This is a genomic window from Agriterribacter sp. (genome assembly GCF_035444585.1).
GTDB lineage: Bacteria > Bacteroidota > Bacteroidia > Chitinophagales > Chitinophagaceae > Agriterribacter.
Genome location: NZ_DAOMOZ010000010.1, coordinates 1 through 46,412, shown reverse-complemented (window position 1 = coordinate 46,412; position 46,412 = coordinate 1). Strand labels below are relative to the sequence as shown.

The 46,412-nt window shown below is 43.8% G+C and carries 41 protein-coding genes; 26 read left to right on the top strand and 15 right to left on the bottom strand.

All coding sequences use genetic code 11. The features are described 5' to 3' along the window. Both bglX and PLH26_RS02125 read left to right on the top strand, forming a co-directional pair. A partial coding sequence (gene bglX, locus PLH26_RS02130; RefSeq protein ID WP_324584329.1) for a beta-glucosidase BglX occupies positions 1 to 2,097 on the top strand: 2,097 nt, incomplete at its 5' end. A gap of 195 nt (positions 2,098 to 2,292) precedes the next feature. Continuing rightward, positions 2,293 to 3,792 (top strand): sulfatase family protein, encoded by a 1,500-nt coding sequence (locus tag PLH26_RS02125; protein ID WP_324584328.1) that lies wholly within the window; start codon positions 2,293 to 2,295, stop codon positions 3,790 to 3,792. Between the two features lie 104 nt (positions 3,793 to 3,896). Here the strand turns inward: PLH26_RS02125 and polA are convergent, their stop codons facing one another. Beyond that, positions 3,897 to 6,746, bottom strand: a complete 2,850-nt coding sequence (polA, locus tag PLH26_RS02120) for a DNA polymerase I (protein ID WP_324584327.1) — start codon at positions 6,744 to 6,746, stop codon at positions 3,897 to 3,899. A gap of 313 nt (positions 6,747 to 7,059) precedes the next feature. On the opposite strand from polA, the gene PLH26_RS02115 reads away from it, so the two are divergent. From PLH26_RS02115 to PLH26_RS02095, 5 genes are all read left to right on the top strand, one after another. After that, positions 7,060 to 7,857, top strand: coding sequence for an SDR family NAD(P)-dependent oxidoreductase (locus PLH26_RS02115; RefSeq protein ID WP_324584326.1), 798 nt, complete (start codon positions 7,060 to 7,062; stop codon positions 7,855 to 7,857). Next, complete coding sequence (locus PLH26_RS02110; RefSeq protein WP_324584325.1) at positions 7,854 to 8,765, top strand: ROK family protein; 912 nt, start codon at positions 7,854 to 7,856, stop codon at positions 8,763 to 8,765. Before PLH26_RS02115 ends, PLH26_RS02110 begins: the two co-directional genes overlap by 4 nt. Before the next feature lie 100 nt (positions 8,766 to 8,865). Then, the gene (locus tag PLH26_RS02105) at positions 8,866 to 9,663 is read left to right on the top strand and encodes a sugar isomerase domain-containing protein (RefSeq protein WP_324584324.1); all 798 of its coding nucleotides are present in this window, start codon (positions 8,866 to 8,868) and stop codon (positions 9,661 to 9,663) included. 13 nt (positions 9,664 to 9,676) lie between these two features. Next, complete coding sequence (locus PLH26_RS02100) at positions 9,677 to 11,056, top strand: FAD-dependent oxidoreductase (protein WP_324584323.1); 1,380 nt, start codon at positions 9,677 to 9,679, stop codon at positions 11,054 to 11,056. A 104-nt stretch (positions 11,057 to 11,160) separates the two neighbouring features. Then, positions 11,161 to 12,120, top strand: coding sequence for a phosphotriesterase family protein (locus PLH26_RS02095; RefSeq protein WP_324584322.1), 960 nt, complete (start codon positions 11,161 to 11,163; stop codon positions 12,118 to 12,120). A gap of 201 nt (positions 12,121 to 12,321) precedes the next feature. Here PLH26_RS02095 and PLH26_RS02090 read toward each other — a convergent pair whose 3' ends face one another. The 4 genes from PLH26_RS02090 to PLH26_RS02075 form a co-directional block, all read right to left on the bottom strand. After that, positions 12,322 to 13,083, bottom strand: coding sequence for a 3-keto-disaccharide hydrolase (locus PLH26_RS02090; protein ID WP_324584321.1), 762 nt, complete (start codon positions 13,081 to 13,083; stop codon positions 12,322 to 12,324). 158 nt (positions 13,084 to 13,241) lie between these two features. Next, positions 13,242 to 14,984 (bottom strand): RagB/SusD family nutrient uptake outer membrane protein, encoded by a 1,743-nt coding sequence (locus PLH26_RS02085; protein WP_324584320.1) that lies wholly within the window; start codon positions 14,982 to 14,984, stop codon positions 13,242 to 13,244. Positions 14,985 to 14,995: 11 nt separating this feature from the next. Further along, positions 14,996 to 18,136: a SusC/RagA family TonB-linked outer membrane protein gene (locus PLH26_RS02080; RefSeq protein WP_324584319.1), complete on the bottom strand. Its 3,141-nt coding sequence runs from the start codon at positions 18,134 to 18,136 to the stop codon at positions 14,996 to 14,998. Between the two features lie 95 nt (positions 18,137 to 18,231). Continuing rightward, entirely contained in the window at positions 18,232 to 21,012 is a 2,781-nt protein-coding gene (locus tag PLH26_RS02075; protein WP_324584318.1) for a PVC-type heme-binding CxxCH protein, read from the bottom strand. A 645-nt stretch (positions 21,013 to 21,657) separates the two neighbouring features. On the opposite strand from PLH26_RS02075, the gene PLH26_RS02070 reads away from it, so the two are divergent. Next, complete coding sequence (locus PLH26_RS02070; RefSeq protein ID WP_324584317.1) at positions 21,658 to 22,545, top strand: AraC family transcriptional regulator; 888 nt, start codon at positions 21,658 to 21,660, stop codon at positions 22,543 to 22,545. Positions 22,546 to 22,592: 47 nt separating this feature from the next. Here the strand turns inward: PLH26_RS02070 and PLH26_RS02065 are convergent, their stop codons facing one another. After that, complete coding sequence (locus PLH26_RS02065) at positions 22,593 to 23,579, bottom strand: GlxA family transcriptional regulator (RefSeq protein WP_324584316.1); 987 nt, start codon at positions 23,577 to 23,579, stop codon at positions 22,593 to 22,595. 210 nt (positions 23,580 to 23,789) lie between these two features. On the opposite strand from PLH26_RS02065, the gene PLH26_RS02060 reads away from it, so the two are divergent. Then, a complete protein-coding gene (locus PLH26_RS02060; protein WP_324584315.1) occupies positions 23,790 to 24,719 on the top strand; it encodes an SRPBCC family protein in 930 nt (309 codons plus the stop codon). Between the two features lie 141 nt (positions 24,720 to 24,860). On the opposite strand, the gene PLH26_RS02055 is transcribed toward PLH26_RS02060, so the two are convergent. The 3 genes from PLH26_RS02055 to PLH26_RS02045 form a co-directional block, all read right to left on the bottom strand. Beyond that, entirely contained in the window at positions 24,861 to 25,250 is a 390-nt protein-coding gene (locus PLH26_RS02055) for a DUF1398 domain-containing protein (RefSeq protein ID WP_324584314.1), read from the bottom strand. 168 nt (positions 25,251 to 25,418) lie between these two features. Next, complete coding sequence (locus PLH26_RS02050; protein WP_324584313.1) at positions 25,419 to 26,183, bottom strand: helix-turn-helix domain-containing protein; 765 nt, start codon at positions 26,181 to 26,183, stop codon at positions 25,419 to 25,421. A 70-nt stretch (positions 26,184 to 26,253) separates the two neighbouring features. After that, a complete protein-coding gene (locus PLH26_RS02045) occupies positions 26,254 to 27,276 on the bottom strand; it encodes an LLM class flavin-dependent oxidoreductase (RefSeq protein ID WP_324584312.1) in 1,023 nt (340 codons plus the stop codon). A gap of 362 nt (positions 27,277 to 27,638) precedes the next feature. Here PLH26_RS02045 and PLH26_RS02040 point away from each other — a divergent pair, with 362 nt between their 5' ends. Further along, entirely contained in the window at positions 27,639 to 27,812 is a 174-nt protein-coding gene (locus tag PLH26_RS02040) for a hypothetical protein (RefSeq protein WP_324584311.1), read from the top strand. 170 nt (positions 27,813 to 27,982) lie between these two features. Here the strand turns inward: PLH26_RS02040 and PLH26_RS02035 are convergent, their stop codons facing one another. Together PLH26_RS02035 and PLH26_RS02030 are read right to left on the bottom strand one after the other, a co-directional pair. Then, positions 27,983 to 28,168 carry a putative universal stress family protein gene (locus tag PLH26_RS02035; RefSeq protein ID WP_324584310.1) on the bottom strand — a complete coding sequence of 62 codons (186 nt, stop codon included), beginning with the start codon at positions 28,166 to 28,168 and terminating at the stop codon, positions 27,983 to 27,985. A 13-nt stretch (positions 28,169 to 28,181) separates the two neighbouring features. Next, positions 28,182 to 28,514 carry a universal stress protein gene (locus PLH26_RS02030; protein ID WP_324584309.1) on the bottom strand — a complete coding sequence of 111 codons (333 nt, stop codon included), beginning with the start codon at positions 28,512 to 28,514 and terminating at the stop codon, positions 28,182 to 28,184. A gap of 302 nt (positions 28,515 to 28,816) precedes the next feature. On the opposite strand from PLH26_RS02030, the gene PLH26_RS02025 reads away from it, so the two are divergent. The 4 genes from PLH26_RS02025 to PLH26_RS02010 all read left to right on the top strand — a co-directional run bounded on the left by PLH26_RS02025 (position 28,817) and on the right by PLH26_RS02010 (position 33,385). After that, on the top strand, positions 28,817 to 29,323 hold the full coding sequence (locus PLH26_RS02025) for a P-loop nucleotide/nucleoside kinase family protein (protein ID WP_324584308.1): 507 nt from the start codon (positions 28,817 to 28,819) through the stop codon (positions 29,321 to 29,323). Beyond that, the gene (locus tag PLH26_RS02020) at positions 29,301 to 30,314 is read left to right on the top strand and encodes a hypothetical protein (RefSeq protein ID WP_324584307.1); all 1,014 of its coding nucleotides are present in this window, start codon (positions 29,301 to 29,303) and stop codon (positions 30,312 to 30,314) included. The genes PLH26_RS02025 and PLH26_RS02020 overlap by 23 nt, the downstream gene beginning before the upstream one ends. A gap of 418 nt (positions 30,315 to 30,732) precedes the next feature. Then, positions 30,733 to 32,349, top strand: a complete 1,617-nt coding sequence (locus tag PLH26_RS02015; RefSeq protein WP_324584306.1) for a sensor histidine kinase — start codon at positions 30,733 to 30,735, stop codon at positions 32,347 to 32,349. Next, positions 32,327 to 33,385, top strand: a complete 1,059-nt coding sequence (locus PLH26_RS02010) for a response regulator (protein ID WP_324584305.1) — start codon at positions 32,327 to 32,329, stop codon at positions 33,383 to 33,385. Before PLH26_RS02015 ends, PLH26_RS02010 begins: the two co-directional genes overlap by 23 nt. A gap of 69 nt (positions 33,386 to 33,454) precedes the next feature. Here PLH26_RS02010 and PLH26_RS02005 read toward each other — a convergent pair whose 3' ends face one another. From PLH26_RS02005 to PLH26_RS01990, 4 genes are all read right to left on the bottom strand, one after another. Then, positions 33,455 to 33,898 (bottom strand): Hsp20/alpha crystallin family protein, encoded by a 444-nt coding sequence (locus PLH26_RS02005; protein WP_324584304.1) that lies wholly within the window; start codon positions 33,896 to 33,898, stop codon positions 33,455 to 33,457. Between the two features lie 151 nt (positions 33,899 to 34,049). After that, on the bottom strand, positions 34,050 to 34,427 hold the full coding sequence (locus PLH26_RS02000; protein WP_324584303.1) for a hypothetical protein: 378 nt from the start codon (positions 34,425 to 34,427) through the stop codon (positions 34,050 to 34,052). 139 nt (positions 34,428 to 34,566) lie between these two features. Continuing rightward, positions 34,567 to 35,919, bottom strand: a complete 1,353-nt coding sequence (glgP, locus tag PLH26_RS01995) for an alpha-glucan family phosphorylase (protein ID WP_324584302.1) — start codon at positions 35,917 to 35,919, stop codon at positions 34,567 to 34,569. A 146-nt stretch (positions 35,920 to 36,065) separates the two neighbouring features. After that, on the bottom strand, positions 36,066 to 36,413 hold the full coding sequence (locus PLH26_RS01990) for a hypothetical protein (protein ID WP_324584301.1): 348 nt from the start codon (positions 36,411 to 36,413) through the stop codon (positions 36,066 to 36,068). A gap of 544 nt (positions 36,414 to 36,957) precedes the next feature. On the opposite strand from PLH26_RS01990, the gene PLH26_RS01985 reads away from it, so the two are divergent. From PLH26_RS01985 to PLH26_RS01935, 12 genes are all read left to right on the top strand, one after another. Beyond that, on the top strand, positions 36,958 to 37,140 hold the full coding sequence (locus PLH26_RS01985; RefSeq protein ID WP_324584300.1) for a hypothetical protein: 183 nt from the start codon (positions 36,958 to 36,960) through the stop codon (positions 37,138 to 37,140). A gap of 60 nt (positions 37,141 to 37,200) precedes the next feature. Then, the gene (locus PLH26_RS01980; protein ID WP_324584299.1) at positions 37,201 to 37,368 is read left to right on the top strand and encodes a hypothetical protein; all 168 of its coding nucleotides are present in this window, start codon (positions 37,201 to 37,203) and stop codon (positions 37,366 to 37,368) included. A 603-nt stretch (positions 37,369 to 37,971) separates the two neighbouring features. Beyond that, positions 37,972 to 39,390 carry a tyrosine-type recombinase/integrase gene (locus PLH26_RS01975; RefSeq protein WP_324584298.1) on the top strand — a complete coding sequence of 473 codons (1,419 nt, stop codon included), beginning with the start codon at positions 37,972 to 37,974 and terminating at the stop codon, positions 39,388 to 39,390. 72 nt (positions 39,391 to 39,462) lie between these two features. Beyond that, positions 39,463 to 39,777, top strand: coding sequence for a DUF6922 domain-containing protein (locus PLH26_RS01970; protein ID WP_324584297.1), 315 nt, complete (start codon positions 39,463 to 39,465; stop codon positions 39,775 to 39,777). Between the two features lie 20 nt (positions 39,778 to 39,797). Next, positions 39,798 to 40,814 carry a nucleotidyl transferase AbiEii/AbiGii toxin family protein gene (locus PLH26_RS01965; RefSeq protein WP_324584296.1) on the top strand — a complete coding sequence of 339 codons (1,017 nt, stop codon included), beginning with the start codon at positions 39,798 to 39,800 and terminating at the stop codon, positions 40,812 to 40,814. A 136-nt stretch (positions 40,815 to 40,950) separates the two neighbouring features. After that, on the top strand, positions 40,951 to 41,253 hold the full coding sequence (locus PLH26_RS21690) for a helix-turn-helix domain-containing protein (RefSeq protein ID WP_502876357.1): 303 nt from the start codon (positions 40,951 to 40,953) through the stop codon (positions 41,251 to 41,253). Beyond that, positions 41,250 to 42,200 carry a DUF8464 domain-containing protein gene (locus PLH26_RS01960; protein ID WP_324584295.1) on the top strand — a complete coding sequence of 317 codons (951 nt, stop codon included), beginning with the start codon at positions 41,250 to 41,252 and terminating at the stop codon, positions 42,198 to 42,200. Before PLH26_RS21690 ends, PLH26_RS01960 begins: the two co-directional genes overlap by 4 nt. Position 42,201: 1 nt before the next feature. Then, entirely contained in the window at positions 42,202 to 42,570 is a 369-nt protein-coding gene (locus tag PLH26_RS01955) for a hypothetical protein (RefSeq protein ID WP_324584294.1), read from the top strand. Between the two features lie 367 nt (positions 42,571 to 42,937). Next, positions 42,938 to 43,375, top strand: a complete 438-nt coding sequence (locus PLH26_RS01950) for a plasmid mobilization protein (RefSeq protein ID WP_324584293.1) — start codon at positions 42,938 to 42,940, stop codon at positions 43,373 to 43,375. After that, complete coding sequence (locus PLH26_RS01945) at positions 43,372 to 44,421, top strand: relaxase/mobilization nuclease domain-containing protein (protein WP_324584292.1); 1,050 nt, start codon at positions 43,372 to 43,374, stop codon at positions 44,419 to 44,421. Before PLH26_RS01950 ends, PLH26_RS01945 begins: the two co-directional genes overlap by 4 nt. Positions 44,422 to 44,430: 9 nt before the next feature. After that, a complete protein-coding gene (locus tag PLH26_RS01940; RefSeq protein ID WP_324584291.1) occupies positions 44,431 to 44,859 on the top strand; it encodes a hypothetical protein in 429 nt (142 codons plus the stop codon). Between the two features lie 633 nt (positions 44,860 to 45,492). Then, a complete protein-coding gene (locus PLH26_RS01935) occupies positions 45,493 to 46,365 on the top strand; it encodes a hypothetical protein (protein WP_324584290.1) in 873 nt (290 codons plus the stop codon). Positions 46,366 to 46,412 lie beyond the last annotated feature (47 nt).

Sequence of the window (46,412 nt, the reverse complement as noted above, 5' to 3'; positions counted from 1 at the left end):
ACAGACGTGGAAAGCAAAATTAAAAAAGGACAGGTAGGCGGCATCTTCAGCATGGCTTCGGTGGGTCGTATCCGTAAAACACAGGAACTGGCGGTTACCCAAACCCGTTTAAAGATCCCCATCATCTTTGGCATGGATGTTATTCACGGGTATAAGACCATGTTTCCCATTCCGCTGGGCTTATCCTGCACATGGGATATGGAACTTATGGAGGCCTCCGCCCGTATTGCTGCTGTTGAAGCTACCGCAGACGGGCTCAACTGGACATTCTCACCCATGGTGGATATTGCCCGCGATCCGCGATGGGGCCGTATTTCGGAGGGATCTGGTGAAGATCCTTACTTAGGCGAAGCTATTGCCAGGGCTATGGTTAAAGGTTACCAGGGCACTGATCTTTCTGCCAGTAATACATTGATGGCCTGTGTTAAGCATTTTGCATTGTATGGTGCAGCCGAAGGCGGTCTCGATTACAATACCACCGACGTGAGCCGTGTGAGAATGTACAATGAATATCTTTCCCCGTACAAAGCCGCTATAGATGCGGGGGTGGGAAGCATCATGACCTCCTTCAATGAAATTGATGGCATACCCGCTTCCGGCAACCGCTGGCTGCTTACGGGTTTGCTGCGTAAACAATGGGGCTTTACAGGATTGGTGGTATCAGATTATACCTCGGTCAATGAAATGATAGATCATGGCATGGGCGACTTACAAACCTGCGCCGCACTGGCATTGAACGCCGGGCTCGACATGGACATGGTAGGCGAAGGGTTTTTAACTACTTTAAAGCAATCCCTGCAGGAAGGAAAAGTTACACTAAAAGCCATTGACAATGCCTGCCGGAAAATACTGGAAGCAAAATATAGACTGGGGTTGTTTGATGACCCCTACCGCTATTGTGACAGCGACCGCGCTGCTTCAGAAATCTTTACCGCAGCACATTTGCAAAAAGCGCGGGAAACAGCCGCTCAAAGCTTTGTATTGCTGAAAAACGAGGATGATCTTTTGCCATTGAAAAAAACGGGTACCATTGCGCTGGTAGGGCCGCTGGCCGATGCTAAAGAAAACATGACAGGCACCTGGAGCGTGTCGGCCGATTTTTCAAAAGCCGTTTCCCTGCTGACCGGCTTGCAAAATGCTGCAGGCAACAAAGCAAAAATACTTTACGCAAAAGGTTCCAATTTAACGGAAGACAGTTTGCTTGAGCAAAGGGCAACAATGTTTGGGAAATCGTTGGGCAGGGATAACAGATCCGATAGCGCCATGCTGAAAGAATCTTTAAGTGTGGCTGCACAGTCGGATGTAATTGTAGCAGCATTGGGTGAAGCGGCGGAAATGAGCGGTGAAAGCGCCAGCAGAACAAATCTTGATATCCCGGACGTACAGAAAAAATTGCTGAAGGCGCTGGTTAAAACCGGAAAGCCCGTGGTGCTGGTTTTATTTACAGGCCGGCCGCTCACGCTGGTTTGGGAACAGCAGCATGTGCCGGCTATATTGAATGTATGGTTTGGCGGAACAGAAGCAGGCAATGCCATTGCGGATGTTTTATTTGGAGATGTAAATCCTTCCGGGAAATTAACTACTACCTTTCCACAAAACATAGGGCAGGTTCCGCTGTATTACAATCATAAAAATACAGGCCGTCCTTTAGCGGAAGGGCAGTGGTTCCAAAAATTCCGTTCCAATTACCTGGATGTTTCCAATGATCCTTTGTACCCTTTTGGCTTCGGATTAAGCTATACCAGCTTCAGCTATAGCGATATTGAACTGAGCAGCAATACGCTCCGGTCTAACCAGGAAATAACGGCTGCTGTGGTGGTGACCAATACAGGAGCCCGCCGCGGGAAGGAAACAGTGCAGTTGTACATCCGCGATATGGTAGGCAGCATCACCCGCCCGGTAAAAGAATTAAAAGGATTTCAAAAAATTGAACTGGGGCCGGGGGAGTCCAAAAAAGTTGCATTCACCATTTCGGTAGATGACCTTAAATTTTATAACACCGATCTTCAGTATATTGCCGAGCCGGGAGATTTTAAAATTTTTATGGGGACCAACAGCAGGGATGTGAAGGAAATTGATTTCAAACTGCTGCCCTGAAATTAGAAAAGCACAAAGAACCAAAACACAAGAATCAAATAAAATACAAATGTCAAATCCGAAGCCGGTAAACCGAAATCTGCACAATAAGAGAAAGGCGGAGAGTGAAAAAGAAGCACTCATCCTTTTGTTAGCAACTCAACTGAGACCTGAAACCTGTAACTTGTATCCTTCACTTCACTAAAAAAGAACGATATGCGTTTGCTGCTGCTGCTTTTGTTTTCATCTTTCGCCCAACGGGCGCTACCGCAAACAGGGAAACAAAAGCCCATGAATATTATTTTTATCCTGGCGGATGATCATCGCTACGATGCCATGGGTTTCATGAACAGGATACAGGGGCTGCAAACCCCCGGTATGGACCGCATGGCAAGGGAAGGTATGCATATAAAAAATGCATTTGTATCTACAGCCCTGTGCTCTCCCAGCAGGGCATCCATATTAACCGGCCAGTATGCGCATACCCATACCGTTGTAGACAACAATTCTCCGCTACCCGATCACCTTAAGTTCTTTCCGCAGTACCTGCAGCAGAAAGGCTATCAAACCGCTTTCATGGGAAAATGGCATATGGGTGCTACTAAAAATGCTGACCCCCGGCCGGGTTTCGATTATTGGGTGAGCTTCCGCGACCAGGGTGTATATTATAACCCGGTATTTAATGTTAATGGCAAAGAAATAAAGTTCAGCGACAGCGCATACACTACTGATCTTTTAACAGACTATGCCATCAACTGGCTGGATAAGACCAGCAAAAGCAAGCCTTTTTTCCTTTATTTGTCGCATAAAGGCGTACATGCCGAATTCTATCCTGCCAAAAGGCATAAGAATAAGTATGCCGGCATTCCTGTAGTATGCCCGCCTTCCATGTACCTCACGGTAACGGATAGCAGCAAAACATTCGGCACCGTTACCGCTCCTCAAACAAAAGTAAATTACCGCGATATCCCGCAATGGGTGCGCAACCAACGCTATAGCTGGCATGGCGTGGATTATATGTACCACGGTGCTATCGTATTTGATGATTTTTACCGCCGCTATCTCGAAACGCTGCAGGCGGTGGACGAAAGCATTGAAAAAGTACTGGAATGGGTTAAAGAGAACGGCCAGGAACAAAACACCATGGTGGTGTATATGGGCGATAACGGCTTTTCATTCGGAGAGCATGGCCTGATAGATAAAAGACATGCGTATGAAGAATCTATGCGGGTTCCCATGCTGGTATGGGCGCCCGGTATGGTGAAGCCATCTTCGGTGCTGGAGCAGGTGATCATGAACGTGGATATCGCGCCTACTTTCCTGCAACTGGCAGGTATTGACAAGCCATCACAGATGCAGGGCTATTCTTTTGCAGGCTTATTGAAGGGACAAACAACAGGCTGGCAGCGTGATAAGGTGTTTTATGAATATTACTGGGAGCAGGCCTTTCCCCAAACCCCTACCACTTTTGCAATAAGAACGGATCGCTATAAATATATCTATTACAATGGTGTGTGGGATATCAATGAGCTGTATGATCTGAAAAACGATCCCTATGAAATGAACAACCTGATCCGCGATACGGCCTACAGGAAAACAGGCCTGCTGCTGAAGACCGAATTGTTCGACTGGCTCGGTAAAACCGGCGGACTTCAGATACCCTTAAAAAAAGCAGCGCCCATGAAGGGAGACAATTTATACAGGGGAACGTATTGAGAACATTGCAGGCATACCCTGCTTTGCGTGATGCGGCAACCGGGGTTTTGGTATACAAGCTTCAATCCTTTCCGCAGGATCATAAAGAATGCTACGTTCAAATATCAATGCGCTTCCAGCCAGTTCTCTCCTTCCCCTGCTTCGGCAACAACCGGCACGGCATTGGGTAAGGGCATAGCGGTTTGCATACATTCAATGATCAGCGCTTTTAATTCATTTGCTTCTTCTTTTACCGCATCAAAAATCAGTTCATCATGTACCTGGAGGATCATTTTGCTTCGCATATGCTCTTTTTTTATAGCAGTATGCACTTTTTGCATCGCCAGCTTTATCATGTCAGCGGCGCTGCCCTGGATAGGCGAATTGATGGCATTTCGCTCGGCAAACCCCCGCACTGTAAAATTGGATGAATTGATATCGCGCAGCCAGCGCTTGCGTCCCATCAGCGTTTGTACGTAGCCGTGCTCGCGGGCAAAATTGATGGTATCATCCATATATCTGGTGATCCCTGCAAACTGTTTTTTATAATTGTCTATGATCTCCTTTGCTTCCGTGCGGGTGATGCCCAGGTTATCGGCCAGTCCAAATGCACCCTGGCCGTAAATGATGCCGAAATTAACGCTTTTCGCCTTATACCGCTGTTCCTTTGTAACAGCTATTTCTTCAATGCTGTATACTTTTGAGGCCGTGGCGGCATGAATATCCTTGCCACTCCTGAATGCATCGCACATGGCGGGATCGCCGCTGATCGCCGCAACAATGCGCAGCTCGATCTGCGAATAATCGGCAGAGAGCAATATATGCTTATCATCACGCGGTATAAAAGCTTTCCTTATTTCTCTTCCTCTTGCCGTTCTTACCGGTATGTTCTGCAAATTGGGATTATTGCTCGCCAGCCTGCCGGTAACGGCTACCGCCTGTCCGTAAGTGGTATGCACCCTTCCTGTTTTACGGTTCACCATCTGAGGCAACGCATCCACATAAGTGGATTTTAATTTGGTGAGCTCGCGATACGCTAAAATATCTTCTACAATTTTACTGGAATGCGCCAGCTTCAGCAACACATCCTCGCCGGTAGCATATTGTCCTGTCCTGGTTTTTTTGGCTTTGGGATCCAACTGCAATTTTTCAAAAAGCACTTCCCCCAGTTGCTTGGGGGAAGACAAATTAAACCGTACGCCCGCCTGCTCATATACATTTGCTTCCGCCTGCTTTGCCTCTTTGCTCAATTCTGCTGAATACTGGTTCAAAAAATCCGTGTCAACTCTTACGCCCTCAAACTCCATATCGGCAAGCACTTTTACCAGTGGGTTTTCTACTTCAAAAAAAACCTTCTCTACATCCTTTGCCTTCAGTTCGGGCAACAGGGCCCGCTTTAACTGCAATGTTATATCCGCATCTTCAGCAGCATATTCCTTTATCTTCTCCAGCTCCACATCGCGCATATTGCCCTGCTGTTTGCCTTTTTTTCCGATCAGCTCTTCTATATGTACGGGTTCATAACCCAAATACTGTGCGCTCAGCATATCCATACCGCGCTTGCCATCGGGCTCAATTACATAATGTGCCAGCATGGTATCAAAAAGCGCTCCCTGTATTTCTATATCGTACCACTTTAAGACCAGCATGTCGAACTTAATATTCTGGCCAACCCAGGTTATGTCTTTTTTCGCGAACAGGGGTTGAAGCTGCTTCAGCATTGCAACTGTTTTTTCCCGGTCGGGCGAACAGGCAACGTAATATGCTTCGCCGGGCGTCCATGAAAAGCTCAATCCCACCAGTTCTGAATCGTTGGCATCCAGCCCGGTTGTTTCGGTATCGAAACATATTTCATTCTGCAACATCAGCTTTTCCACAAGCACTTTTAATTCATGCTCTTCCGTGATGGCAGTATAGGTATGTGGGGTATTGTGAATGTTTTTACCTTCAGGTAAGCTTGTAACGGCCAACTCTTCGCCGGCTTGCTTTTTTCCGGGAAGGCTGCTTACCGAAACTTCCTGAACATTGGTGTTGCCGAAAAGATCGGTCTGCACCGCGGTTATCGTAACTTTTTCTCCCGCATTCCTGGCGGCAATGGGCAGGGTTTCCCCCAGTATCCTCTGAGCTATTGTACGAAATTCAAGGCTGGTAAACACTTCCATCAGCATTTCGCGGTTCCACTCTTTTAGTTTAAAGTCGTCTTCGTGAAAAACAACTGGCACATCCGTAATAATGGTAGCCAGTTTTTTACTCAGGATGGCGGCATCTTTCCCGTTCCTTATCTTTTCGCCCAACGCACCTTTTATTTTATCTGCATTTGCCAGTATATTTTCCAGGGTTCCGTATTCGGCCAATAATTTGGCAGCGGTTTTTTCACCAACCCCGGCAATACCCGGAATATTGTCCACTGCATCGCCCATCAACCCCAGCACGTCTACCACCTGTTCCACACTTTTAATGTTCCATTTTGCACATACTTCAGCCGGTCCCATTATTTCCACATCACCCCCCTGGTAACCGGGCTTATAAATTTTTATTTTATCGCTTACCAACTGCCCGTAATCTTTATCGGGCGTTACCATAAATACTTCATATCCCGCATTGGCGGCCTGTATGCTCAACGCACCAATAATATCATCTGCTTCGTATCCGTCGAGCTCAATTACCGGTATATTGAAGCCCTGCACAATATGTTTAATATCGGGCAAAGCGCTCAACAGGTCTTCCGGCGCCTCCTGCCGGTTGGCCTTGTATTCCGCAAAATCAGTATGCCGCTCGGTGGGTGCATGCGTATCGAAGCACACAGCCATATGCGACGGCTTTTGGTTGTTGATCAGCTCTGCCAGCGTATTGGTAAAGCCAAACTGGGCATTGGTATTACGCCCCTTTGAGGTAATGCGCGGATTGCGGATCAATGCATAATATGCACGAAAGATCAGCGCCATGGCATCTAAAAGAAACAGCTTCTTACTCATGCCGCTAAGGTAATTGTTTTGGATTTGAGATCCACCACGGCGGACAGGTTTAAGATTTGAAATCCGATCTCGTTTGGTTGGGAAAGCTTTTAAAATTATGATATATAACTATTGTTTGTGCCTTTCAGCCGGCGGACTTGCATTTTGCTCAACTGCGATCCTGCAGTTAAGATTTATGTACGAAGTAATAATAAAGTATCAAATCCGCAGCTCATCAACCCGTATGTTTGCTCAATAAAAATCAACACCACGATAATGAAGCTGATGATTAACAAACACGCACTTTCAAAATTGAATTTCTTATACTTCCCTTATGCTCAATAATAAGAATATTGTCATTATAGGAGGAACAACGGGGATAGGCTTTTCGGCAGCCAAAGCATTTATCCGGCACGGAGCAAAAGTAGTTGCTGTTGGGCGCCATGATGGTACCGGGCGGCAGGCGCAGCAGGCGTTCGGCGATTCAGGTTTGGTTTTCACGGGAGATGCTATTCAGGAAAATACAGCCTCCGACGCGATTGAATTATGTATGAAAACCTGGGGAAGTTTTGACGGGCTTTATCATGTAGCCGGTGGAAGTGGCCGTAAAATGGGAGATGGGCCATTGCATGAGCTCTCGCTGGAAGGCTGGAATAAAACACTGGAATTGAACCTTACTTCTTTAATGCTTTCCAACAGGGCTGCAGCACAGTTTTTTTTAAAAGCCAAACGCGGGGGTTCTATTTTAAATATGGGCTCGGTTTTGGGTTATTCGCCGGCTCCGGAATATTTTACAACGCACGCGTACGCAGCGGCCAAGGCGGCCGTCATTGGCTTTTCCAGATCTTTGGCTGCTTATTATGCAAAAGATAATATACGCGTTAATGTGATTGCCCCGGGACTGGTAGAAACACCAATGGCACAACGGGCTGCCGGCGATACTGAAATTATGCATTACATCAAAAGCAAGCAGCCCTTAGATGGAGGAAGGATCGGGAGGCCCGGGGACCTGGACGAAGCTGCCTGTTATTTCATGTCTGAAGGTTCACGGTTTACAACCGCACAGGTACTGGCCATTGACGGCGGCTGGAGCGTAAGCGAAGGGCAAATATCTTCAAAGCATAAACAATGACAACAGCAATAGGTATTGACCTGGGAGGCACCAATATCAAGGGCGTATTGCTCAATGCTAAAGGCCACCTGATACACCGGGCCGAACGGGCAACACAACCGGGTACCGCCGGCGAAGGTTGGCACTGGAAACAAACCGTGTCTCAAATGATCGCGGAGCTAAAATCAAAAAGCGCTCATCCTGTAAAAGCTATTGGCCTGGCAGCCCCCGGTCTCCCAAACGAAAGCAATTCAGCCATCCGGCTAATGCCTGTGAGGCTTAACGGATTGGAAAACCTTATCTGGACGGACTATCTGGGCGAAAAAAAGGTTTGGGTTTTAAATGATGCCCATGCTGCCTTAATAGCTGAGGCAAGATTCGGAATCGGGCAGGGGATAAAAAATATTGTTATGCTAACCTGGGGAACGGGCGTGGGCGGCGGCGTATTGATGAACGGAGAATTGTACCAGGGCAATTATCAGATGGCAGGGCACCTGGGGCATATGATATTGGATGTTGATAATGAAGGTCCCGGAATTACAGGAATGCCCGGAACGCTTGAAAATGCTATAGGTGATGCCACTATATCAAAAAGATCTTTTGGGAGGATCCAGTCAACCTATGAACTGGTAAAAGCCTACCGGCAGGGAGATCCTTTTGCCACTTTTATCTGGTTGAACACAATACGAAAATTAGCCATGGGTATTTGCTCCCTATGCAATTTACTTTCTCCTGAACTGGTCATTTTAGGTGGAGGAGTTACAAAAGCGGGCGACGCCTTATACAAGCCGTTAGCCGAATTCATAGACGTATATGAATGGAAAAATACAGGTAAAAAAACACCCGTTAAACAAGCGGGATACGGCGAAATGGCCGGGGCAGTAGGTGCTGCGGGCTTTGCGTTCAGTAAAGCAGACTTGTCCGGCTGAAATACTTTGTATGCAGATGCATCAAAAACAACATTGAGTTCCCCCTGGCTAAAAACAATAATAAATATTCAAGAGAAATCTTTGGTTACAATCGATCAATATGGACGTAATTCATGAGTATCTTACCAAATGCCGCAAAATCATTGAGGTTGTAGAGAAACAATCTGAGCTTATACGAAAAGCGGCAAATTTGTTTACCGCAACCATCCTGGCCGGTCGTATGGTCCATGTGTTTGGCTCGGGGCACAGCAGGATCATGGTAGAAGAAATGTGGCCCCGTTACGGCTCTTTTCCCGGGTTCAACCCAATAGTTGAGCTGTCCCTCACTTTCCATAACCTGGTAGTAGGCGCAAATGGACAAAGACAGGCCATGTTCCTGGAAAATGTACCGGGACTTGCGGAAAGGATCTTACGCAACTTTGATTTGAGCACCCTGGATACGGCTTTGATCATTTCTTCAAGCGGTTGTAATATCGTTCCCATTGAAATGGCGGAAAATTTTCAGCGGAAAGGCATCAGGGTAGTGGCTTTACTTACAAAAAAGCATGCTGCAAATAGCAGCAGTAAGCGAAAAGATGGAAAAAAACTTGGTGATTTTGCAGATATCATCTTAGACACGGGTGCTCCCCTGGGTGATGCCATGATAAAAATACCCAACCTGGAAACACCGGTATCTCCCGGATCCACCATTGGAGGAGCCCTGATTGTAAATGCCATCAAGGCTGAAGTGGCCCGTTTGCTTACAGCAGCGGGACAACCCCCGAAAGTATTGAGCAGTGCAGCGGTAGTTGGAGCAGAAAAGGCTGTTCAGCTATTTGAAAGCGCTTATGATGAACATGCTCATCGCCTGGCAGGATTATATAAATCTGTCGGAAATCCGGTTTCTCCTCATCATTAATGCAGTATTAGTTATGACAGACCTCATTAATCACCATAAGATCCCTTTACTGGCCGAAACAGATATCCTGGTAATAGGGGCTGGTTCTGCCGGCTGTTTAGCCGCGTTGGCTGCAAGGCAAGGCCGGAAATACGAGGTAATGCTGGTTGAACGCTATGGTTTTCCCGGAGGCACATCCACGCAGATGCTCGATACATTTTATGGATTTTTCACACCGGGAGAAGCACCCAAAAAAATTGTGTCGGGTTTGGCAGATACGATCGTACATAAACTGGATCAAACGGGAGATATTTTTTTACGTCCGAATACTTACGGAGCGGGAACAGGCGTAAATTATAACCCGGAACGCTTAAAATATGTGTGGGACCAACAGATCATTGAAGCCGGTATCCGTTTTTTACTCCATACTACTTTGGTTGACACAGTAAATGAAGAAGCAGAAAAACAGAGTTGTATTTTCTGGAACAAAAGTGGATTTTATAAGGTGAAGGCGAGAAGAGTTATCGACGCTTCCGGCGATGCTGATTTTTGCCATTTGGCAGGATTCGCTTATGAAGTGGCGGGTGAGTCGGAACCCGCTCAAAGCATGACCACTACTTTCAGGATGAGCAATGTTGACCTCGAAAAATTCAAACAGGCAGGCGGTAAAAAAATGATGAATGAAAAAATGAAGATCGCCTTTGAAACAGGAAGCTATTCGCTACCCAGGAAAGAGGGATCGGCGCATGAAATGTGCCAGAAAGGATGTGTATCTACCGTAGCGGTTAAAGTAGGGGGCTTAAATCCGTTAAATATGGAAGAGCTCACCCTGGCGGAGATGGAAGGACGGAGACAGGCATTCATTTTCGAGGAATTCTTTAAGAATGAAGTGCCGGGATATGAAGCATCAAAGATCATCGGCCTTTCGCATCAGATAGGCGTTAGGGAAACGAGGCGTGTGTATGGTGAATATCGCCTCACTAAAAATGATTGTCTCTCAGGCAATATTCCCGGAGACAGTATTTTTCTCTGTGGCGCACCTATTGAAGATCATCGGGAGGCTAAAAACGGAGAAAGCGAAACCTTCTGGCAATACATTCCTGATAATGGAGTGTACGGCGTTCCCTATGGAACGATCGTACCCAAAGGCAGCGCATTGGCCTGGGTGGCAGGCCGTTGTTTTTCTGCCACGCATGATGCCCATGCCTCATGTCGCTCGATGGCCCAAACCATGTGCATGGGTCAGGCTGCAGGATCAGCTGCCGTATTATCGCTGGATGAAGATATGGCCGCTCATGCCCTGGATATTGCTGAGCTGCAATCCAAACTGCTTCAAACGGGAACCCTCCTGGAGGTGCCTCATACTTTGGCAGACACGGGCAGGAACGGCTGGAGAAATAATTTCGTGGGGTAAGTATCATTTTGTGAATAGTGAGTGGTGAGTGGTGAGTGGTGAATAGTGAGTGGTGAATAAATTCGCCATTGTTTACGACACGATAATCTTAACCTAACATACATATGCAATCAACTACAACCCCATTTGTACGTACGGTTTTGGGAGATATAGCTCCTGCAGAAATGGGACTCACCTATTCTCACGAGCATATTATTATTGAGGAAAGCTATCCCACCCTGCAGGATCCATTGTTTCTTTTGAATGACGTAGATAAAATTTCGCAGGAATTAAAAAGCTTTTATGACGCAGGAGGAAGAACCATGGTAGACACCATGCCTGCCGATTGTGGCCGCAATGTGCTCAAGCTGGCTGAAGTATCCCGCAGAACAGGCGTAAATATTATAGCGCCTACCGGCATTCATCTCGAAAAATACTACCTGCCCAATCACTGGCGGTATTCCTATACCGAAGATCAGCTGACCCGGTTATTTATTGATGATGTAATGAGTGGTATTGATGCCAATGATTACAACGGCCCCTGTATTAACCGTACCATTCATAAGGCTGGTATGATCAAGCTGGCCACCGGTGATGAAAAGATCACCGCCCACCAGGAGAAAATATTTCATGCAGTGGTGAACACGCACCTGGAAACCGGCGTGCCCATTTTAACGCATTCCAATTTTGGTAAACATGCCATTGACCAGGCAAACATGTTTGAAAAGCTGGGGGCGCATTTGGAGCATGTGGTTATTTCACATGTTGATCGCTGCAAGGATACCGGGTACAACCGGGCATTGCTTGAAACCGGTGTAAAAGTAGAATACGACAGCGCTTTCAGGTGGAAAGGAAAAGAAAACCAGATCTACAAGCTCCTGGAAGCTTTGCTGCCTGATTTCCCCGACCAGGTAACAATGGGAATGGATGCCGCCAAAAACAGTTACTGGCAATCGTATGGCGGCAAGCCCGGACTGAATTTTTTGCTGACCACCTTTAAAGATGACCTGCAAAAGATGGGCTTGGGTCAGTATTATGAAAATATTTTTTTTAACACCCCGGCACAGCTTTATTCATTTTCGTAAGGAATGCATCTGCTATTCACATAAAAATTGGCCGCTATTCAAAGGGCCGGTAGAGAGGATATGCCACGAAGACCCGCCTGAACCGGACGCCCGCCCGTGCCGGTACGGACGGGGGCAGACACAAAAACACGAAGTCCTGAGCTTCAGGTTTTATTTTCTTCGTGCCTTCGTGGCAAAACATTCCTTTTCAGATCCGCCGCTTTACAGCTCTCTTATCCAGATATTCCGGAAACTGACTTCACTTCCGTGCCCCTGCAATTTAACAGCGGCTTTATCGTGAAGCTCGTAACGGGGAATACCTATATATTTTATTGTTCCCTGGATCTCAAAATGGTTGAGCGTTAATACGCCATTATGCACCAAGGTAATATAGGCCGGCTTTTCAACGCTGCCATTGTAGCGAAATCGGGGAGCTGTGTAATAAATGTCAAAGGTATTCCAGTCACCCGGCTTGCTGGAAGCATTTGCCATAGGGATCACCTGCTTATAAATGCTCCCGATCTGTCCGTTGGCATACAGTGGGGTTTCGTTATTATAGGAATCGAATATCTGCACCTCATAACGTTCCTGCATAAATACACCACTATTGCCGGCATTGTTGCGGTCAGTACTGTTTTTAGCGTCTGCCGGAATTTTAAACTCAACATGTAACTGGCAATCACCAAATTTTTGTTTGGTCTGAATATCACCGGTACCCGGTTTAAAAGTCATAACGCCATCTTTCAAATTCCACACGCAGCGACCCTGATCTTTTGACATTACCCAACTGTCGAGATCTTTGCCATTGAAAAGAACGATCGCATCGGAAGGTGGTGCGCCGCCTATGCCCGGAGTAACGATTTTAGGTAGTGGTCCTGCTACTTCCGTAGCCTCCGGTTTGGTATAGTCCTTCTCAAAAATGTTCTGGGCTTCCGTTATAAAACAATACATTAACAGAAATAAAGAAAACAATAATTTTTGCATAGCTTTTGATCATAAAGTTTACAATTATCCTGCGGTTAACCCGGGACTATTATGTCGTGAACAATCGTTAGACGTGAGAAGTGAGACGTTAGATTTTCACGCCTGCCTGTCGGCGGACAGGTTTGACTTCTCACGTTTCACGACTAACATAACGCTGCCTAATACCCGGGATTTTGTACCAATTTCGGATTTTTTTCCATGATGCTCAAAGGGATCGGAAGACGGTAATTTTTATCATTGGCTGTAGTATAGGTTTGAGGCACTACATTAAAATACTCGTAACTGATCTTATTGGTTGCTGTATTAAGAGAAGGCTCAACTCCTCTCACAAAACCCTGTAGCTTATTGCCTATTTTCCACCTTGTAATATCTGTATAGCGCTTATCTTCAAATGCAAGCTCAATTCTTCTTTCCGTACGGATGATCTCGCGCATCTGATCCTGGCTCACCGTACCATATGTATCCTCGATCGAAGGGATGCTTACATCGTTTCTTGTTCGTATTGCGTTAATTGCATCCAGCACAGACTGATCGGGGCCAACCGCTTCATTTTGTGCTTCGGCATATCCAAGAAGTACATCGGCATACCGGATCAATGGCCAATCCCCATGGTTTTTCTTCCCCTTGGGACGTTCCAAAAGCCCGTTGATCCTTTCATCATACGTTTTGCGTATATAATATCCCGTAGGCGTAACCCATGACGTACGGGAGCGGTCTACAGCATTGTAAGGATCTCCTTTTCTTGTGTATATAAAACCATCCCTGAACGGCGCCCCATCGTAGATAATAGATTCATAGAACCTGGGTTCACGGTTTTCATAAGGATGATCTGCGTCATACAGCGGAGATTCTGTAATGGTTTTCCCGTCTTTCATCCGGTAAGCATCTATCAGGTCCTGGGTGGGTGCAGATTCAACGATAGAATAATTTACAATGCCGAATGGTTCTATCACAGCATAGGCAGGGCCATAAAGGTCTTCCAAAAACCGGGTATCCTGATCTTCATAGGCAAGCGGATATCTTATAACGTAAGGCAAAATCATTTCACTATTGTGATTATTGTCTTCAATGAACAATCCATGGTAATAATCCGTTAGCTGGTATTTTGCCATATCCATGACCTGCTTATAACTGGCAGCAGCCTTTGCCCATAGCTCTTTGTTATTGTCGGGATTGCTTAGCGGACTTGCCGCAAGAAGCTCTACATATCCTTTCAATGCCAGTGCAGCTCCTTTTGTTATCCTGCCCCATTCTGGCTGGTCCACGGGAAGTGAGTCGGCTGCTTCCTGACAATCCCTGCTTATAAAAGCAGCGGTTTCCTGCGCACCTGCCCTTTCCCTGAATATTGCATCGCCCTGTGTTTTTATATCCAATGGTTCTTCAATGATAGGGAGACCTCCGAAATATTTAAATGTGGTCATATAAAACCATGCCCGCAGGAATTTGGCTTCAGCAACCCGCACTGTTTTATACTCATCGGGCAATGTTTCAGATTCCCTTAACTTTTGGATAAACACATTACATTTCCTGATATAAGAGAAATTCTCATCCCATGTCCAGTCATTAACGGCATCGTATCTTTTAATACTAACTAAAGTATTGCTTGGAGACAATGATCCGCTTCGAACAATTTCCGCCTGACCTTGCCAGGTTTGAACATTCATGCAGTTATCCGTCCAGCTTTCACTCCACCAGCCGGTAGTTCTATAGGGTGGTAAATAGCCATAGATATCATTTAAAAACAGGTCTGCTACCGAAGGATTGTCCCAAACTGCATCTTCGCTCACACGGTCCTGCGGTTCAATATCCAGCCATTTTTCTTTGCACGATGAAAGGAAGATGGTAGCGGTTGTTAAAGCCGTTATAAGGCTATAGTGTATTGCGCTTTTTATATTTTTCATTGTTGCTGTATTTAGAATGATAGACTAAGACCGAAAGAAACAGATTTTTGATTGGCAAATCTATAAGCGCCTCCTGCTGCGGATTCAGGATCCGAGTTAAGGTATTCAGCCGTCCAGGTAAACAAATTCTGACCAGAAACATAAAACCTCAACGACTCCGTCCTGATCTTTTTCAATAAACCGGCAGGAATGGTGTATCCAACATTAAAGCCCTTTAACCTGATGTAGGTATTATTTCTCATCGTAAGCGTGGAGGTACGGAAATTATTGTTTAAGCTGAGGTAAGACCACCTTGGGAATTTTGCGTTGGGCGTTTGCGGAGTCCAGTGATCCAGGGCTTCTACCTGGGTATTCCCATTTGAATTACCGGGCGCTCCTCCACCTGCTGCGCCGGGTCTGTTCACACTCATTAAAGTGGCTCCCTGGATCAACGCGCTGATATCAAACCCTTTCCATGAAACGGCCAGATTTAAGCCGAATATACTTTCAGGAAAATTCGGGTGGCCTATCTTTTTTTCATCCGTTGCATCTACTATGCCATCCCCGTTAATATCTGCATACTTTACATCACCAACAGTGTAGAAGCCAAATTTTTGTTCCGGCGACTTGTCAATTTCATCCTGGCTCTGGAAGTATCCCAGGGCTGTTAAACCATACTGGGCTCCCAGTTGATTGCCTGTACGCCGCCGGTTAGGATCGTTATAGGTTGCAGGGTTTTCAAAAATTCTAAGCAGCTTATTCCTGGCAAAGGAAAAATTAGCATTCACATCAAAAACAATCCCGTTAGAAAAATCATGCCTGGTGCCTGCAGTCAGCTCAAAGCCGCGGTTTGACATTTTTCCTGCATTTTCCTGGGGTAAAGTAATTCCATATTCTGCAGGTATGGTAACATCGGGATTCAGCAGCATGTTATCACGGACCTGGTAAAAATAATCGCCGCTGAAGGATAATAATCCATTCCATAGCACAATATCAATACCAATGTTGGTTTGTTTCTGTTTTTCCCAGGTGATGGCAGGGTTAGCCGGCGATCTTTCATACAATCCTGTTCCCAGTTGACCACCCAGTCTGTAAATTTCATTAGCTATACCGTATGTGCTCAGATATTGAAAAGGTTCGCCGGCAAGATTTCCGGATTGACCCCAGGAAGCGCGCAGCTTCAGCTCGTTGATCCAGGAATATTTGTCTTTGATGAACTTCTCCTGTCCAACTCTCCATCCTGCAGAAACAGCCGGGAAATAACCGGTCCTGAACCCGGGAGCAAAATAATAATGCTGGTCACGACGGCCCGAAAAACCGATCATATATTTATCAGCGTACCTGTAGTCCAGTTTTAACACCTGCCCGATCTGGCGTGCTTGTGTTGCACTGCCGCCATTCCCGATATCCGTTTGAACTGAACTTCCCATGTCGAGGGTGGGGATCAGGATACTGTAATTCTTCTTAGTTGCATAAAAATTCTTGTTGTTCAGGTCACGCAATTCGGTCACAAACAATACGGAGATCGAATGTTCGCCGAAACTGCGGTCATAATTCAAAAAACCCTGGGCAGTAATATTATTCGACCTCGAATAGTTTTGCGCAAAGCTGGGTTTTGATGTGGGCAGTCTTTGGGTGTACACAGCCGGGGTTACCGTATTGTCAACGTCCCAGTAAATGGGATCAACATTCCATGCTTCGCCAAATGCATTAATGTTCTGATAATTAAAAACGCCCTTAATGCTCAGACCTTTTACAGGTAGCTTTTGTTCAAGCGCTATGTTATAAACGGTGTTATCGGCTTTATCAGAACTCATGCCCGAAGTATAGATGCGACCCGCCGGGTTGAAATCAAACCTGCCTCTTGCCCAGTATCCGGGTGTGTTGGGATACCATATGGCGTCGTCAGGGGCAATCTCATACATTCTTCCGTAAATGCCGAATACATCCGTTATCTGACCGCCGAATGAGGGCCATTTTCTTATGCCCCGGTCGGTCCTTACAGTTAAGGAAGCTTTCAGCGTCTTTGTTATGTCAGCATCCAGGTTAAGCACTCCGTAATATTTTTTGAACTTTTCAGTAGGTATCATTGACGCCTGGCTGAAGTACCCGAAGCTTGCATAATAGCTGATGTTTTCAGTACCTCCTCTAACCGAAAGATTGTGATTGCTCATCGGGTAATCATGCCTGATAACGTCGTGCAGGTTATTGCTGTTAAAATATTTATCGTAATTACCGGAAGGATCTCCTACAGACACCTTGCGGTATTCTTCGAGCTCACTTTCCGACCAGGGAACGTTGGTATCGTTGGGATGGTCATTTAAATAAATTTCATTTTGCATCAGCGCCTGCTGGTACGAATTGAGGGTTTTGGTTAAATAAACAGGATTTTGAATTCCGTAGTTGCCATCATAAGAAAATCTTGCCCGCCCTTTGACGCCTTTTTTTGTGGTAATTAAAATTACACCATTGGCGGCAGCCAACCCGTAAGGAGCCGCAGCAGCCGCATCTTTTAAAACGGATATATCTTCGATATCTGCAGAGTTCACATCATTCATCCGGCCCGGCACACCATCAATAATGACCAGGGGCGCTGAATTGCCAATGGTATTTTGACCCCTGATCCGGATGGTGGTTTCATCAAGACCGGATTCCCCGCTGGTTTGATAAGATAAAATACCGGTAACTCTGCCGCTCAATTTATTAGCGATATTAGGTACGGCTTCTACCAGCTTATCCCCTTTTATGGCACTGATGGAAGAGGTTAATGTAGCCTTCCTGGTTTTGTTGCCATATCCCACCACTACAACCCCTGCCAATCCGGAAGCATTTTCTTCCATGATCACATCAAATGCACTTTGGTTGCCTACAACAACAGACTTCTCCATAAACCCGATATGGGTGAACACTAAAACAGACTGGCTCCCGGGAACTTCAAGGGAAAACCTTCCATTCTCGTCCGTCATCGTTCCGATCTGAGCGTTTTTTACTTTTACGCTCACGGATGCCAGCGGTTCCTGTGCGGGACTTTTAACCACGCCGGAAATTTTTACCGACTGGGCATGTACAGTGCTGAACGAAAGCAGCCACAGGAGCGCAGCGATAAAAGAGAAACGCCTCCCTGGTTTCCGGAGATCACGGCATGTTTTGAATAAGCTGAACTTGTTGTTCATGATCGTTAGTTTAGTTAGTAAATATTTGCTTTTTCTTTTCGATACATAACATTTGCAATCCTTTAAATTATCACTCATCTCATTCTCCCGGTATCTTACAGCTTCTTGTCGTTTTGCAACAAAAACGCCGTCACATCGGCCATATCCTGCCTGCTTACGGGCATGTATCCGGGTGGCGGCATGATCGTCATTTTGTTCAGTTGCTTCCTGGCCTCAATTTGCGAAGCTTCAATGATATATTGCCTGCCGTAGGTATCCATTACTGTTACCACCTGGCCACCCGATTGGAGTATGCCATAAACGACCGCCCCGTTTTTCAACGATACGAGGTAGGGCTCAAGGCCGAAAGCAATACCCGCGGCAGGATTGGCAATGGCGTCAAGTATCACTTTTTTATCAAATCTTGTCTGGATATTGGTAAGGTCAGGACCAATTTCCTGCCCGGTGCTGCCTGCCTTATGGCACACCACGCACCTGGCGATAAACACATTTTTGCCCCGGTTGATATCAGCCGGTAATCCCGCAATGGCTTCAACAGAATAAGAGCTATCCGGTGTACCAAAATAATGAGCCATCAAAACTTTGATATTCCTGTCATCCTCCTGTAAAATTTTCACTCTTACTGTGTTGATAATGGTATCCGGCAAACGATGGTTAAGCCATAAAAAAAGGAGATGGAGTTTTCCTGTAGCGGTGGCCGCCAGTGCAGCAGCGCTTTTCATTCTTACGTTCATCGCTACCGTTGAATCAGAAACCTGCTTCCGGTATTGCAGCAGTAAGGGGTGCGCTTCCGGCAGCATATCTGCGGGTGATTTCCAGTTTTTCAGGTAAGCCGTCCAGCTATTTGTTTTACGAAATACAAGCCACCATTTCACCAGGCGGTTAATGTCATCACCGGAATGATTGTCCAGTTGCAGCATGGCTGTGGCCGCTTGCTGCGTGGGAATGAATGCCAAAGCCACCAAAGCCTTTTTCCTGTCTTCCAAAGAGAGCCCGGTGGAGGAAACTCTTTTTTGCAATGCCGGAACTGCAGCGGGTGGATGCAATTCCCAAACGATAGCAGCCAGCGCCCGGGGCCAGCTTTCGGCATCCTTCGCATCAAAATGCCGGAGCAGATCCGGGTAAAAAGCTTCGGCTTTACCTTCCAGTGCAATTCCCAATGCATTTAAGTATGCCGGATCCTTACCATCAAACGCGTTTATTAAAGTTAAGATGACCGCTTTGCTTCTTTGCAGCGGAACATCTCTCATGGCAATGGCCACTTCCCGCCTTACTGCTGCTGATTCGTCCTTAGCTGAGCGCATCGCATATTCCACCAGGTGCTCAGCATCTGCCTGCCTGAGTGCGCGGAAAGCTGTGATCCTTATATCCGGATCAGCATCCTGTAGCAGGGCCGCTACTTCTTTAATTCCCTGTTCTCCCAATTGCGACAGCAGCCAAACGGCACGGGCACGGTGATAAGGATTTTCAGAGGACAGTATTTCTTTTATTTCAGGGAGCACCCTGCTTCCCTGCGCTTTTAATAATGTAAAACCCTGGTTGCGCACATTGACAGCAGGATTCAGTAATGCAAGTATTTGACCGCTGGTATTGCTTACATCAATTACAGGCGCAGTGAGCTTTTTATTTTTGGGTGCAATCCTGTATATCCGGCCATTGCCTTTTTGATCCAGCATCTGGTGACCGCCCACCACAGGGTCGTACCAGTCGGCTACATAAATAGCCCCATCAGTACCTATCGCCACATCACTGGGACGAAACCATTTTTTTGTATTAACGGAATCTATTTCATTCCAGCGGTAGTGCTCGTTGTCGGTACTGACAGAAGCAATAAAGGAAGTTCTGCCCGATAAGCTGTAACCGGCGCCATCCGGTTTGGGTTGATAGCTGAAAACGGTATTGCGCCCGGCATCAGCGCTCAGCAACAACCCGCGATATGCTTTACCCAGCTCATCACTTTCATTGACCACTATTCCGGTTGGCGCTCCTGCACCGTACATATCTCCTGATGACATGATGCCGGGATCTTCCTGATGCCAATGGGCAGTGAGGATGCTCTGTCCCGGTCTTCTGTCGGCCTGCCAGGTCCGTACGCCGGTGGAGCTGAAATATCCGGCATTGCCTCCTTCCATCACCCAGCTTGTGCGACAGGCATCTACCTCATCGTCATTATCATTCTGCCATAAGTTACCATAAGAGTCTACTGCAACTTCGTAAGCATTGCGGAAGTTATGAGCGAGGGCTTCTAATCCTGTTCCGTCCGGGTTTATCCTGAAAGCCACGCCGCCTGTCCATATTCTTCCGTCATCGCTTTTCATCGCAGGTGTATTTTCCCTGTTGTAAGGACTGCCCCCGGTATATACGCTTCCGGCACGCAATGTCCGTCCGGACTTATCCGTAACGATGTGCGGCCCCGCGTTCCCGGCAATGAAATACCACTTCCCGTCAGGCCCGGCAGTACCCGCATGCAAGCCATGATCATGATCCCTGCCACCAAAGCCGGTGAGAAAAATCTCTTTTTTATCAGGCTTGTCATCTCCGTTTTCATCGGTATATACAATAATATTAGGCGAACAGGAAACGATTACTTTATTACCAATGACCGCAATGCCTAATGGTGCTATAAGATCTTTATCCTGCACAAAAATTTTTGAAGTATCTGCTTTTCCATCGCCATCGGTATCTTCCATTATCATCACTCTATCGCCGTTTGAATGCAGCAGGTATTGCGTGGTATCATGATTAAAATTTCGATAATCAACTGCTTCAGTAACCCAGATACGTCCCCTGATATCCACGTCTATATTGGTAGGATTGTAGAACATCGGCGACGCTGCCCATACAGTAGCTTCCAGTTCACCGGGAACAAATAACAACGGCTCCGTTTGAGATTTTTCTTTATCGGATGTACAGGAAAAAAACAGCAACAGTAAAAAGAGGATAAAGCAATGGTTGATCCGGCAGGAAATCATCGTATTAGAATATTTAAAAAGATGAGAACATACTATCTGACATCATTTTCAAAAAGAATGATGATGGGTTATAACTGAACGGATATATTTATCATTAGCCACACAGGAATGGAAAAAGGTCGCCCCCCGGGTTTACGGTACTTCCATGACGATTGGGCAATTTTTGCCAGAGCCGCTACCTCATTTGCTTTCCGGGAAATGATTGATATGCGCCAACTCTACATTTTATTTGGTTGGGCGAATCAGGCCGACATACTTTTAATAGGGCCGATCCAAATCAGCATGCTGTTTTAATCACTGCTTTTTCAATAAAAGTTAGCTGTAACAAATATAAAATGTCAAAAGCCTCAGGGTTGATACTTTTTCACCAATTCATGCAAATATTTTGACTTTACCCGGCTTATACCTAAGTATTAAATATGTGTACAAAATTTTTTTTATCTTCGGAGACCGGCAAGAGAAATGAACAGAAATTAAATTACGCCTGATCAACTACCCCGAAGAGAAGAAAAGCCGCACCTCTAAAATACTTTTATTAATATTTAAAATATGAAGCCACGGCAGGAAAAGCTGATCTTAGAGCTCATGTACTCTTTTGTAGTGCAAAAAGATGTTTATCCATACTATCCTACTCCCTGGCATTATCACCCGGAATATGAATTGGTATTGGTTTTAAAAAGTACCGGGCAGAGAACGGTTGGTGATAGCATTGAGCGATTTTCTGACGGTGACCTGGTGTTCATGGGACCCAATCTGCCCCATGCTTATCAAAACGATCCGGGTTATTACCAGAAAAATTCAAACTTAACAGCGGAAGCTATCGTTATACATTTTAAAGAAGATTTTTTAGGCAGAGACTTCTTTAATCTCCCGGAGATGATCTATGTAAAGCAGCTTTTTGACAAAGCCAGGCTCGGGGTAAAAGTTCTGGGTAAAACCCGTGAGAAGATCGCGGATATGATGCAGGAAATGCAATCCTCAGGCGGACACAGACGTATTATTCTTCTGCTTACCATACTCGAAATGCTTTCCGTTTCAAAGGAGATCCGGCTTTTGGCAAACTCCGGTTTTGTGCAGCAGGCTGCCGTATCCGCCGATGACCGGCTTGCAAAAGTTCATGAATACATTATGGAAAACTTTAAAAAAGACATTTCACTGGTTGATGCTGCCAAAGTAGCCAATATGTCTGTTCCCTCTTTTTGCCGGTTTTTCAAAGCCTGCACAAGAAAAGGATTTTCTACTTTTCTTAATGAAGTAAGGATCGGCTATGCACGTAAGCTCCTTTTGGAAGACAGGTATAATATTGCTCAAAACTGTTACGAGAGCGGGTTTAAGAATATGTCTAATTTCAACCGGCAGTTCAAGAAATATACAGGTGAATCTCCATCACATTATAAGCAAAGAGTATCACAATCAATCAATACATCGTATTCGTAAATAACAACCACGGTAACCGGCCATTGTTATTTTAACATGCAACACAGTCAATAGCTTGCCATCGCTTCTTTATTATACCTGTTCTTGTAATCCAGGGGCGACATGCCTGTTATTTTCCTGAATACTTCCCGGAATGCTTTTACATCCGAATAGCCTACTTCGTACATTACCTCACTGATGTTTTTGCGGCTTGTTTCAAGTGCTTTTTTTGCTGCTTCCATTTTTACTCTTTGTGCATATTCAACCGGCGTATTACCGGTAGCTTTAATGAATCGCCTGTCAAAATTTCGCCTGCCTACAGCCAGCTTTGAAGACAGCGCTTCTATAGATATTTTCTCCTGCAGGTTGTTTTCAATATAGGTTTGCGCCTGCCTGATCACTTCATCGTTATGCGACTTTTGTCCTGCGAATATTATAAATGCAGATTGGCTTTGCCTGTCCATTTCAATCTGGAACACCTTGGAGCAAAAGATAGCCGTTTGCCTGTCGAAATATTTTTCTACCAGGTAAAGGATAAGGTTCAGGAAAGAATAGGCGCCGCCATTGGTATAAATACCATTTTCGTCTGTGATCAATCTGTCGGGTTGCAAATTAACCGCCGGGAACATTGTTCTGAATGTATCGGCAAACGCCCAATGTGTGGAGCAGGTTTTACCGTTCAGCAAACCCGATGAAGCCAGCAAAAATGCACCTGTGCATATGCTGGCTGTTTCCGCGCCGTTTTTATATTGCTTCTCAATCCAGTCAATCAACGGCCGGTTTGCTTTTACCGCTTTTTGATAATTATGGTTCAAAGACGGGATGATGATCAGGCTGGTTTGTGCTATGTCGGAAATGTGCTTATGTGGGTGCACGGTAAACAGGTCATCATGAAAGCTTACTTTTTTTGAAATGCCCGCCAGCTCAATGGTATACAGCGCTCTTTTACCGTTTTCTTTCCGATAGGCATTGGCTCTTGTGAGGATCTTATAGGTACCGACAATGCTGCTGAGATTGTTCTGTCCTTCAGGCACTAAAATGGTAATATGTTTCACAGATTGTCTTTTTTGCAAAGTTAAAAAACAAACATGTCCAAATCAACCCGCTAAAATGTCTGATTTGCACACGGTATAAGCATGGTTCAGACAATACCTTTGCAGGAGCAGATACAATTGAACGGGTAATTGAACAACGATTTGCAAAAGATAAAACTGATCAGGTCAGGGAAAATCAGTTCATTAATAAATATAAGAAAATATAAGATCATGAAAAATCAGGATTTCACAACAACAGTTGTAACAGGCGCAACAGCGCAGGAAGTTTTTAATGCTGTCAATAATGTACGTGGCTGGTGGTCTGAAAATATTGACGGAGGTACAGATAAGCTCAACAGTGAATTTTCATACCATTACCAGGATGTGCATATTTGTAAAATAAAGATCACGGAGATGGTTCCGGACAAAAAAGTGACCTGGCATGTGACAGACAATTATTTTAAGTTCACCAAAGACAAAAGCGAATGGAAAGACACGGATATAATCTTTGAGATCGCTGAAAAGGACGGCCAAACGCAATTGACATTTACGCACCGGGGATTGGTGCCGGCATATGAATGCTACAAAATTTGCCACGATGCCTGGACGCATTATATACAGGGCAGCTTAAAAGAACTGATTACAACAGGTAAAGGAAAGCCTACACCAGAAGATGAAGCAGCGCGTCCGGAAACACCAATGCCCGAAGATGATACAACAAAACAGGCAACGCCGAAAAGCATTTATCACAGGCTGCTGATCGAAGCGCCGGCAGAAACCGTATATGAAGCTCTGACAACACAGAAAGGCTTGCAGGGGTGGTGGACCCCTGAAACAATAGCAAAGCCTGAACCGGGCAGCATTGCAAGATTTGCCTTTGGTGCAAGCTATTTTAAGGAGATGAAAATAGAGGAATTAAAACCATACAGCAAAGTAAAATGGCTTTGCCTCAGGGCCCAGGAAGAATGGATTGGTACCACCCTGAGTTTTGAGCTGGAGCCACACGCTAAAGGAACCGTATTGTTGTTTCACCACGACGGGTGGAAAGCCTTTACACCCGAATTTGCTTCATGCTCTTATGCCTGGGCACTTTTTTTCAGGAGCCTGAAATTGCTTTGCGAGACCGGCAGGGGCCTGCCTTACCCGGATTTTGATAAATGACCCCGGCTTTTCTTTTTTAACTTCGAGAAGTCGGCTTCAGCTATATTTTCTTTGCGGACTGGTCACAGAAGATACGCTGAATCGTGATGAGGCTTATTGTATGCCGGGCACACTGTTGCTGATGCAATACTGCAGGCAGTTTTACTGCGGGATTTCTTCAACCAAAATTTCATTGCCCGCTTTGTCATAATAAGTACAGGTCATTTTGCTCATACAGATGGCCCACTTATCAATGCCAAACCTTGCGCAGGTTTTAATGAAAGTCAGGAAATCTGTTTTGCCCTGCTGGTGGGCTGCTAATGCTGCTTTAAACTGCTCCCCCTGAACGGTGCCTGCAATGACCAGCGGATCATATTTTGCAGGCACTTTTGCTGTATGGTCGTTATCACCATGGTAGTTGATGTGACCGTCTGATACATAAGTTTCATAATGAGTAACACCTAACGCCTTAATTTCCTGAATATAAGAAGGGAAGTCTGCGCCCGACTTCACTTTGCTGTGGGCTGCTTTGATTTGTTCTGCCGTAAACATTTTCATTATTTTTAATTGCTGAGCGATTGTTGAATCACACGGAATCATAGTGCCTGAACATGACGGAACCATCGTTGTTTAACATTTTCCCGTCTGTTGCTCTTGCAGTAAGATTACTACGCAAAAGTGCAGCAGCTGAAATCCCTGTGATTGTAAAAAATCGTTTTTCTACAGGACGCGTTTGAAATTTTCGGGAGTATCTCCTGTGAATTGCCTGAAGTCTTTAATGAAATGTGCCTGGTCAAAGAAGTTGTTCCCGTAGCATATTTCTGTCAATGACCCGGCTTTGCTGAGGTTGTCAAGCACAGAATTGAAGCGAACAATGGAAGCAAACTTTTTAGGAGTGGTGCCAACAACTTTCCTGAACCGTTTTTCAAAAGGGCTTTGGCTGATAAACAGCTTTTCATTCAGTTCTTTAATTCTGACCGTTCCATTGCTCTGGTAGATCAGCTTTACTGCTTCAGCAATAAGCCTGTCTGTATGAATGTGTTTCAGTTGTGACAGCATAAATTTTTCAACAGCCCGGACACGTTGTTTGTCGGTGTGAACCAGGCCCAGTTGCTCTTCCATTTGAGCAATAGCATTCCTGTCGAAAATATGGTCAAGAGAAATGCTTTGATTGAAAAGCTCGTTAGCCGGATGTGAAGCAAAATGTGTAAAGCCGGTTTCGGTGAAAAAAACCAAAATGGTACCGATGTCAGCAGAGTTTTTAAAAATCTTATAGCTGCCGGAGATGCCTGTAATTCCTGCAGAAGCCAGCTTGCTCTCCATATTATCTTTAAGCGTTGCAAGTTGTCCTTTGTACTGAAACCCGATAACCAGTCCTGAAGATGGAAAAACCTTATATGCCCCTTCCGTATCATGCTCCGACACCGCAAAATATTTAATATATGGCCTTAATTTGTCTGCCGGTATGAATTTGTCAAATCTCATTATTCAATGGATTGCCTGTAATTGACTGCAATATCGTTATTGGCCTTGTTATCTTTTTCCCAGGCTAAAATCAGCGCCAGCCCAGTGCGGGTGCTACGTACTTTAAAATAGAAGACAGCACATGCACATTATAATCAACACCCAACGTATTAGGTATTGTCAAAAGTAAAGTATCTGCTTCCCGGATGGCTTCGTCCTCTGCCAATTCCTTTATGAGCTGATCCGGTTCCGCAGCATAGCTTCTTCCGAAAATGGCGCGTTTGTCCTGCTCTATCATCCCGATCTTATCGGTCCGGTTGGCTTCCTGCCCAAAATAATAATGGTCCTGGTCGGTTACCAGTGCGAAAACAGAACGGCTCACCGAAACCCTCGGTTCGCGCCGGTGCTCCGCCTTTTTCCATGCTTCTTTATATAGTCTGATCTGCTCGGCCTGCTGTACATGGAAAGGCTTGCCGCTTTCATCGTATTTTAAAGTAGAGCTTTGAAGGTGCATACCGTTCTCTGCTGCCCAAACAGCCGTGGCATTAGATGCCGCTCCCCACCAGATACGTTCCCGTAATCCTTCGGAGTGGGGCTCCAGGCGCAGCAGCCCCGGCGGGTTCGGGAACATAGGGTAGGGATTAGGCTGCGCAAACCCAATGCCCTTCAGCTTATCCAGGAATTCCAGCGCTTTACGGCGTCCCATATCCGCGTCGGTCTCTCCCTCCTGCAGCTCATATCCAAAATAGTGCCACCCGTCTATTACCTGTTCCGGCGAACCCCTGCTGATGCCCAATTGCAACCGCCCCTCCGAAATTAAATCGGCAGCGCCGGCATCTTCCACCATATACAGCGGATTTTCATAACGCATATCAATTACACCCGTTCCAATTTCTATTTTGCTCGTTTTAGCGCCGATAGCCGCAAGCAAAGGAAATGGCGATGCCAGCTGTGCTGCAAAATGATGCACCCTGAAATAGGCGCCGTCTAAGCCAATTTCCTCGGCAGCAACGGCCAGGTCAATGGACTGAAGCAACGTATCACCCGCAGTGCGGGTGCTGTAGGCAGGATGGTTGGCCCAATGCCCGAATGATAAGAATCCTATTTTCTTCATGGTTTTTCTTTCAGGTGAAAAATAGGTAATTTTTAAAAATCTATTGTTTATTTGTTACAGGGATTCCTTTTGCTCTCTGGTCAGAACTGTCCGGTAAAATTACTTCGGATGAGCTGAATATTGATAATGGGCAGGATCTTTAGCACTAACACGCAATCGAAGAGCATTAAATGCCTCACTTTCCGCAAAGCGCGTTTCTTTGGCAGAGGAATGGAGAATACATCTGATTTTATTAAGGGTACTTAAGCTTTCGAGCTTAATGTGATGAGGGCTGTCAACGATTCCGTTGATTGTAGTCATTGGACCCCGCGCAGTTTCGATTTAAATTGAGGAGAAATTTTTAATGGCTAAATTCTCAGATCATGAACACGGTAGCAACAACCGGTACAAAGGAAATTTATCAAAGCTTTAACGTCATCTTACCTCCAAAACCAACGTTGGTTGTAGTTGATGACGGTGCAGCAACGGGAAATACATTGATGAACACAATCGGTATGTTGAAAAAAAGTAATCCGCATAACGGAAAAACCGCATAGGCAATGAATATTTTTTGATTCAACTACACAATGACAGACAATAAACATGAAATTCCCACATATGTCCTCTCACTTTTTACGATGGAATATGGCGGGTTATTGTTAAAAGAGCAGAGCACAATTGGCGGTAATGATAAGGCGCTCTCCCTGCCTTGAAAGATTTTGTTCATTTATTTTTCTGCAGGAATAACCAGCAATGGGATCTTTGTATGATAAGACATTTTTTTTGATATGCTCGGATAAAACAGCCTCTCAAAAAAGCTGCGCTGATAAGTTACCATTGCCAGCAGCTTTATGCCATTTGTATTGATATACTGCTCTATGGCGTTTTCAAAATCATTCCCCGATAAATACACTGTTACAAGGTTATTATCGTGATAATTTTTTTGCAGTTCCCGGCCATGGTGCTGATTTTATGCTGCTCTCTTTTACCGGGCCTTCATATTGCACAACCGATACTGCAATGCCTTCTGTTTGTTCAATGCTCTGTTGCAATTGTTTTAATTTCAGCGATCTCTCATTCATCATTGCCGCTTTAAACTCCTTATTCAATCCTACATAATCCGCGTAGGCTGATCCGGCATGTTCATATACGTTAAGAAGCACGATCTCTGCAGACAGTACTTTAGCTATCCCTGCTGCAAAATTTATTGCATTGCCTGCACAGGAAGAGAAATCAGTAGGAACCAATAAGCGCTTCATTGTATTGATTTATGTAGAATATAGTGGTTGATCTGTTTCAAGCCGCTTTATTTAGAAGCACAAATCTATTTCAAATGCTACCCGGCAATGATGATGACCATCAATCTAAATCCTGATAGTACTCATGCTATCGGCTGGTGTAAAATTAAATGATCGAAACAGGTAGCCCGGTCCGGTAAAGGTTAGGAGATGTTGCGCAAAAGACAATTGGTGAGATCTGTGAGATCATCAAAGCCTGTTATGACAACTGTCACAGGTAAGGGTTTGTTGTAAGTGTAAGTTTGAATCCGGATATTTGTTATATGGTGATAATTGTTTTTGGCTTACCGGGGTCAGGGAAAAGTTATTTTGCATCGCGGCTTGCAGACATGATGCATGCGGTTCATATAAACAGTGACCTCCTGAGAAAGGAAATGTTTCGCGAGAGGAGCTACACTGACACAGAAAAAGCATTTGTATACAGTGAAATGCTCCAGCAGGCGAAAGCGGCAACAGGGCAGAACAGAAATGTTGTTCTGGATGCCACATTTCATAGAAATGAAACACGGGAATTGTTTGTAGCGGGGATAAAAGACGAAACCGGTATTTTTTTTATTGAAGTTGTTGCCGATGAAAGAACAATTATGCAACGATTGAAGAAAGAAAGGCCGGACAGTGAAGCAAACTTCGAAGTGTATAAAAGTATCCGCCAACAATGGGAACCGCTCAATGCACCTCATTTGATCCTTGAGTCAACCAATAAAAACATAGGCGCCATGCTGCAAAAAGCCACACAATATTTGAAGAATGACGACGGAGCAGATCAATAAATTAGTATATGATGGAAAATTCCCGGGTCCGGCACATCCCCGGGAACTGATTGAGACGCATATATCGTGGGTTATTCTTTGTGGTCAATTCGTTTATAAAATCAAAAAACCGGTTCATTATTCATTTCTTGATTTTTCAACCCGGGAACTGCGAAAATACTATTGCGAAAAGGAAATAAATTTAAACAAAAGGCTCACGGAGAATATATACCTGGATGTGCAACCTGTTTATGAATTGAACGGTTGCTTTATTGTGGGAGGCGATAAAGGGTCTTTGATTGACCATGCCGTAAGAATGAACAAAGTTGACCGGGATAAACAAATGGATATTCTTTTGATGAATAATAAAATAACAGAGAACGACATTTGGCGGCTGTCACAGAAAATTGCTTCTTTTCATACAAATACAACCGTTATACACAAACGGGATCTTCCCGACATGCGGGAAGCATTTAATGATCTGGCGGCGCAAAAAGCGTTTCTCAAAAAAAACCTTGGGGCTAAGAGCGGGAACATTATTGATCGTTCTCTCAGAACATCCGATGCATTTATTCAACAAAACCAGGCAGTCTTCACCAAAAGGCAGCATGACGGCTTCTACAGGGATTGCCACGGCGACCTGCATTCCAGGAATATCTTTTTATTACCGGAGCCGCAACCATTCGATTGCATTGAATTCAATGATGATTTCCGGCAGATTGATGTGTTAAATGAAATTGCATTTCTATGTATGGACCTGGAGGCATTCGGCAAAAAGGAGTTTTCCGATCTGTTTTTTGAATACTATAATAAATTTTTCCTGGTGGCGGCTAACGAGGCCGACAGGAGGTTGTTCATTTATTATAAAAGTTACAGGGCCAATATACGGGCAAAAGTTAACAGCCTCAGGGCAAAGAGCGCCGTCAGCGATGATGATAAGACGAAAGCCCTTAAGTCTGCAGAAAAATACCTTTTATTGATGAATGACTATATAAGCTTATTGAACGGGTAACGTTCAAATGAGGGGAAATGGCAGGAATATATGTGTTAAATACCCTTCTCCGCGACCGGCAGGTACCCATAAGCAGGAAAGCACCCTGTTGTACGGCGTAGCTTGCGGCACCGTCGCTACCATGAACCCTGATACAACTGTGTCATAAGAAGGATGCGGATATCTTATTGTGTGTTATGGCGGAACAGGCAGCTTGCTGACGGTTGTTACCCCTTTTTATGAGCTTGATCATTTTAATTTCATACCGGCGGTATTAGCTTGCATAGAAATGTATGATCGCCGGCAATAAAGGAAAATGAACACTGAAACGGAGATGGCCCGACACCTGATCTTTAGGTATCGTGACCGTCTCTTTCCGGTTTTATTTGCTGTTCCTTGTAAGAGCGTATTTTCTGCCGGTAGTATTAAATATTCCGCTATGGATGCTGTCCACAATCTTGCAAACAGTTTAAAAAATAACTTTTTAGTAGCCTTATGTAACGGCATTAAGGAAGGTGCGGCAGTAATTGAGAAAGCATCCGGGCATATCATCTTTTGTAACAGAGCCTGGAGCGAAGTATTTGACATCAACACCTCTGATAAGATCAACCTGTTGCCCGTTTTTGCATCAAGAAAAGAAAAGCTTACTGATACACAGCTTTTGTATCGTATCAGAATAGCCGAAGAAGGATCTTTCCACGAGCAGGTTGAATATGTGTCAAAAAATGGGAAACCATTTTGGGCGGAACTGATCTTCAGGGCATTTACCAACAACAACAAATCATATTACCTGGCTGTGATTGACAGAATAGACAATATCAAAGAAAGCGAACAAAGGATAGCTCAGCAAAAGCAACAGCTTGAAGCTGTGCTGGAACATGCCTGCATGGGTATTTTAGAACTGAATAAAGAAGCTGAGATCATAAGCATTAACCGGTTTGGTTTAACGTTGTTCGGCTACCAAAAAGAAGAAATTATAAACAAAAAGATCGAGGCATTGATACCGCAAACATTTCATGCAAAACATTTACAGCACAGGAAAGGATACACAACACATTCCCAAAGCAGACCCATGGGACTGGGGATGGATCTGTTTGCTGTAAAAAAGGATGGAACGGAATTTCCGGTGGAAGTGAGCCTGAGCACCTATGCAAGGAACGGACATCAATACATAATAGCTTTTATAAACGATATCTCCATCCGAAAGAAAGCCGAGCTGGAAATAAAAAAGTTGAATGATGAGCTGGAAGAAGCCGTGGAGCAGCGAACGGTAGAGCTGAAGCATGCCATACAGCAACTGCAAATTTCCAAGGAAGAGCTTTCCAGGTCACTGGAAAAAGAAAAAGAGCTCGGCGAGTTAAAGTCAAGATTTGTTTCAATGGCTTCTCACGAATTCAGAACACCCCTGAGCACTGTGCTGTCTTCCGTCTACCTGCTGGAGCAATACAATACCGGAGAGGGGCAGCCCAAACGTGAAAGGCATTTAAAACGGATCATTTCATCGGTAAATATGCTGACCGATATCCTGAACGATTTTCTCAGCGTTGGAAAAATCGAGGAAGGAAAGATACATGTTAAATATACAAAGTTCGATGTGCAAAAGCTCATTAATTCTGTAACCGAAGAAATAAAGAACAATCTTAAAAAAGAACAAACCATTCATTACACCCACGAGGGTGCGCCGGAGTTTTTCCTTGATGCTTCCTTACTAAAGCACATGGTAATGAACCTTATATCCAACGCCAGCAAATTCTCTCCCGAATCCAGCCGGATATCCATTCACACATTTGCGGGTGAAAGAGAATATATTCTTTCTATAAAAGATGAGGGTATCGGAATATCCGAAGAAGATCAAAAACATTTGATGGAACGTTTCTTCCGGGCCACGAATGCCACTAACGTCCAGGGTACCGGCCTGGGGTTGCATATTATTTCAAAATATGCCGAGCTGATGAACGGAACCATTCAATGTACGAGTGTACTGCAAAAGGGTACAACATTTATCATAACCTTCTCTAAAAATGATATGCATTATGAAAAAAATTTTGATCATTGAGGATAACGAAGATATCAGAAGCAATACAGCAGAAATACTGGAGCTGTCAAATTATAAGGTAACAGTAGCGGAAAACGGAAAAGCAGGCGTAGCAAAAGCGCTGGAAAATTTACCCGACCTGGTGATTTGTGATATCATGATGCCGGAGCTCGACGGTTACGGGGTGCTTCATGCTTTGCAAAAAAATGACGCAACAAAAAACATTCCTTTTATATTTCTTACAGCAAAGGCGGAACGCAACGACATGCGTAAGGCAATGGATCTGGGAGCAGACGATTATCTTACCAAGCCATTTGACGGAACTGAGCTGTTAAATGCTGTTGGCAGCCGCCTGAAAAAGATGGAACTGCTAAAAAAGGATATTCATGCCGATTTAAATGGGGTGCATCAACTGCTCGAAGCTTCATCCGGGAAAGCTGCATTGCAGATGCTCACTGAAAACCGCAATGTTAACCGTTATAAAAAAAAACAGATCATTTTTTCGGAGGGAAATCATCCCAACAGGCTTTATTACATATTGAGCGGGAAAGTAAAAGCATTTAAGATCAATGAAGAAGGAAAAGAGCTGGTAACGGAGCTTTTTAGCACCGGAGATTTTGTAGGACATATAGCCCTTCTTGAAAATGCCGCTTACAAATATACCGCTGAAGCTTTAGAGGATACCGAGCTGGCCGTTGTACCCCGGGAAGATTTTGATGAACTGATCGCTAAGAACCAGCAGATCGCCCACAAATTTATACAGCTCCTTGCCAGGAATGTTTCTGAAAAGGAAAATCAACTTTTAAATCTTGCGTACAACTCACTAAGGAAGAAAGTGGCTAACGCGCTATTGATGATCCAGAATAAATACCGGAAGGATAAAGATGAATCATTTGCTATAGATATCAGCCGTGAAAACCTCGCCACGGTTGCCGGTACAGCTACCGAATCGCTGATAAGAACACTTGGCGATTTCAAAAATGAAAAATTAATAGAAATACATGAAGGGCTGATAAGGATCCTCAATAAGCCCAAACTGGAGAAATTATTCAATTGATGAATTGCAGGCTGTAAAAAACCCCGTCAACATCAGAAGACGGGGCGAAGCGCCTTGCAACCAGCAGCCTCATTTCACGGCAATATGTTTTGCCTGTGAACTTTTTGCAGATGCTTTTCTCGGTAAGCTTACCTTCAATATTCCTTCTTCATATGTCGCTTCTGCTTTATCCTTCTCCACATCACCTGGCAGTGTAAAACAGCGGCTGAATGAAGAATAGTTGTATTCTTTCCTGGTAAATTTCTTGTCTTTTTCTTCCTTGCTTTCTTCCTTTTCGGAGCTTATTGTAAGAATATTTCCCTCTACATCCAGTTTAAAATCGTCCTTCTTCATTCCCGGAACGGCTACCGATAACTGGTATTCGTTTTTCTGTTCAGAAATGTTTACGGCCGGAAGGTTCATTAACGTGCTCCAGCCGTTTTCTTTTCCTGCCCACTCATTCCACGGCCTGAAAAAGTCATCGAAGAATGAAGGCATTCTTTCGGGTAATCGTGTAAGTGCTTGCGTTGTCATAATTTTTTATTTTTGATGGTTATGAATTAAAAAACAAATCTATCATTGAAAAAATATCCCTCAAACGATCGTCATCATCAAAACCGATGAGGGGTATCATAGGGTGATAAGCTAAGTTCATTGCTAACAGCATGCGCTTGTTATTCGTTGCTTATGAAGGGAACCGCATCTGGTTATAAAAGTCGAGTTGCAGAGCGCTGAACCTTTCCTTCGCCTCTTTGATATTTTTCCTTATAATCTCCAGCCCTGATTCTACCACAATGATAACTGACCCCTCTTCAAACTGCTCCCTGGTCAGCAATTTGTCAAAACGGGAGATATCGTTTCTCAGCACTTTAATAAGATCATCATGCTTTAAAAAACTGCTGTTGAATTCTTCGGCTCTGGGAAGCAGCGCCTTGTCTATTTTTTTCTGTAATATTTCCGACAGGCGGCTTTTCAGGCGTATGTTTTCTTCTGTCATGAAAGTGAGGGCTCTTTTCCATGTGTCGCTTTCAAAAAGAAGCTGCTCTAACTTCAGGATTATCATATTCCGGGTTTAAATGTCTCTGAAAGAAAAGAATACAAAGCCGAACGGTTCCTTGAAAAACAAAAGTATTTCAATTTACCCGCCGGGGTAATAATACAGATCAAAGGAATGTATGACGCCGGTCAGTAAAACCCGCGGCCTATAGTTCCTGCATATTATGGTCTGCACAGTACAGTTGTTCATAATATGCTGTTACCATCCTTTTGCTGTCAAATTCCGGTATTATATCCTGCATGGAATGTTTGATGAGCGACAGCCAGCCGCCGGGGTTATCATAGTACATCGGGATGATATCCTGCTCAAGGAGGTTGTAGAGATTGTTTGCGTCAATTTCGTCCTGGCGGTAATCCGGGAGATCAGCGTCAACAGGTGTGAGGATATAACCATTCGACCGGTGTTTGGCAAATTCAGGGTACCAGCCGTCCAGGGTGGACACATTGATTGCTCCATTCATCGCTGCCGTCATTCCGCTTGTACCTGAAGCTTCTCTGGTAAGCCTGGGTACGTTGAGCCATATATCCGCTCCATGTTTGAGCAGCCCCGACAGCTTCAGTTCATAGCCGATCAAAACCGCGCAGTTGAAGTAGGTCTTGCTGATGTTCACGATCCGGTCAAAAAGCGCTATGGCCTCATAGTCGGTAGGGTATGGCTTGCCTGCCCAAATGATCTGCACCGGCCGATTGATATTTTGTGCGATCTGGTGAAAGCGGTCTGCATCCTGCAAAAGCAATCCCGGTCTTTTGTAATTGCCGAAACGTTTTGCAAACACAATGGTTAAAATATGCTCGTCGTATATCTCTCCGTTCTGGTCTGCTACTTCCTCAAATAATTTTCTTTTGTTCATTTTTTTCAGATCGGTCAGCTTCCTGTCATCACCATCCCGTAAAGCCTGGTACATGTCTTTATATTTTTTGAACAAATAAAAAGCCAGTGGAAGGGCATGAGATTCATTCAGGTGATAGATATCGGGTAACCAGTTTATTTTTTCCAGCAGTTTGGCTCCGCCTTGTCCCAGTAAAATGGCGGCAGCAAGCTTTGATTCAGGATTTGAATCGTACAACCTGTAGCAAATGGTTTTAGCGAGATAGTCATTTTCAGGCAGATCGGTACTGAGGAAAAAAACCGGTACTGTTTGAAATACTTCAGGAGGCAAATAATAAGCTGTGACAAAAACGTCGTGGCCCGAAACCCTGATGGTGAATTTTACGTCTGTTTTTTTAAGGAAACCATATATCTTTTCCTCGAACAATACGTCCATGGTCTTATCTGCCTTGCGTACCTGGTCGTAGTATCCGTATTTCCATAGTATACCGATACCGATTGTATTTTGTTTTAGCTCATAAGCGCTTCGCATATGCGAACCTGCTAAAAAGCCCAACCCGCCGGCATACAGCTTCAACGACTGATGAATGGCATACTCCATACAGAAATACGCTACCCTTGTCGAAAAGTCGGGGTTTACGCTATAAGGAAAGTCTTTTGAAAAGTCCATGTTTCAGGTTTTATGCGTGCACCAAATCAGGTATGTTGTTGTATTATGTTTCAACAAGCATCGTTTATTCATTTGCTGCAGGTATAACCGGGCCGGGGTATTGCCACTATATCGTCTTCTTTCCGTAACTGCACTTCCCACCCCTTTTACGATCCGGCCAATAATTTCATGCCGGGGATCAGGTACAGCGCGGGCTGCTTTAAATTACCGTCAGCAATATGAAGATCTGTACGACATACCCCGCTGCAGAGTACTTTTACGGGTACCTGTGCTGGTGCCGGTTGAGGAACAATGTATGTTTTCAACCGGAGGGGCTGAGCCTCGTGTTCGGGAATCATAGCCTGCATATTTTGTGGAATAGAGAACTTAATACTTTTTTGCCTGAACTCCCGGTACACTTTTATAGACTGCTGCAGTGCAATTGCATTCAAATCTACACGTTGCGGTGTTGCCTGCAGATGACCGGAGTCACTCAGATATGTGATCGTGCTCAATGGAGAACCTTATAACAGGTAGCCAGGGAACCAATTAATGCGAATGCAATTGTTGAGAACCCTTAAAGCTTTATCAATGAAAACGGCCGGGGGAAATTGTTACAACAATACAAAAAGCATTGGAAACTTATCCGGGCAACAGGCTGCTGCTGATGACAATCAAAAATTCCTTTGACGTCCATCAATTTTCCGGGCGGCAATACCTATAGTTTTATTCCATAAAAATATTCTGTATGGAAGCCATATTACAACACCGTATGCAGGAATTGATTGAATCTGTACATTATGGGCCTTCAGTTTCAATATTCCTGCCATTATTGAATACATAGCCGCCAACTACCATGAAGCCTCCGTACCGGAACTGAGAGAACTGATCAGGCCGCATATTAACAACTGGGACAGGGTAAGACAGAAAGAGCTGCTTCAGAAAGCGGAAGCTGCAGCCGGTAAAGAGCGGCTTGTTCTTGGATTTGAACAAATATGGAAAGAATCTGTAAATAGTCGGGGAAAGCTTTTAATTACCGGAAGAAATTATTTTTCTGCAATGAGGAACAGCGGGGCGCTCAGAAAAATTTCGAAGCTGCATTGGCACAACCAATATTCATATATTCACGATGTGCCGGACGATATCGTAGAAAAAATAATACAGGGTGGAGGTGATGTTCAATTTGTAGATGATGAAATCCTGCAGGATTACGGTGGGATTGCGCTGGTTAAATATTTCTGATATTTGTATCATCCCAGGCATCACTTCCCCAATTTTTATTCCCACATCAATATAAAACGTATGAATACCCGTGCTTTTCCCCAGGGAATTAATATTATCTTATGGGTATCCTTTCTGCAGGCAGCCCTGATCGTTGTAAGTACTGTATATGCTATGGCTGAACCGTGGATATATGCAATGGAAACACCCAACTGGCGCATACGATCTTACAGGTCAGGACATGATTAACGGTATTTTAATATCCCCGCTTTTTGTTGTCTGTTCTGTCAGGGCTTTAAAAAGAAAACCAAACGCATTGCATATATGGAGCGGTATACAGATGTATTCGCTTTACACTTTTATCATTTACGCTTTTGATGTTCATTTCAATCGCCTCTTTTTACTATACTGCGCAGTGCTGGATATTTCCTTCTGAGATGTATTTGAGACTATTGACAAAATATACGAAAGCTGCTGCATCGTAGTTTTTTGCATTTATCCAAAAGCTGCTAACGAAATGCACCCGGCATGAATAAGTTATTTATCGGCAGAAAGAGAATAGATGATATAGATGTAATACATGAATTAAAAAAGGCCAGCTACTGCCAACCTTTCGAGTTCCCCCTGCTGGACTTGAACCAGCGACCCTCTGATTAACAGCCCTCTCTATAACTTAACCGAGCTGAACGGGGATAAAGCTATTTTAACTTAATCGTTTAATTATCAACAACTTATATGAATTTCATTAATTTCGACATAGACATTCTAAAGGTCGTTTAGCCATGTTTTGCTGGCAAATTACTGGCAAATTTTGAGGCGAGGGCTATTGTGAACCAGAAAAAATTAGTGTTTATGTCAGCATCAGTTGTTATTAAATTAGACACCCGGAGAATCAAGCAAAAGACGGGCAAATATCCGGTCAAATTGCTCGTTACCTACAACGGAGAACCTCAACGATACCAGACAATTTATGACCTTACAGAGAAAGAATATAATAATCTTTCCGCTTCGAGGGTATCAGATCAAATGCAAAAAGTAAGAGACAGCCTTAAAGAGATCAAGCGAAAAGCAGAGGAAATTATTAGCATCCTTGAGCCTTTTAGCTTTGACGATTTTAAAAAGGATTTTGTTTTCAACAACCCATTATTCCGACAACGGAAATATTTAAAAAATAAGGTCATAACTACGGCCTTAAATAATGATGACTTTGATTACACTCCATTTCATAAGAAATTTCCAATCTTAATGGAACCGCCTGCAGACCCAACAAGCTTTGCTTTTACATTCAATTCCTACATAAAGAAACTCCTTACCGAAGGCAGGATCGGCACTGCGTTAAGTTGTCATTGCGCCTACAATTCTTTTAAGCGGTTCAGTGGCAATGTTACGCTTAGTTATATGACAGTGAACTACCTTAACAGGTATGAACAATGGGCAAAGCAGGGAGGAATGTTAAAAACCACAATTGGCATATATACCCGTGCATTGAGAACGATTTTTAATGAAGCAGATGCCAATGGGATTATCCGGAAGGAAAAGTGTTATCCTTTTGGACGGCGCAAATATCAAGTCCCTACCAGCAGGAATAAGAAGAAAGCATTGGAGTTGAATCATATTGAGCAGATATATTACTACAAGCCATCCTGCGAAAGCGAAAAGAAAGCAAAGGCATACTGGCTGTTTTGCTACTTCAGCAACGGTATTAATCCAAAAGATGTAGCATTACTTAAATACAAGAACATACAGGAAGAATACATTGTTTTTGAGCGCGCAAAAACGGAGCGAACGAGCCGTTCCGATCCCAAACCGATTGTTGTTTATATAACTGAGGAAATTGCAGCTATCATTGAGGAATTAGGTAACAAGGATAAAAGACCGGACAATTACATATTCCCGATTCTTTATGAGGGAGTAACCCCGCTAAGGCAATATGATCTGGTGCAGTTTTTTGTACGTTTCATTAACGACTGGATGGTGAAGATTTGTCAAAATTTGGGAATTGACAAGAAGGCGACTACCTACGTAGCCAGGCACAGCTTTGCCACAGTCCTGAAACGTTCAGGAGCCAGTACGGAAGTAATACAGGAGGCGCTGGGGCATGAAGACATACGAACTACTGAAAACTACCTGGACAGTTTTGGCAATGACACTAAGAAAGAACTTGCCGGCAGACTAACTGCATTTAATAAGAGACGGGAAATAAATCCTGATGATTTTTCAGGTACCTCTAATGAAATAGCCATTTCCCGGGTGATTTCGGAATTGGCGTAGAAGTCAATCGGGATGCCGTTAACGGGTTTACCTGAAAAACAGCGAACAATAAAATTTTTGTAACTTTAAAATATGGGCATAGATAAACAAATACAAAACAAACCTCAATTACCGAAACGTCTTTTTTGGGACTTTAGATATGACGAGATTGATTGGATGGGCGACTATCTGACTGTAATGGAAAGGGTATTTGAACGTGGCAGCAAAGAAGAATGGGAGGAGATGATACGTTTCTACGGATACGATCAGGTGGTTCATGCAGTAAAAAACGAGATAAAGTTCCTGGCAGACTATGCTATTGAGAAGGTTTGTGTGTATTTTTCTATCCCTAAGGAGAACCTGTTATGTTATACACGAAAACAGTCGAGACCGGGACACTGGATCTGATAAAAAAGTTGATGCTTGATGTGGAGTTGTTTAAGTTTAATCTTGTTGGCGGCACTGCTCTTTCTTTAAAACTGGGTCATAGAAAATCAATAGATATTGATCTTTTTGCAGATACTAATTTTGACGCCCCTGCGCTTGCAAATTATTTAGTGAATACTTATAATGCTACACTTTCTGGCGTCCTCAAGAATGGCGTTTTTGCCTTTATTATTTTCGGGCGATCTGCTTACTCCCGGACGCCAGGAAACTTTGTATCGTATTTCCAGTATAAAATAGGCGATTACCGGCCGGATCACTACCTGTATTTCCCAAAAGAACCTTACAGGGAAAGGTATTACAACGAGTTTTTTAATAAGCTATGTGAATACAAAGGGTACGATATTATCCATTTCCTGGAATTTCATTTTTCCGCATACCCCGACCAGCACGATTTTTTACGGTTCCTGCACTATGAATTAAGTGATCGGATGCAAATGAAAATAACCGAGACCAAGCTCAAAAAACTACAATCGGCTTTTGAATGGGTACAGGAAAAGCAGCAGGAATGGAAGGAATCACAAAAAGGTATTATCAAACAGGAGATAGAGCAGGGAGTACGAGAAATTTTCACCGACCAGCCGGCTCCTAACCCTGCCGAAGTGGAACAATTTATGCAAAAACTTTCTGCACAGTTAGGTGATTATATAGAAAAACTCATGGCAGAAACGGAAGAACGGATGTCGTCTATCACAGAGCGTCTGCCCGCCGGACGAATTGAACTCAATAACCGCAACCACGAAGAAAAAATTATCCAACTCCTGATTTTGTGGCAGCAGGTGCAGGCTCCGCCTGAAATGGCCAAGGCGGAACAACTGTTCAAAAAATTCACGGCTATGGATATTGCCACCATTTTACACCAGCACTTTGACGCTTTCCGTGACAACAAAATCCCGACACTTCAAAAGAAGGTGGGAGAACAAAACGAACGCTTAAGAATGAACCATCCCCCGGTTAAAAAGCTCGTAGAGGCCCTGGAGTCATTTTTCTACGGCAAATAAAGCTGCTTTATCATAACCTGTTTGCTTTATTTTACTCATCGTAACTCCCTCACATCCAGTTTATAAAAATACACGACCTATCTATCATTGACTTCGCTTTAATTCTAACCCATTTTGCGTCCATAAAACTCTTTTTATGGACACTTTATTTATTCCAAATGAGAATGATTTTCGCCGGTGGATCAGGGAGGCTGTGAAAGAATGCCTGGAAAATACACCCATAAAAAGCACTTCCCCTGAAAACCCAGATGAGGAACCCTTGTTGACCCGCAAGGAAATTGCCGGGATATTTCGTATTTCTCTGGTTACCCTGCACGATTGGATGAAACGAGGTTTGCCGTCCCATAAGCAAAGAGGAAGGGTGTACTTTCTCCGCTCCGAGGTAATAGCCTACGTAAAACAGAACCGCCGTTCTAACTTTTTAAACACTGACCAATGAGAAAGCTAACCGTTGCCGAAGTCCGGAAGATAGATATGGTAGATTATCTGTCCTCGCTGGGCCTTCAGGCTATAAACACAAGAGGGGAAGATTATTGGTACTTATCTCCTTTTCGCAAAGAGCGAACACCCTCTTTTAAAATTAACCGCAGGAGTAATATCTGGTATGATCATGGTAGCGGAGATGGTGGCAATATTATAGATTTTGGCATCCTGTATCATCGTGTAGATGTACGGGGGTTCCTGGAACTGCTAACCAGGGATTACAGACGGAATGATCTTTCTTTTCACCCGCAATTGAAAAAGGAAAGTAGTATTAGTCCGGTTGCGGGTGAAAAAGAAAAGATTACCGACAGCAAAATTATCATTACAGCTATCCGGCAGTTGAGCAATGCACGTTTGCTGCATTATCTGAATGAAAGGGGCATAGCTCCTGATCTTGCCAACCAGTTTTGCCGGGAAGTTGATTTTAATCTTTACAAAAAACAGCATACCGCCATCGGTTTCGCTAACGGTATGGGTGGTTATGAACTTCGCAACCCTTACTTTAAGGGAAGCTCTTCACCCAAAACATTTCGTTTTTTTGACAATGGCAAAAAGGAACTACAGGTATTTGAGGGCTTTTTCGACTTCCTTTCCTGGCTTTCACATTTCAAAGACAACCCGCTCACCAGTAATTTTTTAGTGCTTAATTCCCTTTCATTCTTTCAAAGGGCAAAGCAAACAATGGAGGCACATAGCAGCATCCGGCTCTGGCTAGACCGGGGAACCGCCGGACAGGCATGTACCATGCACGCCATTAAATCCCATCCTGCTTACGAAGACAAAAGCAGTTTGTATAAAGATTTTGATGATCTCAACGAGTGGCATGTACATCAGCTTAAACAAAAACAACGCTTGTACAGCTCCAACAAACCATCACATTCAAAAACAATAAAACACAAATGATATGGCAGATTTTAAAAGAAGAACCCTGACGCTTAGCAGTGGTAAGCAGATCAAATTGTATGGCAATAGTATGGCTATAGGTAGCAGCCTGGAAGTAGGTGAAGGCGCGGCGCCCAATATTCTTTCCTTTTTTGAAGAGCAACCGGAAGAAAAAGCGAACGCTAATCTATCCGTCTCTTTATCTGAAGACAAACCTGCAAAACCACAATCCGCCGCGAAAACATCAGCAACAGTTTTAAATCCCCACAGGCTGACAGTAATGGAGATTTTAGAAATAGCGGATTTTAATATCGGGTTATGGATGCAATTGAAAGATAACATCCGGAGACACGGACTCAGCAATCCAAGGATCTTTAACCGGGAAATATAATGCTGTGGCGACTTTTTAATGTCTGCAAGTCTTTTCGGAAAACACCCCGACTGACAGGTTTTCAGGTGAAGCAACCGAGCTTTTTGAGTATCACTTTTCACTTTATTGCCAACGAATTAACGAAGGAGGGCCTTCGGAACGCTACCAAAGTCCTATAGCTTAGAACGCATTTAAAAGCGATTTAAGAGGCATTGACGGCAAAGGCGCTAAAAGTTCATAAGGCGGTCGCTGAAAAAGCCGCAAACAGTAGCTGTTGCACTTTAAAACACCGATGAATGCACTCCCGCATGCCCGGACTTGAGGTAGCCAGCTATGTTTTGGTAATACCAAAACGCCGGCTCCTTCATCCCGCTTTTAAGAGCGGGATTTGGAGAGCGATTTTTTCATGCTAACCGCATTCAAAAATCAGGAGGTACAGATCATGACACAAACAAATGGACAGGTAAAAAATAAAGGCGGACGTCCAGCCAAAAGCATTAAGCGTAACCAGGTGGTAACGTTGAAGTGCGCCAGCTACGAGCAGACAAGGATCTGTGCCAATGCTAAAAAAGCGGGACTTTCTGTATCGGAGTTTCTCCGGGAGATGGGGCTGAACGGACAGGTTGTCACCACCGAAAAAGCATTACCCACGGAAGTGTTGGCGCTTATCGGTACGCTCAACCACATGGCGGCAAACCTTAACCAAGTCGCTAAAAAACGAAACAGCGTAGTGGATGAACTCAATGCTGCAGAGCGTGCCGGTCTTGAAATTCTGTCACGGGAAGTAAAAGAAGTTGCGCGGCTTATCAAAACGTATTTACAATGATTGGTGATATATCGTTAGGAGCATCTTTCTTCCATTGTATCAGCTATTGCCTGGAGGACAAGACAACCTTAACGGAAGAGCAAAAAATAAAGAAGTCACTGCAAGACGGCTTACAGCACAAAGACCGGGCAGAAGTGCTGGCTTACAATAAATGTTTCGGCAACAAATATGAGCTGGCTGAACAATTTAATGAAGTCGCCCGATTGAGCAGGCGGGTGGAAAAGCCGGTGCTTCATCTATCCCTGAGCCTGCCTCCCGGAGAACAATTAAACCGGAACCAGTTAATTGAAGCAGGGCAGGAATTGGCAACGGAATTTGGTGTAGCCGATAACCAGTACCTTATTATCCAGCATAAGGATACCGACAGACAGCATATTCATTTAGTGGCGAACCGGGTAGGTTATCAGGGTAAAGCCGCTACCACAAGTAACAATTATTTGAAGATGGACAGGCTTTGCCGCCGGTTGGAAAAAAAGTACAAGCTACAAGAGGTGCTTAGTGCAAGGCGCTTTTTGTCTAAGGAACAGAGACTGATTCCCCGGCAAGACAGGCGGAAAGAGAAAATGAAATATGATATCGGGCAAACATTAAAGAAGGCAAAAAACTACGATGAGTTTGCAAAGGGAATGCAGCAATTGGGCTACCAGGTCATAAAAGGCAGGGGTATTACTTTTATAGACGACAAAAAAGTGAGGGTTAAAGGGAGCGAACTTGGGTACTCACTGATGACAATCCAAAAGCTGTTGCAGCGCAGTCAAACGCAGGAATTGAAGCAAAAAGACGTTGGTAAAATCCAGGAACGCCACATAGAAAAGCGCTCACCCAATCAACAAGTCATTGCTGCTAATGTCCGGCTTCGCCGAAAAATTAAGGAAACACAACACCCGCCTTTCCGGGAACAATCACCACTTGACGAATTACAAAAAGGCATTGGCGGTATTATATCTGACTTACTAAAACCCGAATACCCGGAAGATAACGCTATTAATTACGAGCTATTGAAAGAAGCTCATAAAAGAAAGAAGCGGAAAAAGCCAAAAATATAAAATCATTTTATGAATATTGAACGAACTATGGAGACCAATGTTAACAAATTGAACAAAGAGGAAAAGGAAAATGTGCTGATGGTACTTAATGAATTTTCGCAGGAGTACAAAGTCAATGCTAAGGTCATAAGCATGCTTGCAGCAAATGTAAAGGAATACATTGCTAAAGTAAACGAGTATATTGAAGAATTAAAAAAAGAGCATTCGGGAATACCCGGCATTCAACAAATAGAAAATTTGGAGGAAAGGATCGAGGAATTAAAAAAACTGATCCGTGCCCAGCCTGCAGAAGTAAAACAGGAAAAACGGATCTTACTTTTCCCCGAACATGGCGCAAAGGAATATTATGGAACCGTTTTGCGGTGGGTACTATATATCATTATCGCTACATATGGGTTTTTCCTGCTGAGGTATTTAATTGATTTACTAAGAATCTAACCGTAAAGAGATGCCTCACATTTTTGGGGTATTGGCAGAAGGGTTGAGGGTTGGTTAGTTTAAAATCAATTTAATAATCGTACCATGAGTACGGATATTGGGAGCAAAATAAATCACCTTCTTCGCTCACAATCTTACGAGCGGTATTCCCTAGCTTCCTGGATAGTGAATAGCGGGGATAGCCATGACCGGAAGCAACTCCTATTTATAAATAAATGCGGAATAACTATTCCGAAAAAATTGGAGCACATGAAAAAAGTATAGACAGCAAGTAGTCCAGCCTATTTAGTCTTTAGTATCTGTCGCTAATACTAAGATATTTAGGCTAAAAATCGAGCCCAAGAGGCAAATGCAAAAATAGTCGCATTTACCTCTGAAAACAAGAATTTTAAACCCAAATTTTATAAAAGCTCTCCTTTACAAAAAAACAATTAATAAAATACTAAAATATTTAGCAAAGTGTGTATATTTGGACTTATTGGTTATGTTTGAGTTTTATGAATCATTCTGGCTTTAAGCAAATAAGCAATAATTACAGCCGGATTATTATGTTTTTGTGCCCATAAAGTTGTTTTAAATATTTTGGAATAAACTAATGCTAAAAAGCAAGTAAGAAATAGGTATTGCCTTGATATGAGCCGACTAGATCAATTATATAATAAACTAGGAATTAATAAGGAAAATGGATTGTATTTTTTAAATGAGTCCGAAACTTGGATTCATAAATTTCCGTATCGCATTAGCCGGATTCTGAAAGATGTTATAAAACCAAAGGCATTTTATTGTTTATTCAACGATGCAAAGGTTGAAAAAGACCATCCAAAACCATTTAATCAATCCTTTATTTTATTTTTTGATAATCCTTCTCCTGAAGAAGAAGAGCTCATACATAAAAGAGTTATTAATTTTAATCTATCTCTTGTCATATTTATTAACAGAGCTACTACCCTTGATTTATATCACGGTAATGATTTCACAGCAGGAGTCAACCAATTAAAAAGAATAAAGAGCAGTACTAAACTTGATGAGTTTAATGACTACTCCTTTGTAAATATGTTGCGAGGTTTCCCCCTGGAAAAACTGGGAGTAAGGAAAAACTTCATAGATATTCATCTGCTGAATAATATTACAGATGCAAGAAGAATTTTAGTCGCCCAAGATGGCTTAAAATTGCTGCCTAAAGCAGCTAATAGGCTAATCGGAAGATTACTTTTTATAAGCTATTTAATTGATAGAGGAGTATCTTTTAGCGATCAAGAATATATTGTGGGTAAAAATAAGAATGATAGAAAAGTTTCTTTTCGAGAGCTTATTAAAAATAAGGCTTCCTTATACGGCTTTTTTCAATACTTAAACAATAAGTATAATGGTGATATGTTTCCTCTTACTGAATTACTAGATGGAATAGTAATATACGATGAGGAAAGGGTAGTAAACAATAACCATCTCATGGTACTGTTTCACTTATTTAATTGTTCTAAGTTTTTTAAAACAGGTGTGTCTTAGCCCCCTGAAAGACTGGACTAAAATTGTAAATCAATTTAGTCACAGTA

Coding starts and splice junctions, on each gene's coding strand:
- PLH26_RS02050 (WP_324584313.1), bottom strand. CDS start 26,183: ATGAGATTTGACAAATTCATACCGGCAGACAAATTAAGGCCATATATT.
- PLH26_RS02000 (WP_324584303.1), bottom strand. CDS start 34,427: ATGATAATCCTGAAGTTAGAGCAGCTTCTTTTTGAAAGCGACACATGG.
- PLH26_RS01940 (WP_324584291.1), top strand. CDS start 44,431: ATGAATATTGAACGAACTATGGAGACCAATGTTAACAAATTGAACAAA.
- PLH26_RS02070 (WP_324584317.1), top strand. CDS start 21,658: ATGAAGCCACGGCAGGAAAAGCTGATCTTAGAGCTCATGTACTCTTTT.
- PLH26_RS01955 (WP_324584294.1), top strand. CDS start 42,202: ATGGCAGATTTTAAAAGAAGAACCCTGACGCTTAGCAGTGGTAAGCAG.
- PLH26_RS02125 (WP_324584328.1), top strand. CDS start 2,293: ATGCGTTTGCTGCTGCTGCTTTTGTTTTCATCTTTCGCCCAACGGGCG.
- PLH26_RS01975 (WP_324584298.1), top strand. CDS start 37,972: ATGTCAGCATCAGTTGTTATTAAATTAGACACCCGGAGAATCAAGCAA.
- PLH26_RS02095 (WP_324584322.1), top strand. CDS start 11,161: ATGCAATCAACTACAACCCCATTTGTACGTACGGTTTTGGGAGATATA.
- PLH26_RS02005 (WP_324584304.1), bottom strand. CDS start 33,898: ATGACAACGCAAGCACTTACACGATTACCCGAAAGAATGCCTTCATTC.
- PLH26_RS02025 (WP_324584308.1), top strand. CDS start 28,817: ATGGTGATAATTGTTTTTGGCTTACCGGGGTCAGGGAAAAGTTATTTT.
- PLH26_RS02055 (WP_324584314.1), bottom strand. CDS start 25,250: ATGTTTACGGCAGAACAAATCAAAGCAGCCCACAGCAAAGTGAAGTCG.
- PLH26_RS02015 (WP_324584306.1), top strand. CDS start 30,733: ATGGATGCTGTCCACAATCTTGCAAACAGTTTAAAAAATAACTTTTTA.
- PLH26_RS02105 (WP_324584324.1), top strand. CDS start 8,866: ATGGACGTAATTCATGAGTATCTTACCAAATGCCGCAAAATCATTGAG.
- PLH26_RS21690 (WP_502876357.1), top strand. CDS start 40,951: ATGGACACTTTATTTATTCCAAATGAGAATGATTTTCGCCGGTGGATC.
- PLH26_RS02045 (WP_324584312.1), bottom strand. CDS start 27,276: ATGAAGAAAATAGGATTCTTATCATTCGGGCATTGGGCCAACCATCCT.
- PLH26_RS01935 (WP_324584290.1), top strand. CDS start 45,493: ATGAGCCGACTAGATCAATTATATAATAAACTAGGAATTAATAAGGAA.
- PLH26_RS02030 (WP_324584309.1), bottom strand. CDS start 28,514: ATGAAGCGCTTATTGGTTCCTACTGATTTCTCTTCCTGTGCAGGCAAT.
- PLH26_RS02115 (WP_324584326.1), top strand. CDS start 7,060: ATGCTCAATAATAAGAATATTGTCATTATAGGAGGAACAACGGGGATA.
- PLH26_RS01960 (WP_324584295.1), top strand. CDS start 41,250: ATGAGAAAGCTAACCGTTGCCGAAGTCCGGAAGATAGATATGGTAGAT.
- PLH26_RS02080 (WP_324584319.1), bottom strand. CDS start 18,136: ATGAACAACAAGTTCAGCTTATTCAAAACATGCCGTGATCTCCGGAAA.
- glgP (WP_324584302.1), bottom strand. CDS start 35,919: ATGGACTTTTCAAAAGACTTTCCTTATAGCGTAAACCCCGACTTTTCG.
- PLH26_RS02060 (WP_324584315.1), top strand. CDS start 23,790: ATGAAAAATCAGGATTTCACAACAACAGTTGTAACAGGCGCAACAGCG.
- PLH26_RS02110 (WP_324584325.1), top strand. CDS start 7,854: ATGACAACAGCAATAGGTATTGACCTGGGAGGCACCAATATCAAGGGC.
- PLH26_RS02100 (WP_324584323.1), top strand. CDS start 9,677: ATGACAGACCTCATTAATCACCATAAGATCCCTTTACTGGCCGAAACA.
- PLH26_RS01980 (WP_324584299.1), top strand. CDS start 37,201: ATGAATACCCGTGCTTTTCCCCAGGGAATTAATATTATCTTATGGGTA.
- PLH26_RS01945 (WP_324584292.1), top strand. CDS start 43,372: ATGATTGGTGATATATCGTTAGGAGCATCTTTCTTCCATTGTATCAGC.
- PLH26_RS02020 (WP_324584307.1), top strand. CDS start 29,301: ATGACGACGGAGCAGATCAATAAATTAGTATATGATGGAAAATTCCCG.
- PLH26_RS01985 (WP_324584300.1), top strand. CDS start 36,958: ATGAGGAACAGCGGGGCGCTCAGAAAAATTTCGAAGCTGCATTGGCAC.
- PLH26_RS02085 (WP_324584320.1), bottom strand. CDS start 14,984: ATGAAAAATATAAAAAGCGCAATACACTATAGCCTTATAACGGCTTTA.
- polA (WP_324584327.1), bottom strand. CDS start 6,746: ATGAGTAAGAAGCTGTTTCTTTTAGATGCCATGGCGCTGATCTTTCGT.
- PLH26_RS02040 (WP_324584311.1), top strand. CDS start 27,639: ATGAACACGGTAGCAACAACCGGTACAAAGGAAATTTATCAAAGCTTT.
- PLH26_RS02090 (WP_324584321.1), bottom strand. CDS start 13,083: ATGCAAAAATTATTGTTTTCTTTATTTCTGTTAATGTATTGTTTTATA.
- PLH26_RS01970 (WP_324584297.1), top strand. CDS start 39,463: ATGGGCATAGATAAACAAATACAAAACAAACCTCAATTACCGAAACGT.
- PLH26_RS02010 (WP_324584305.1), top strand. CDS start 32,327: ATGAAAAAAATTTTGATCATTGAGGATAACGAAGATATCAGAAGCAAT.